Genomic DNA, 55,655 nt, shown 5'->3' with positions numbered 1-55,655 from the left:
GTGCCAAAAATGACAAAGGACGGCGGGCGGGCCGAGACTTGCGTGATGTAGCGCAGCTTCAACCGCCGCCCATCCACCAACGGTGGCGGGTGACGTTCCAGCGCCTGGGCGAACCAGCGGTTCAGCGCCGCCGTCGGCACCCGCCGGTTCCACGCCTCGTACACCCGCCACACCGCGGGCATCAGCTTGTCCACCCCCTCGCCGGTCAGCGCCGAGAGAGGAACGACGGGAACGGAGGCGAGCTGCGCAAGCCCGGTCTCGAGGCGATCGCGCACCAGCTGCCGCACCACGGCGCGACGGCCGCGGGTGATCAGATCCCACTTGTTCAGGGCGAACACCAGCGCCCGCCCCTCGCGCTCGGCGAGAGCCGCGATGGCGACGTCCTGCGCCTCGAGCGGCGCTTCGGCATCCAGCACCAGCACCACCACCTCGGCCTCGCGCAGGGCGGCGATGGTGGCCCCGACGGCGAGTTTTTCCGGGGCGGCGGTGATGCGGGACTTCTTGCGCAATCCCGCCGTGTCGACGAGACGAATGAGCCGGCCCGAGGCATCGCGCCAGGGCAGCGCGATCGCGTCCCGCGTGATCCCCGGTTCTGGCCCGGTGAGTTGCCGCTCCTCGCCCAGCAGGCGGTTGACGAGGGTGGATTTGCCGGCGTTCGGGCGGCCGACGATGGCAAGCCGCAGCGGGCGAGCGGATCCCGCCTCGCCCTCCTCCGCCGGCGCGTCCGCCTCCGCAGCAGGGCCGAGCAGCGCGGCTGCGCGCTCGTGCAATTCGCCAAGCCCCTCGCCATGCTCGGCCGAGACGGGCACGGGCTCGCCGAAGCCCAAGCCGAACGCCTCCAGCACGCCCGCCTCCCCGGCCCTGCCTTCCGCCTTGTTGGCGAGCAGGATGACGGGCTTGCCGAGGCGCCGCAGCCAGTCGGCGAAGGTGCGGTCGGGTTCCGTCGCGCCGGCGCGGGCGTCGATGACGAACAGCACGAGATCGGCCGTCTCAGCCGCGCGCAGCGTGCTGCGGGTCATCCGCGCGGCGAGGCTGTCGGGCGGCGCCTCCTCGAGGCCCGCGGTGTCGATCAGCGTGACGTCCCTGCCCCCGAGCAGGGCCGTGGCCTCCTTGCGGTCGCGCGTCAGCCCCGGCGTGGGGTCGACGAGCGCGAGGCGGCGGCGCACCAGTCGATTGAACAACGAGGACTTGCCGACGTTCGGGCGGCCGACGATGGCGACGACGGGCCGCCCGCGCGCGACGGGGGCTTCCGCGGCCATGGCGATCAGCGCAGGGCCACCAGCGTGGCGTCGTCGGTCAGGAACACCACCGTCCCGTCCGCCGCCACGGGGGGCACGGAACAGCCGCCACCGAGCCGTTGCCGGCCGAGCACCTCACCGGTGTAGGGGGAGAGGGCAAGGGCCTCGCCAAGCGAGCCCGCGACGATCAGCCGATCACCGGCGAGAAGGGGGCCCGTCCAAACGATGGGGTCGCGCCGGCGCTGCGGGTCGCGGAAGCGCGGCAGCTCCGCGGCCCACTTCACCCGCCCGTCGCCGCGGCGAAGCGCGAGCAGCACCTCCTCGGCGGAGAGGAGGAACACCCAGTCCCCGGCCACGCAGGGGCCTTCGCGGGAAGCGATGCTGCGTTCCCAGACCCGTCGGCCGGAGCGCATGTCGATCGCCATCGTCACCCCGCCCGAGGAGGCGAGGAAGCCGCGGCCGCGGTCGATCGCCGGGCGGCCGCGGATGGCAGCAATGTCGGCGATCGAGGGCCGACCGCGCGCGCCCCCCAGCCCCTCGGTCCAGAGCGGGCGGCCGCTGTCGAACCGCAGGGCGGCGGCATCGCCATTCGGGAAGCCGACCAGCACGAACCCGTCGTCCACCGCCGGGGCGGGGGCGCCGAGCAGGGTGGTGATCTCGCTCGGCCCCCGGTACAGCCAGCGCCGTTCGCCGCTGGCGGCGTCGAAACACGCCACCTCGCCCTCGACGGTGAGCACGATGACGCGCCCTTCCGCCACCGTCACCGCCCCGCGCGAGGGCGAAGGCAGGGGCGAGCGCCAGAGTTCCGCCCCGTCCGCCGCCGCCAACGTCACCACTTCGGCCAGCCCCGAGGCAACGTGGACCCGCCCCTCGCTGCAGGCCACGCCGACGCCGAGCAGGTTGCCGCGCGTGCCCGCGGCGCGGACCGAGCGGCGCCAGAACGTGCGCCCGTCGCGCAGATCGACGGCGGCGACGTCGCCGGTGGCGTCGGCGGCGAAGACGCGCCCCTCGGCGATCACCGGCGGCGCGAGCAGGCGGCGGCGGGCGCTTGCCCCCGTGCCGACACTCGTGCGCCAAGCGACGCCGAGCGTGTCGGCGGCGGCGACGTGTCCGGGCACGTTGTTCGGCCGCCCGCCCGGCACGGGCCAGGCGGCGTTCTGCACAGGCGGCGGCAGTTCGACCGCGAGGTCGGCCAGGCTCGGATCGGGTTCGGCCGCGGCCTCGCGCGGCAGCACGGCAAGACGCTCGCCGGGAAGCGGCTGCTTGGTGTCGGCGAACACCCGGTCCCACAGGCCGCAGCCCGCGAGGCCGGGCGCGAGCGCGGCGAGCAGGCTCCGTCGCGCGAGGCGGCGCATGGGCTCCCCTCAGCCCCTGAGGGAAGCGAGGACCTCGGCCGCACGGCGGCGCGCGCCGTCCGGCGCGGTCGCGTCCTCGGCGAGGCGGCGAAGCAAGGCCTCGGCGGCCGCGCGGTCGCCGCGGCGCAGCTCAAGCGCGGCGCGAACCTCCCGCGCCGTGTGGCGGAAGGGCGCGCCCTCGGCGGCGAGCGGCTCGAGACGTGCCGACAGCGCGGCGGCATCGCCGTCGTTGGCCTGGTGCAGCACGGCAAGGAGGACGGCGAGATCGCGATAGAGGGGCGGGAGGGAGGCGTCGGCGGCGAGGCTCTCGTAGATGCCGACGGCGCCGGCGCGGTCGCCCTGCGCGCCGCGCCCGGCCGCCTCCTGCAGCCGGGCGAGCAGCCGGTAGCCCGCCGGCCCGTCGCGGCCGAGGGCGGCGAAGGCGTCGATCGCCGCCCCATGCTCGCCGCGGGCGGCGGTGGCCAGTGCGGCGGCGAAGCGCTCGGCCGCCTTGGCGCGCTGGTCCCGTTCGTACCAGCGCCAGCCCTGCCAGCCGGCAGCCGCGAGGGCGAGAGCGAGCAGGGCGCCGACGACGAAGAGGCCGTAGCGGTCCCACAGGCGCTTCATCCGTTCGCGCCTGAGGTCCTCCTCGATCTCCTGGAAGATGTCGGCCATCGGTCCTTCGCGCCGCTCTGGCTCGGGGCATCCGGCCGTGCGTCCGCCCGCCGGAGCCCGGCTGTTTAGCGGCCGGGGGGCGAAGGCGCAAACCCCCGCACCCGCCAGTCCCCGCGCCTCTCGAAGGCGAGCACACGCCCCGTCTCGTCGAGCACCACCACCACCTCGAGCGATCGCCAGCGCAGGGTGGCGCGGGTTCGCCCCGCATCCTCGCCTTCGCCGCGTTCGACCACGCCGTGCACCCGCCCCGCGCGCAGCTCGACCCGCAACGCGTCGGGGTCGAGCCCCAGCGCCTCGCCCATCTGCGCCGGGGTGAACACGGGCGCGCCGTCCTCGAGCGCAATGGTCGTACCGATCACGGCGCCGCACCCGCCGGGGCGGGGGCGAAGGTGAAGGCGCTGTCGGCCTTCACCGCGGGGTCGAGCACCAGGCGGTGGGCCACGGGCGGGAAGGCACGGCTGCGGCAGTTCGGCCGATCACAGAGCCGGCAGGAGAGGCCGATCTCGGTCACCGCGCGTTCGAGGTCGAGCCCGTCGGCATAGGCCACGTCGCCCGCATGGGCGACGTCGCAGCCGAGCGCGATCACGTGCACCTCCGGCGGTTCGGGCCACGGCCCCGCCGGGCGCGAGAGGGCCTTGGCGAAGCAGAGGAAGGTGGCGCCGTCGGGCAGCCGCGCGACCTGCACCACCACCCGGCCGGGCGAGGCGAAGGCGAGGTGCGGCACCCAGCGCGGGCAGGAGCCGCCGAAGCGGGCGAAGGGGAAGCCTGCCGCGGCGTAGCGCTTGGTGACGTTGCCGGCGGCATCGGCGCGCAGGAAGAAGAACGGGATGCCGCGCGCCCCGTCGCGGTTCAGCGTCGCCAGCCGATGGGCGGCCTGTTCGAAGGAGACGCCGAAGCGGGCGGCGAGGCTGTCGACGTCGTGGCGAAGCCGGCGCGCCGCCTCGAGGAACGGTTGGTAGGGCATGAGCAGGGCGCCGGCGGCGTAGTTGAGCAAGCCCACGCGGAGCAGCGCGGCGGCCTCCGCCGTGGAGGGCGCGATCGCCGCCACCTCCTCCTCCACCGCCTCCGATGCCTCGAGCAGCATCAGCTGGAAGGCCATCTGGAAGCCGCGCGATTCGCGCGGCAAGAGGTCGGACAGCGCGAGAGTGCGGGTCTCGGCGTCGTAGCGGCGGAGTGCGCCGGCGAGGTCGCCCACCGTGATGCGCAGGCCGTGCATGCGGCGAAGCCGTTCGGCGATGGCGTGGTTCATCTCCGCCGGCAGGGCGGCGCCGAGCTCGCGGTGGATGGTCTCGGCGACGGCCTCGAGACGGGGGAAGTGGTTCTGGCGGGCGTGGAACGCGTCACGCACCTCCTCGGTCGGCAAGAGGATTCGCCGCCCCGAGGGCAGGGCAATCCCCGAAGCGTCCTCGCGCGCCGCCCGCCACGCCCGGTAGAGGGCGAGCACGGCGCGGGCCGCGGCCGGCGCGGCGTCGACCAGGGCGGCGATCTCGCTCTCGGGGACGGGGTCGGCGCCGAGCAGGGGGTCGGCGAAGGCCTCGCGCAGGTGGGCCTCGGTCTGGCGTTCCTCCGCCCCGCCCAGGGCAGCGAGATCGACCTGGAAGAACTGCGCGAGCTTGAGCAGGAGCGAGGCGGTGATGCCGCGCTGATCGTGCTCGATCAGGTTCAGGTAGGAGGCCGAGATGCCCAAGGAGGCGGCCAAGGCCTGCTGGGTCAGGCCGCGTTCGGTGCGCAGCCGACGCACGGTGCGGCCGATGCGGGGTTTGCTTGCGATGGTGTCCTCCGGGGTGCAAAACCGGTTTTACTAACTTTACATGGCCGCGCCATTTTCGGCAAATCCGATGACCCATTTGCTAACGATGTTGCGCGTCGCCCCTTCCCTTTCGCGGTCGCAGCGTCAAGCATTGACGAGAGGCCCCGCACGTTTTCCGAGGGCCGTATCGAGGAGCGAGACCGCCGATGTCCACGCAGAACTATCCGCGCTGCTACGCGCCGGAAGGCTCACCCGGCACCTCAGACTGGCTGCGCGAGCGCTTCGAAGGCATTCGCCGCGACTACACCCCGGCCGATGTCGAGCGCCTGTCGGGGTCGGTGCGCATCCGGCACACGCTGGCCGAGATGGGGGCGCGCCGGCTGTGGCACCTCCTGAAGACCGAGCCCTACATCGCCGCCCTCGGCGCGCTCACCGGCAACCAAGCGGTGCAGCAGGTGAAGGCCGGGCTGAAGGCGATCTACCTCTCCGGCTGGCAGGTGGCGGCGGACGCCAACCTCGCCGGCGAGATGTACCCGGACCAGTCGCTCTACCCGGTCAACTCGGTGCCGGCGGTGGTCAAGCGGATCAACAACGCGCTCCGTCGCGCCGACCAGATCGCGAAGATGGAGGGCAAGACCGACACCTACTGGTTCGCCCCCATCGTCGCCGACGCCGAAGCGGGCTTCGGCGGCCAGCTCAACGCCTTCGAGCTGATGAAGGCGATGATCGAGGCTGGGGCGGCCGGCGTGCACTTCGAGGACCAGCTCGCCTCGGAGAAGAAGTGCGGCCACATGGGCGGCAAGGTGCTGATCCCGATCAGCCAGCACATCCGCACCCTGACCGCCGCCCGGCTCGCCGCCGACATCGAGGGCGTGCCGACGGTGCTGATCGCCCGCACCGATGCGCAATCCGCCCAGCTCATCACCTCGGATGTCGATGAGCGCGACCGGCCCTTCCTCACCGGCGAGCGCACCCCCGAGGGCTTCTATCGGATCAAGCCGGGGGTGGGGAACGCCTACGCCATCGCGCGCGGCTTGGCTTACGCGCCCTATGCCGACCTGATCTGGTGGGAGACCTCGGAGCCGAATCTCGAGGAGGCACGGGCCTTCGCGGAAGCCATCCACCGTGAATTCCCGGGCAAGATGCTCGCCTACAACTGCTCGCCCTCGTTCAACTGGGCGAAGAAGCTTCCGCCCGAGAAGATCGCCTCCTTCCAGCGCGAATTGGGCGCGATGGGCTACAAGTTCCAGTTCGTCACCCTGGCGGGCTTCCACAGCCTGAACTACGCGATGTTCGAACTCGCGCGGGGCTACCGCGAGCGCGGCATGGCGGCGTATTCGGAGCTGCAGCAGGCCGAGTTCGCCGCCGAGGCGTACGGCTACACCGCGACCAAGCACCAGCGCGAGGTCGGCACCGGCTATTTCGACGCCGTGGCGATGACGGTCACGGGCGGGCGATCCTCCACCACGGCGCTGAAGGGCTCGACCGAGGACGAGCAGTTCTTCGAGGGCCGGGCGGTGCAGCACACGCCGCACCACGCGATCGCCGCGGAATGACGCAGGATCCGTAACCAACCGATCGGGGAAACGTCCGCGAGCCCCCGCGTGCGGCTTCGGCCGCGCGCGGGGGTTCTCTTTTCGGTTTTGCGGCGGGCGGGAGCTTCCTCGGCGGGCACCACCTCTTGGGCTCATCATTGCAACAGGGGATTGTTTCAGTTGCTTGCCAGTCTACGTCGGAATTGGACGCAGGCGAGTGATTTGGAGGCAAGTGCAACCATTGGATAGTCGCACGCAACGGCACTGCGCAGGCATCCTCGTCGCGCTACAGTCGCAAGAGAGGTGGCCATGAATCGGGAGCTGAGTTTGCGCCTGGTCGCGCCGGGTTTGGTCGCGGCCACGCTCGCTCTGGGGGCAACCGCAGCGGAAGCGGGCTTCCGCACCTTTCTCGACCGACCCGCATTCGCGGGCGCGATCGGTGCCCTGCCCACGCAGGCCGGTGTTCCGGTCGCCGGCCTAGGTCTTCGGGACGGGTTCGGGTCGTTCTCCGACCCGAACGAGGAGATCGCGATCCCCGACACGGACGGGGCAGGCGGCCTCGACGTGCAGTGGGTGCGACGGCGGTACGGCGAAGTGCACGGCTTCCCACCCTTGCGCGATCTTCCCGCTTCATTGGCCGAGGACTCGCTGTTCCTCTACTTCTACTGTCACCCGGCGTACTCACCCTGCCTCGGCACCACCGAGTTCACGGTCGAGTTCGAGGACGGCATTCTGGGTCTTGCGGGAGACCTCGAGTACTACATCGGGTATTCGAGCTACTGGGATCCGCGGAACCCGCCCATCCCCCTCCTTGCCGAGGCCTACCGCAACGTCGATTGGCTGACCGGCGGAGATACGTATCGCGGCTTCTTCGCCGTCGTGTTCGACGAGCCGGTCTATTCCCTGACCCTCTCCTGGTACGAGGGACGGGGCATGGACAACGCGAGCTGGATCGATTGGCGCAACCTGCAGTTCCTGCCCGCGGAGGGAGGGAACGGCGGCGGCGCCGGTGGCTTCGATCAGGCGATCGGCGTGCCCGAACCGGCCTCTCTCGCCCTCCTGGCGCTCGCCCTGCTCGGCCTCGCCGCCACCCGTCTTCCCGTCCCGTTGCGCGCGAGCCTGCGCTCTCCTACCTAGGCGCGGAACCCCGGCCGCGGCCGGGACGAGAGGCCACGTCGCAAGGGAGGTTACGGCACATGCTCCGCCGCCGCACGCTCATTGCCGCCGCCACCGGTGCCCTCGCCGCCCCCGCCATCGCGCGGGCGCAGGCGCAGGCCGCGCGCAGCTACATCCTCGCCACCGCCACCATCGGCGGCACCTACTACCCCGTCGGCGTCGCTCTCGCCACGCTCACCAAGATCCGCCTGCAGGCCTCGCGCGGCATCGACATGTCGGCGATCTCCTCCGCCGGGTCGGGCGAGAACATCCGCCTGATGCGCGAGGGCCAGGCGCAGTTCGCCATCCTGCAGGGGTTGTTCGGCGTCTATGCCCGCGACGGGTCGGGCCCCATCCAGGCCGACGGGCCGCAGCGCAACATCCGCGCCATCTGCGCACTCTGGGCGAACGTGGAGCACTTCACCATCCGCGCCCGTTTCGTGCAGACGGGCACCATCGACGACATCCTCAACCTGCGCGGCCGGCGCTTCTCGATGTCGGCGCGCAACTCGGGCACCGAGTTCTCCAACCGCTTCATCTTCGCCAATCTCGGCATCGACCCCGACCGCACCTTCGAGCTCGTCTTCCAGGGCTTCGGGCCGTCGGCGGAAGCGATGCTCGCGGGGCAGATCGACGGCTTCAACCCGGGTGCGGGGGTGCCGGTCGCCGCCATCACCCAGCTCTTCGCGCGCGGGGGCAACGAGTTCCGCATTCTCGAGTTCACCGACGAGCAGCTGAAGAAGGCCGACGGCGGCACGGGTCTCTTCACCCGCTTCGTCATTCCGGGCGGCACGTATCCGAACCTCGCCCAGCCCATCAACACCATCGCGCAGCCGAACTTCCTCGCCGTGAATGCCAACGTGCCGGCCGACGACGTCTATGAGATCACCAAGGCGATCTTCGAGAACCTGCCCTTCCTCAACGGCATTCACGCGGCCACACGCGAGATCAGCCTCCAGAACGCGCTGAAGGGCATCGTCAACCCCGTCCATCCGGGGGCGGCGCGCTACTACGCCGAGAAGGGTGTGGCCATCCCCGAGGCGATCCGCCCGGTCTGACACTCCCCCCTGGTCGCGGCGGCCGTGGCGCAGCACACTGGCCGCTGACGCGCCGCCGCGCCTGAGGCCGGCCAAGGCGGCCGCGAGGGAGACTGAGGATGGTGAACCGCCGTTCGCTTCTGGCCGGGGCTGCCGCCGCGCTCGCCGCCGCCTCACCGCGTCGCGCCACTGCGCAATCCACCCGGAGCTACATTCTCGCCACCGCCACCATCGGCGGCACCTACTACCCGGTCGGAGTGGCACTCGCCACGCTCACCAAGGTGCGGCTGCAGGCGGCGAAAGGCATCGACCTGTCCGCCATCGCTTCCGCCGGGGCGGTGGAGAACCTGCGCCTGATGCGCGAGAACCGGGCGCAGTTCGCGTTGATGATGGGGCTGTTCGGCCTCTACGCCCGCGACGGGACGGGCCCCCTCGCCCAGGAAGGCCCGCAGCGTAACCTCCGTGCGATCGCCAATCTCTGGCCGCAAGTCGAACAGGTCATCGTGCGCGCCCGCTTCGTCCGCACCGGCACGGTCGACGATCTCGCCGACCTGCGCGGGCGGCGGTTCTCGATGTCGGCGCGCAACTCGGGCACCGAGTTCGCCAACCGGTTCCTGTTCGGCAATCTCGGCATCGACCCCGACCGCACCTTCGACCTCGTCCATCAGGGCTTCGGTCCGACCGCGGAGGCGATGCTGGCGGGCCAGGTCGACGGCTTCAACGCCGGGGCGGGGATTCCGGTGCCGGCGGTGACCCAGTTGTTCGCCCGTGGCGGGGGCGAGTTCGCCTTCCTCGAGTTCACCGACGACGAGGCCCGCCGCGCCGACGGCGGGGCGGGGCTGTTCTACCCCTTCGTCATTCCCGCCGGCACCTATCCCGGCCAGACGCGCCCCGTGCGCACCGTCGCCCAGCCGAACTTCCTCGTCGTCAACGCCGCCGTGCCGGAGGCCGACGTCTACGAGATCACCAAGGCGATGTTCGAGAACCTGCCGTTCCTGCACGGCATCCACGCCGCCACGCGGGAGATCTCGCTCGCCACCGCGCTGAAGGGCGTGGTCAACCCGCTGCATCCGGGGGCGGCGCGCTACTACGCCGAACAGGGGTTGGCGATCCCCGAGGCGATCCGTCCGGTCTGACCCTTGGTCGTGGCGGCGAACGGTCGGCGGCGCGACCTGCGGGGGGAGGACAGCGCCGTCGCACGCGTGGTCTTCCTCGGCGGGGCAGCGCTGTCGCTGTTCCACCTCTGGCTCAACACCTTCGGCGTGCTGTCGGAACTGCGCGCGAGCGTGATCCATTTCGCGGGCTTCGCCGCCCTCGGCGCCCTCGCCTGGCCGGCCTGGCAGGGCGGCGGAGCGCGCGGCGTGGCGGCCCTCATGGTCGACGTCGCGATCGCGCTCTTCGCGCTCGCCCTGCCGTTCTACCTCTTCCTCGGCGAGGACGCGTTCTACGCCCGCTCTTCCCGTTTCCTCTGGTACGATTGGGTGTTCACCGCCGGTGCCTGCCTCGTTGCGCTCGAGCTGATGCGCCGGACCACCGGGATCGTGGTGCCGATCCTCTGCGTACTCGGCTTCACCTACGTCACGCTGTGGGGGGCGTGGCTCGGCGGCCTGTTCCGCTTCCCGGGGCTGTCGCTCGAGATCACCCTCTTTCGCGTGTTCTATTCCGATGACGGAATGCTCGGCAACGTCGCCCAGATCTCCTGGAACCTCGTTTCGATGTTCATCATCTTCGGCGCCTTCCTGCAGGTGTCGGGGGCGGATCGTTTCGTCATCGACATCGGCCGGGCGCTGGCCGCCCGCATGGAAGGGGGGCCGGGCTTCGTCGCGGTCATCGCCTCCGCGCTCTCGGGCACCATTTCGGGGTCGGCTGTGGCCAACGTCACCTCGACCGGGGCGGTGACCATCCCGCTGATGATCCGTGCGGGCTTCAAGCCGCATTTCGCCGCCGGGGTGGAGACGGCGGCCTCGACGGGCGGCGGCATCCTGCCGCCCATCATGGGCGCGGGGGCCTTCATCATGGCCTCCTTCACCGGCATTCCCTACCTCACCATCGCCGCCGTCTCGGCCATTCCGGCACTCGTCTACTTCGCCGGGGTGGCGATGGGCGTGCGCATCCATGCCCGGCGCCACAATCTGCGCTTCATCGACCACGACGCCCCGCCGGTGTGGCAGACCGTGCGGCGGCGGGGCCTCGCCTTCCTCGTCCCCTTCGCGCTCCTGCTCTGGCTGCTGTTCGACGGCATTGGGCCGGCCTACGCCGCCGGCGCCGCCACCGCGGCGGTGGTCGTCGTCTCCTGGGTGACGGACACGCCGATGACGCCGCGCCGCATCGTCGAGGCGCTCGCCCTCGGTGCGCGCTCGATGGCGCCGACGGCGGTGCTGCTGGTCGGCATCGGCATCCTGATCTCGGCGGTGGCCACCACCGGGCTCGGCAACGTGTTCTCGCTGATGGTGGAGAAGTGGGCGGCGGGCAATCTCGCCCTCGCGCTCCTGCTCATCGCCCTCGCCTCGCTCGTGCTCGGCGCCGCACTTCCCGTCACCGCCTCCTATGTCGTTCTCGCCACCCTCTCCGCCCCCGCCCTCTCCGACATGATCCTCGGCGAGGCGGTGCGCGCGGCCTTCGCCGACGGCAAGATCCCCGATCTCGTGCGCGCGCTCGCCATGCTCGTCGCCCCCACCGTCGTCCTGCCCGCCCCGGGGACCGCCTGGAACGCGGCCGATGCCGCCACCCTGTTCGCCGCCATTCCGCCCGAGATGCGCCGCCAGGTGGTGGAGGCGACGCTGAGCCCGCAGGCGGCGACGCTCGCGCTCCTCTCCGCGCACATGATCATCTTCTGGTTGAGCCAGGACTCCAACGTCACGCCTCCCGTCTGCATTCCGGCCTACGCGGCGGCGGCGATCGCTCGGGCCTCGCCGGTCGCCTCCGCCATGGTGGCGTGGCGGCTCGCCAAGTCGCTCTACTTCATCCCGCTGATCTTCGCTTATCAGCCGTTCCTGGCGCAGGACGTACTGATCCAGCTCGCCATCGCCGCCTTCGCGCTGCCGGGGATCTACGCCCTCTCGGCCGCCTTCGAAGGGTACGCCGAGGCGCCGCTCTCCTGGGTCGAGCGGATCGCCTTCGGCGCCGCGGGCTTCGTGCTGATCGTGCCGTTCGGGCAGCTCGCCAACTGGGTGGCGATCGCGGTGTTCGCCCTGATCTTCGGGGTCAATCTTATGCGCGCGCGCCGGTCCGCTGCGGCCTGAGCGCGCCGCGGCGGCGGATCATTCCGCAAGCGGGTCGAGATCGACGCTGACCGAGAGGCTGTGCCGCCCGCCGCCGAGGATGATCCCCCGCACCGGCGAGACGTCCGCGTAGTCCCGCCCCCAGCCGAGCACCACGTGCTCATCGTGCACGACGAGGTCGTTGGTGGGGTCGAGATCGACCCAGCCATGGTCGGGCCCGAGCCAGGCGCCGACCCAAGCGTGGCTCTGGTCCGCCCCGCGCCGCCGTTCTGCCCCGGGCTTGGGGCGGGTTCGGATGTAGCCCGAGACGTAGCGGGCCGGAATGCCCAAGGCCCGCAGCCCGCCGATCATCAGGTGCGCGAAGTCCTGGCACACACCCGCCCGGCTCTGCATCACCTGGGCGATCGGTGTGGCGAGCGTGGTCGCCCCGGGGCGGAAGGCGAAGTCGCGCTTGATTCGTCCGGTGAGTTCGATGAGCCCTTCGAGGATCGGGCGACCCGGCGGGAACGATTCGAGGACGTAGCGGCCGGCCTGGCCGTCGCGCGGGGCCATCGGCGAGGAGACGGCGAATTCCGCCGCCGCCCAGGCCCTCGGCCCGCCCGAGGCGGCGAGGTCGCGCACCACTTCCCAGGGCGGGGTCGCACCCGGTTCGGGTGGAGGCGGGAAGGCGACCTCCACCTCGGCTTCCAGCGTCACCACGAACTCGGCGTGCGGTTCGGTGTGGAACAGCCAGGTGGCGACGTTGCCGAAATGATCCTCTGCCGTGACGGTGCGGGCCGGCGCGGGCTCGCTCCTGATCGTCGCGGCGAGCACTCTTTGCCCCGGCAACGGGCGCGGGGTGAGGTGGAGGAGATGGGCGGCGAGGTCGACCGCCTCGCCGTAGGCGTAGGCCGTGCGGTGGACGACGCGGTACCTCACCCCATCGGCTCCGCGCTTTCGGCACCGAAACCGACAGCGTGCGAGGCGGGCACATGGCTGAAGTAGCGCCGCGCGATCGCCTCCGACAGCGCCGCCGTCCGTTCCGCCACGGCGCGCAGCGGTTCGGGCAGGAAAACCGCTTCGACGGCCGGTTCCGCCGAAGCCGCGACCCGTTCCACCATCGCCTCGACCTCGGCCCGTAGCCCGCGCGCGGCTTGGGCGAGATCCCCCTCCGGCAGGCCCTGCACTTCGGAGAGCCGCTCCACGATCTGGGCGAACTGGAAGGCGATCGCGCGCGGGTTGGTGGGATCCGCCAGCACGAGATCGAGCACCGGGGCGGGCTGGACGGCGGCGAGGTAGCGCGAGCGATAGGTGATCAGCGAGTCGCAGAGCTCAAGGGCGAGGGCGAGCCCGGACTCGATCCGTGCGGGGGGCAGGTCGAGCACGCGGGCGAGGTCGCGCGCCGTGTTCGCCGCGCGCTCGATCCGCCGGCCGAGGTCGAGGAACATCCAGCCGCCGCCGCGGACCATGTTCTCCGCCGCAATGCCCGCCATCCCGGCCGAGAAGCGCAGGCAGGCGGCGGTCGCTTCGGCGAGCAGTTCGAGATCGCGCTCGACCCTCTCGAGCGCGCCGCGGGCCTCCGCCGAGAGATGGGCCAGCGTCGCCCACATGTCGGCGGTGAAACGATCGCGCACCGCGCGGGCGAGGCGGCCGATGCGCTCGAACAGGTCGGGCAGACTGTGGTGCGGCCGGCAGGCGGAGAGGAGGGCGCGCGGCAAGAGCGCCCCGTCGGGCGGGGCGGCCGCCACCTCGGCGCCGATCAGCCCGGCCTCGGCGAGACAGGCCGCGAGCGCGCGCAGTTCGGCGAGATCGCGCGGCAGCAGCGAGCCCCGGCCGAGCCGAACCAGCACGGCGCGGATCAGGCGTGCCGCGTTCTCCAGTCGCTCGACGTAGCGGCCGAGCCAGTAGAGGTCGTCGGCCACGCGCGAGGGGAGTTCGGCCGAGGCGCGGCGGATGGCGAGCGGCGGCGCGGCGAGGGCGGGGGGGCCGATCAGGTCGCTCTCCTCTTCGGCCAGGACCCAGACGTCCTTCGCCACTCCCCGTTCGGGCAGACCGCGCGCCGGGTCGGCACTCGGCTCGAGCACGCGGGCGAGGCCGCCCGGCATCACCCGCCAGGTCCCGCCGGGCTCGCGGATGGCGAACAGCCGCAGCGCAAGCGGCCGCGGCACGAGGCCCGCAGCCTCGAAGGTCGGCGCCACCGAGGGCGTGATCGCTTCGCCGGGGCGAAGCGCGGGCAGGGCCAAGGCTTCGCCGAACAGGTGTTCGGCGAGCCTCGGCAGGGCGGCGGCGATCGCGGGCGAGGCGGCGACATCGCTGCCCGGATCGTTGACGATGCGCACGCCGCCCGTCCGCGCCGCATCGAGCAGACCCGCCACGCCGAGCAGCGAATCGGGCGCAAGTTCGAGCGGATCGACGAGCCTGCCTTCGATGCCGCGCAGGATGACGTCGATCGGCATCAGGCCCTTGAGCGTCTTGAGGAACACCCGCCCGTCGCGGGCGGTGAGGTCGGCTCCCTCCACCAGCACGCAGCCGAGGTCGCGCGCCAGCAGCACGTGCTCGAACCAGGCCTCGTGCGCGGTGCCGGCGGTGAGGAGCGCGATGCGCGGGTTCGCCTCCGCCGCGGCACGCTGCAGCGAATCCGCCCAGGCCTCGAAGAAGGGGCGGAGTTCGCGCACACGGGCGAAGCGGAAGGCTTCCGGGGCGAGGGAGGCGAGCAGGCGACGGTTCTCGCGGGCGAGCCCCGCTCCCGCCGGCACGCCCGGCCGGTCGGCGACCACGCGCCAGACCCCGTCGGCGCCGCGCACGAGGTCGCAGGCGAGCATGGCAAGACGCGGGCCGGGCAGCGGCGGAGCGCGACAGGGGCGCAGGAAGGCGAGGTCGGCGAAGATGGGTGCCGGCGCGATCAGCCCCTCGGCGAGCAGCCGCTGCGGCCCGTAGAGGTCTTCCAGCACCTCGGCGAGCAGCCGGGCGCGCTGCGCGAGGCCTTCGGCGAGGCGGGCGAACTCTGTCGCGCCGAGAACGAGCGGCACCGGGTCGCAGCGCCAGGGCGGCTCGACCCGACCGCTCGCCCGCTCCGACGGCAGCAGGGCCGCGACTCCGTCCTCGGCCAGCGCCCGCTCCAGGCGGAGGGCGCGGGTGGCGAGCCCCCCCTCAGGGAGGGAGGCGAGCAGCGCCGCGACGCCACGCCAGGCGGGCCGCACCCTGCCCTGGCCGTCCACCATCTCGTCCCAGACGGAGGCGGCGGGCGGAGCGGGGGCGGGGGCGTCGGGCGGCATCGGCCTCGGCGGTATAGCGCGCGGGGCTCCCCCCGTCGCGTCCCCGTTCCCCTTTGCCTCGCGCCCCGACGCTCTATAGTCCGCCGAGGACAGGGAGAGACGCGCGATGAACGTGATCAGCCCCCCCGCCAGGACGGCGCCCAAGTTCCTCTGGGAGGACCCGCTCCTGCTCGAGGACCAGCTCACCGAGGAGGAGCGGATGATCCGCGACACCGCGCGCGACTACGCCCAGTCGCGCCTGATGCCGCGCGTGCTCTCCGCCTTCCGCGAGGAGCGGTTCGATCGCGAGATCATGACGGAGTACGGCGAACTCGGCTTCCTCGGCGCCACCCTGGATTCGCACGGCTGCGCCGGCATCTCCCACGTCGCCTACGGGCTGATCGCGCGCGAGATCGAGCGGGTTGATTCCGGTTACCGTTCGGCGTTCTCGGTGCAGTCCTCGCTCGTGATGTACCCGATCTGGGCCTTCGGGTCGGAGGAGCAGAAGGACCGCTGGCTGCCCGGGCTGCGCACGGGGGAGATCGTCGGCTGCTTCGGGCTGACCGAACCCGACGCCGGTTCCGACCCCGGTGCGATGCGCACCCGCGCGCGCAAGGTTCCCGGCGGTTGGGTGCTGTCGGGGTCGAAGACCTGGATCAGCAACTCCCCGATCGCCGACCTCTTCCTCGTCTGGGCGAAGGACGAGGAAGGGAAGGTGCGCGGGTTCCTGATCCCGAAGGGCACGAAGGGCCTCTCCGCGCCGAAGATCGAGGGCAAGTTCAGCCTGCGCGCCTCCTCGACCGGCATGATCATGCTGGAGGACGTCGAGGTGGGGGAGGATGCGCTGCTGCCCGGCGTGGTCGGGCTGAAGGGGCCGTTCTCCTGCCTGAACAAGGCGCGCTACGGCATCGCCTGGGGCGTGATGGGGGCGGCCGAGTTCTGCTGGCACGCGGCGCGCAGCTACACGCTCGAGCGGCAGATGTTCGGCCGTCCGCTCGCCGCCACGCAGTTGATCCAGAAGAAGCTCGCCGACATGCAGACCGAGATCGCGCTCGGGCTGCAGGGGTGTCTCAGGCTCGGGCGGCTGATGGACGAGGGGCGCGCCGCGCCGGAGATGATTTCGCTGCTCAAGCGTAACAACTGCGGCAAGGCGCTGGAGATCGCGCGGGCCTCGCGCGACATGCACGGCGGCAACGGCATCGTCGACGAGTATCACGTCATCCGCCACCTGCTGAACCTGGAGACGGTGAACACCTACGAGGGCACGCACGACATCCACGCCCTCATCCTCGGGCGGGCGCAGACGGGGTTGTCGGCGTTCGGCAACGGCTGACGGCGGGCGGAGAGGCGGTCAGGCCGTCGCGTGGCGGGCGGCGAGGATGAGGCCGCGGGTGAGCAAATCCTCCTCGCTGCGCGCGCGGAACGTTGCGTGCAGCGCCCGCCGCGGGGTCGGGATCGCGGCCCAGGTCTCGCGATGGATCACCTCCGTCGCCAGCCCGGCCTCGGCGAACAGCGCGAGCAGCTCCGAGGGGGCGATGCGGTTGGTGTAGAAGCCCGAACGGGCCGCGAACCAATCCGCCTCCCACAAGCGCGGGGAGAAGCGGAGGTTGTTCAGCGCCCCGCCCAGGTGGTCGGAGAAATCAACGCCGTGCACCATCACGCCATCGGGGTTGAGCAGCCGGGCGAGTTCGGCGAGGGTGGCAGGAAGGTCGGCCAGCCGCACGTGCTCGAGCACCGCATTCGACCAGACGAGATCCACACTCGCCGCGGGCAGGGCGCGAAGATCTTCGACCCCCCGCGTCAAGTAGCGTACGTTCATCGCCGCCAGCGCCTCTTCCGCCGTCGACGCCTGCGCGAGCGGCAGCGGGCGCAGGCCCCGCGCGCGCAGCAAGCCGTCGAGCCCTTTCAGCCCCTCGAGCGTGGTGGTGGCGAACGGCCCGACGTCGCAGGCGAGGATACGTCCCGCCCCGAAGCCCCAGGCGGCGACGGCGGCGAGCAAGGAATCGCCGGGCCCGAGTTCGAGCACGGTGAAGCCAGAGGGAAGTGGCGCGTGCGCCGCGGCGACCGCATGGATGCCGGCGAAGGTCGCCAGCGCACGGTCCGGGCGGTCCATGGTGCCGTGGCGGAACAGGTTGGCGCGCGCCCAAGTTCCGTAGCCGACCGGCAGCCGTGACAGCACCAGCTTCGCCGCGATCTTTCCCCACCAGGGGACGGCAGCCTTCAGGCGATCGGAAATCACGCGCGCCCGCTTCGCACGCGTCCGTCCCGCTGTCCATCGCGGTGACGATCGAGCGCCTCGGCGCAGCCGGCGACGGGGTCGCGCGTCTTCCGGACGGGCGAGTCCTCTACGTCCCGGGCGCCTTGCCGGGCGAGCGCGTCGCGGTGGCGGTCGGGGGCCGGCGCGGCGAGGGGCTGGCCGGGCGGCTGATCGACATCCCGGGTCCGTCGCCGGATCGCGTCCGCGCGCCCTGCCCGCATTTCGGCGTCTGTGGCGGCTGCGCGCTGCAGCACCTCGCGCCGGCCGCCTACGCGGAGTGGAAGCGCGGGCTTCTGGTCGCTGCCTTGCAGCGGGCGGGGTTCCCCGAGGCCGCCGTCTCCCCGCTCGTTCCCGCCGAGCCCGGCACGCGGCGACGGGCGGAGTTTGCTCTGCGCCCCGGTGTGGCCGGCTTCCATGCCCGCGCCAGCGCGGCGGTGGTGGACGTGCCGGGCTGCCTCGTCCTCGCGCCCCCCCTGCTCGCCCTCGCCGAGGCGTTGCGCGCGCTCGACCTCGGCTTGCTCCGCCCCCGGGCGGAAGCGCAGGCCAACCTGGCCGAGACGGGGCTTGATGTCGTGCTCCGCCTCGGGCGGGACCCGGACCGGGTGGCGCGCGAGACCCTCGCCCGCTTCGCCGGCGCCGCCGACCTCGCCCGCCTGTCGGTCGACCTCGGCGACGGTCCTGTTCCCCTCGTGGTTCGCCGCCCGCCGCGCCTGACCTTCGACGGCGTTGCGGTCGAGCCCCCGCCCGGAGCCTTCCTGCAGGCGACGGTGGAGGGCGAACGGGCGATCGTCAGCGCGGTGCTGGCCGAACTCGCCGACCTGCCCGAGCGGGCGCGGGTCGCCGACCTCCATGCCGGCATCGGTACCATCACCTTTCCGCTCGCCGCGCGGTTTCGCGTCGTGGCCATCGACGGGGACGGGCCGGCCACGTCCGCCCTCTCGACCGCCGCGCGGCGGGCCTGGCTTGCCCCGCGCGTCGCAGTCGAGACGCGCGATCTCTCGCTCCGTCCCCTCACCGGCGACGAGCTCACACGCTTCGATGCCGTGGTGCTCGATCCGCCGCGCGAAGGGGCGAAGGTGCAGGCTCAGGCGCTCGCCGCCGCGCCGCCCTCCCTCCGCCGGGTCGTCTATGTCTCCTGCAACCCCGCCGCGCTCGCGCGCGACGGGCGGATCCTCGCCGCCGGCGGCTGGCGCGCCATCCGTGCCGTTCCCATCGACCAGTTCCTGTGGGCACCGCATCTCGAATCCGTCGTCGTGTTTGCGCGCTGAGCCTCGCGCTTGCGCTTGGCGGCTGCGGCGAGGCGGCGCGGCTCTTGTCCGACATCGAGGCGGGGCCTGCGCCCTCCGCCCTCAAGCGCGAAACCCCGGCACCCGTGCTGGAGCCGTGGCCGGTGCCGGGGACGGCGGCGGATCTCTGGCGGCCCGGACCTGGAGCGAAGGCGCACGCGCGTCTCGTCCTCGTGCCGGGCCTCTCCGAGGCCGGACGACGCGATGCCCGGCTGGTGCCGCTGGCGCAGAGCCTCGCCCGCGTGGGGTTCCTCGTCCTCGTGCCCGATCTGCCGGCGGCGCGCCGTCTCGCGGTCTCCGCCTCCGACGCCGAGGCGATCGCCGCCGCCATCCTCGCCCTGCCGGACGGTCCCGGGCCCGCGGGGCTCGCCGCCATCTCCTATGCGGCAGGGCCGGCCTTCCTCGCCGCACTCCGCCCCGAGGTCGGCGGCCGGCTCGATTTCATCGCCACCCTCGGCGCCTATCACGACACGGAGGCCTTCCTCACCTTCCTCGCCACCGGTGCCTACCGCGATGGGGACGTCTGGCGCTTCGGTCGGCCGCGGCCCGAAGCGCTGTGGCTGTTCGTGCTGGCCAACGCCACCAACCTGCCCGATCCGCGCGAGGCGTACTGGCTGCGCGCGGCGGCGGATTCCCGTCTGCGCGGCCTTGCCCTGCCGGGCCCGCCGCCGGGTCCAGCGGCAGCGGCCGTGCTCGCGCTTGCCGAGGAACGCGACCGGGAGGCAATCCCGGCCCGCCTCGCCGCCCTGCCCAGGCCGATCCGCGCCGAACTCGAAGCCCTCTCGCTCGCCCGCGCCGCGCTCGAGCAGCTTGCCGCCTGCGCGATCCTGATCCACGGCGAGGACGATCCCGTGATCCCGTGGACGGAGAGCCGACGCCTCGCCGAACGCCTGCCGCGCGCGCGCCTGCACCTCATCCCGGGGCTCGATCACATCGAGCCTTCGGGTCTCCCTTTGGGCGGGCGGCTCGCGCTGCTGCGGGCGGCGGAAGACCTGCTGGCGGCGCGGGACGGGCGTGACCCCTGCGCGGGGGCCTGACCCTCACGCCCGCGCGAGCGCTTGGTTGACCTCCGAGGTCGGAAACCCAGAGTCACGGGTGCTGGTTCGGGCCCACGTTCGGGGCACCGGGCTTCAGAACGACAAGAACGGACATCCCGCCAACCCAGTGCCGTGAGGTATAGGTCATGAATGTGAAGACCCCTGCTCCGCTCGCCGAGGCCCCGCTCAGCCGCCGCCGCCCGACCCGGGAGGAGGCGGAGGCCGCCGTGCGCACGCTGCTGCTGTGGGCCGGCGACGACCCGGATCGCGAAGGGCTGGTGGACACCCCTGCCCGCGTCGTGCGCGCCTACGAGGAATTCTTCTCCGGCTACGAGATCGACCCGGTCGAGCTCCTCGCCCGCACCTTCGAGGAGACCGACGGCTACGACGAGATGGTCCTGTTGCGCGACATCCGCCTCGAGAGCCACTGCGAGCACCACATGGTGCCGATCATCGGGCGGGCTCACGTCGCCTACCTGCCGCACAAGCGTGTGGTCGGCATCTCCAAGCTCGCCCGCGTCGTCGAGGCCTATGCCAAGCGGCTGCAGATCCAGGAGAAGCTGACCGCGCAGATCGCCAACACGATCAACGACGTGCTGCAGCCGAAGGGGGTGGCGGTGGTGATCGAGGCCGCGCACCAGTGCATGACGACGCGCGGCATCCACAAGCCGGGCGTCTCCATGGTGACCTCGCGCATGCTGGGCGCCTTCCGCGACGACGCCGCGACGCGGCGAGAGTTCCTCGCCATGATCGGCATGCGCGGTACGGCGGCGCGGCTCTCCGAAGAGGGCTGAGACTTCGCTAGGCGGCGGGGGCGGCGGATCCGGCTTCCCGCCCCCCGCACGAGCCGACCATCTCAGCAAGGCACGGCCCGTCTGGCGGGTCTGCCGCCCCCCCAGAGGCGCGCGACCTGACGGGCGACGAGCGCGTCGCTGGCGGTCCGATCAACCGCCGGGATGACCGCCGCGCGCGGCGTTCGGCGGGACGACCTTCGCCCGACTGGCTTCGCTGAGGGGTGAGCGTGGCCCGCCGACGGAGCCTCAGCCTCCGGCCAGCACCCTCACGAACGCGGCTCCGGCCGCCGCACGCTCCTCGCTCTCGATCACGGCGGCGGCGAGCGCGCCGAAGGCGAGCAGGGCGAACAGCACGGGCGTGACCAGGCGGAGCATCGCGATGCTTCCCTAGACCGATCTGCGGCCCAACGCGTGAAGAAAGAGTGAAGGGCTGCCGCGCGAGCCATGTTGCCCGGGCGGCGCCGAACGCGGGTGTGACCCGACGCACGCCGCCGCTGCACTGACGCCTCGCCTCGGGCAGGATCGCGCCATGCGCCCGACCTTCCTCTCCGAGCCACCGCCCGCCTACGGCGTGCCCTTCGAGGTGGCGCCGGGCATTCGTCGCATCGTCGCCCGCAACCCGAGCCCCTACACCTATCACGGCACCAACACCTGGCTCGTCGGCCGCGGCGCGGTGGCGATCATCGACCCTGGCCCCGACGATGCCGACCACCGCGACGCCATCCTCGCCGCCGTCGCCGGCGAGCGCGTCACCCACATCGTCGTCACCCACCACCACCGCGACCACGCGCCTGGGGCCGCCGCGCTCGCCCGCGCTCTCGAGGCTCCCGTCGCCGCGTGGGGCGGTCCGCGCCCGGCGACGGCGACGACGCCGCTTCCTGCCCCCGACCTCCCGCTCGCCGAGGGTGACGCGATCGAGGGGCCGGACTGGCGCCTCCTCGCCCTGCATACTCCTGGCCACGCCTCAGACCACCTCTGCTTCGCGCTCGAGGGCAGGGGGATCTTGTTCTCGGGCGACCACGTGATGGGCTGGTCGAGTTCCGTGGTCATCCCGCCTGATGGCGACATGGCGGCCTACATGGCCAACCTCGCGCGCCTGCTCGCACGCGACGAGACACTCTACCTGTGCGGCCACGGTCCGGTCTTGCCCGAGCCGCACGCCCTCGTGCGCGCCCTCCTCGCCCATCGCGAGGCGCGCGAGGCTCAAATCCTGGAGGCGGTGGCCGCCGGGGCCGACAGGATCGACGTTCTGCTCGACCGGCTCTACCCTGGGCTCGACGACCGTCTTCTCTGGGCGGCGCGGCGGACGCTCGAGGCCCACCTCGCCAAGCTGGAGGCCGAAGGGCGGCTCGCCCCCGGCCGGATCGCGCGCTAGGGCCTCGCCTCGGCCGCGAGGCGTGGCGTGCGCACCAGCCGCTCGCCGATCTCGCGCCACAGCGGCGCCTCGCTCCGGTCCGGCCGCCCGGCGTCGAGCCAGGCCGCGAGTTCCGCCAGCACCACCTGCTGCGGAACGGCGAGATCGAGCCCACGCGCCTGCGTGAGCGGAATCCAGCGCAAGTCGGACAGTTCGCCGCCACCGTTGAGCCGGCCCTGCGCCGCCTCGGCCGGGGCGGCGAAGAAGCGGGCATCGAAGCGAATCGTCATGAAGGTCGGCGTGATCAGCCGACACAGCGGCACCAGGGCGGAGGGGTCCGGCAACAGGCCGCCGGCCCGGAAGGCGGCCCACACGCCGCGGCCGGGCGATCGCGCGCCGGGCGGGGCGGGACCGGCGAGCCGGAGCCCCGTCTCCTCGTAGGTCTCGCGGATGGCGGCGGCGGCGAGCGCAGCGGCGGCGCGGCCGAAGGCGATGCTGAGCCGGGCAGGGAGGGGGGCGGCAAGCCGCACGGTGTGATCCGCCCGATCGACCGCGCCGCCGGGGAAGACGAGCCGGTTCGGCATGAACCGCGCATCCCCCCGCCGCTGGCCCATGAGCACCGCTGGGCCATCGACCGTGTCGCGCACCAGCACGAGCGAGGCTGCCGGGCGGGGCCTGGCGATCCGCTCGGGCTTCGGTCCGTGGGGGGGAAGCGGGATGGAGGCGATGTCCACGGCCGGCTGAGGCTAGGCGCGGGAGCGGGCGGCGTCCACCCCGGGGCTTGCTCGCCTTCGCCCCGTTGGGCATTCAGGGTGGCATGCGCTCCCCTGGTCCGCCTTCGCGCGAGCGTCCGCGCCCCGATCGGCCCGGCCCGCCTCGGCCCGGGGCGGACCGGCGCCACACCGCTCCGGGCGTCGCCCGGCCCTCGCGCGAGGAGGAGCAGGACCTGGTCCGGATCGCGGGGCTCGCCGCCGTCTCGGCCTTGTTTTCGCGCGCCCCGCAAAGGGTTGAGCGCTTGTTCTACGAGGAGGGGCTCCGGGAGCAGGCGGGCCCCTTCTGCAAGGTCCTCGCGCAGGCGCGCCGTCCCTACCGCATGGTGTCGCGCGCTGAGCTCGACCGCATCGCCGGCACCGCGCACCACGGCGGCATCGTCGCGGTGGCGCGGCCGAAGGCGATCCCGGCCTTCGACCCGGCGGCGGTGCTCGCCGCGCGCGACCGCTTCCCGCTCCTGCTCGTGCTGGACGGGATCGGCAACAGCCACAATCTCGGCGCGATTGCGCGCACGGCGGCCTTCTTCGGGCTCGATCGGATGGTGCTCTCCTCCCACCCCAAGCAGTGCGGGCCGTCCGATTCCGCACACCGTGTGGCCGAGGGCGGGCTCGAACACCTCACGCTCTACCGTGCCGCCCCGCTCGCCCCGGCGCTTGCGGCGATCGGCGCGGGCTTTCTGACCGTCGCCGCGGTGGCGTCGGGGGGCGAATCGCCGGACCGGTTGCCGAAGGACCGCCCCGTCACGCTCGTGCTCGGCAACGAGGAGGAGGGGCCGGCGGCGGAGACGATCACCACCTGCGCCGCGCGGGTCACCATTCCGGGGTCGGGGCGGGTGGAGAGCCTCAACGTGTCGGTCGCTGCCGGGATCCTGATCTGGGCCCTGATGCGGCGCTGAGGCGGGCGGGTCGGCGGCCCGCCCCCTCGCCCGGCGTCAGTTGCCCGTGCCGGGCGCGACCAGGATGCGGGTGCCCGGCGCGACCACCGCGGCTCCGCCCGAAGGGTTGGCGATCACCGCCGTGCCGGGGGCCTGGACCACCGCCCCTCCGGCCTGACCGGCGCCGGCGTCGCTGCGGCCGGTCGTGCTCGTGCGGGTCTGGCTCGTGGTGGTGGACGAGGTCGCGGTCGTGCTGCGCGTCGTGCTGCCCTGGGTCGTTTCGCCGCGCACGGTGGCGGACTGGCGGTTGTCGCCCTCGTTCGCGCGCTGGCCGGCCGTGCCGGACGTGGTCTGCTGGCTCGCGCGCTGGCCGGTGGTGGCGTGAGTCGCGCTGCGCGTCTCCGTCCGTTCCTCGCTCCGTTCCCCCGCCACCCTACGCTCGGTCGCCGTGCCCGAGGTGGTGGTCGTGGTCGACCGCGTCGTGGTGGTGGTGGTCGTCGTCGTGGTCGAGGAGGAGGTCGTCGAACGGCTGCCGGCCGCCTCGCGACCCACCTTCACGCCGTGCTGGCCGACGGAGACGTCGTTGCCCACCGTCACCCCACCGGGGCCGACCGAGACCGCTTCGCCGTCGTCGTCGACGACGTCGATCTGCCCGCCGGAGATGGTGACGCCGGGCACGCGGATGTCGACGAAGGCGACGGCCGCGTCGGCGGCGGCAAAGGCGAGGGCGGCGGTGGCCGCGACCAGGGGGCGACGCATGTGACGGCTTCTCCTTTTTGATCTCGTGTCGGACACTGTCTCGGAATTGTGGTTTATTCAAGGAATGAAAGATTGAAGATATCGTGACACGAGACGGGCCTCCGGGCGCTGTGGCGTCGCCGCGGAGGCGCGGCGGCGGGCCGACGTCGGACGGGCATGCTCAGCGGGCTGGCCCGCACCGCAACGGAGGCGGCGCCGCAGCACCGCCCCCCGCAACACGATGCCGCTGGTCGTCAGGCCCGGCGACGCGCGAAGCCCAAGCCCAGAAGGCCGAGGCCGAGGAGGGCGAGCGAGGCGGGCTCGGGCACGCCAACAACAGGCGGCTCGATCGGGGTTGGGTCGATCGGCGTGGGGTCGATCGGGCGCGCCGGCCGGGGGTCGAACAGCAGCGGCGTCATGGTGCCGGTGAAGCGTCCGGCGGCGGTGAAGGTGAGGTCGGTGGGGAAGGCCGTCACGTCGTTCGGATCAAGGCCTGCTTCCGGCTCGATGCCGAGGACGCGGAAGCGATCGACCCCGCCGTCGGGGAACGCGAAGACCACGCCGGCGGCGAGGCCCGCGATCGCCTCCACCCAATCCCCGGCCGTCTCGTCCCAGAGGTAGAGGTCGAACAATCCGTCGCCGATGTCGGGCAGGCTGACGCTGGCGAAGCGCGGGTCACCCGCGCCGATGGCGTAGTCGTAGCCGACGGCGACCTCGGGATCGATGCGGAACGTCGCCCCCGGCGTCACGTCGAAGTCGAAGCGGAAGATCGGGCGGTCGACCTCGGTGCCGTCGGGCAGCGTGACGCGGCCCGGTTCGACGACGGGGAGGAAAACGGGAACCGCCGGCGCGGGATCACCGCCTGGAGGGGTCGGTGACGCCGCGATGGGGGTGAAGGCGACGAAGGTGCGCGAGCGGCTGATCACGTCACCCAACCCGCCTTCAGGCAGCGGCCGACGCTCCTCGAAGTCGACGGAAAAGGCGTAGCGGCCGCCTTCACGGAGCGACAGCCCCGAGGAGAGCACGGCCGGAATGTCGTAATGCCGCGTGTCCGCCGGCAGACGATTGACGGCGTGGATCTGACGCCCGCCGTCGAGGGAGAGGTCCCAGATCCGGATGCCGACGGTGTCGACGCGCGACCCCTCGGGGGCGTCGAAGGTGATGCGCGGCGTGGTGCCGGTACCGCTGATGCCCACGTTGCGCGCGAGCCCGATGGCGTCCACCAGCGTGCCGTCGGCACGGAACAGCGACGGTGTGGCCACCGTCTGCGGGCTGTTCGCGCTACCGGGGTTGCTGATGGTCAGCGTCCAACTGCCGGCGAGCGCGGGGTTGAACCGGGTGACCGCGTTGAACTCGGCCGGAGCGGCAGGGCTGCCGATGTAGGTGAGCGGCAGACCGGCGCCGCCCTGGGTGGCGACGACGGTGGTGCCGCTCCCCTCGTCACCGTCCTGCAGTGGGTTCGGCCGCACGTAGACGCCGAGCGACTGCCAGTCGCCCGAGATGAACCGAGCGTGTTGGGGCTGAGGTTGATTCGGAAGTGGTACGGGTCGCGGAAGCGGATCTCGGCCGTGGCGGGCAGGGCGGCGAAAGCAGCGAAGGCGACGGAGGCCGCGAGGACAGCTCGGAAAGTTCGATGTGACATCGGTGCAATCTCCCCTTGTCGGCGCGTGCCGTGCGTGGCCCTGCTGTCGGGAGATCCCTCTCTCGGGAGAGGTGGCGTTCCGGACCCCCTCGGCCCGCCCACACGCGCGTATGATGCATAACCAATGACGACATCGCAACGAATGAAAGTTTGATGACATTTCGTTGCGCGCGCGCCGACCCGGCCGCCGGCGCAAGTCCTGCGCTCGGGCCGTTCAGGGCTGCAGGCGGCCCCTGTCGGCCCGAGCCAGGGCGTGCCGGGGATCGAGCACCAGCGCCCGGTCGAGATCGGCGAGGGCCCCGGCGCGGTCGCCGAGCGCTTCGCGGGCGAGGGCGCGGCGATAGTGCCGTTCGGCCGTGGGCTCTATGCCGATGGCGCGGTCGAACTGGGCTTCGGCCTCCCTCGCCTCACCGCTGCGCCGCAGGGCTTCGCCGAGGGTGGTGAGCACGGAGGGGTCGTCCGGCAGCAGGGCGGCGGCGCGGCGAGCGAGCGCGACGGCCTCCGCCGGTTCGCCCGCGCCAAGCGCGATGAGCCAGGCGAGATTGTTCAGCGCGATCGGATCCTCCGCATGCCGCTCCAGCGCCCTGCGATAGGCGAGAACCGCGCCCTGGATGTTGCCGGCCCGCTCGAGGGCCATGCCGAGACCGACCCATGGCTGGGGGATGTCGGGGCGTTCGCGCGCCGCCCGGTCGAACTCCGCGATCGCCTCGCCGGTCCTTCCCTGGCTGAGGACGAGGGCGGCGCGGGCGAGGCGGGTCTCGGTGTGATCGGCGCGTCGGGCCAGCGCGCGATCGTAGGCGGCGATCGCCTCCGCCGGTCGGCCGAGCTCGGCGAGGAGCCCGCCGCGCGCGTGATCGGGCAGGGGCGAGGTCGGATCGGCGTCCGCCGCGCGTTCGAGCATGGCGATCGCCTCCGCGGTGCGACCGGCGCGGGCGAGAGCGAGGCCGTAGCGCCAGAGCAGCCAGGCGTCGTCCGGCGTGATGGCGGCCGCCCGTTCATAGTGCGGCAGGGCGCGGTCCGGGCGGCCGAAGCGCTCGTGCCAGAGCTCGGCGGCCTCCAGCGGGTTGGCGCGCTCATCCGGCCGGGCGGCGATGGCGGCGCGGAAGGCCTGGTCCATCGCCTCGGCGTCTCCGGCCAGCGCCTTCAGCCGGCCGAGCGCGCGCCACAGCGCCGTGGCGTCGGGTGCTGCCGCCAGACCCGCCCGGAGTTCGCTCTCTGCGCGCGCCGCGTCGCCCCGGCGAGCGGCGATCTCGGCTGCGGCGAGGGCGAGGGCCGGGTCACGCGGCGCGGCGGCGCGCAGCACGGCGAGACGAAGCTCGGCCTCGCCGAAGCGTCCCTCCTCGATCAGCGCGATGACCTCGGCGAGAGGGCCGGGCAGGGGCGGATCCCCCCGCTCGAGCAGACTGGCCGCTTCGACGCGGAGGGCGAGGACGGCGAGCAGGACAACGGCGACAAGACGCATGGCGGTGACTGTGCCGGGATCGCCCCGAAACGCGAAGGGGCGGCGCCGCAGCACCGCCCCCCGCAACGGGAAGCCCCTGGTGGTCAGGCCCGGCGACGGGCGAAGCCGAGGCCGAGCAGGCCGAGGCCGAGGAGGGCCAGGGAGGCAGGCTCGGGCACGCCGACCTCGCCCGGCGGGGGCGGGGGCGGCGGCGGTGGCACGACGATTTCGCCGCCGACACCGCGGAAGGCGAAGATGAAGGTCGGCAGGTCGTCGCGACGCCTGTCGCCGAGGCTCGACTGGCCGAGGCTGTAGAGCTCGGGCCCGACCAGGGAAAGGAGAGTCAGCGCATCCGTTTCGTTCTCTCCCGCGCCGTAGAAGATCTCGAACTCGGCCTTCTCTCCCGGGTCGAGGTCGCCGAACGTGAACACGAAGAGCGAGCCGTGGTCCCTGGCAGCGGTGCCCTGCAACCCCTCCGTGTTCGGTGGCACCCCGACTCTGCCGGAGTTTGTCGCCGCGGTCATCGGGTTGGCGTTGGCGAAGCCATCGTTCGTGGCGTGAAGCAGGAAGGTGGTGGTCGGCACCCCCTTGTGCGTCACCCACTCGCTGAACTCGGTCGGCGGCACGTCCCAGTCCATCGACCGGGCGTAGCGCACGTCGGTGATCGTCGCCAAGGTCGGGTTCTCGATCGTCACGGCGGCCTTGAACAGGGCCCCCGTCGCGGTCTGCACCGCCTGGGTGAAGGCGTGCGTCACCTTCAGCCCCGAGCCGTCGGCGGTGGTGACGGAGGTGAAGGACGTTCCCGGGACGAAGGACTGCGAGACGAGCGTGATGCCGGCGTTCCCGGTATACTGACCAATTTGGTTCCCGAAACCGTTGCCGGCCACCCCCCAGGCTTCGCAGTCGCATCCCGGTGCGAGGGCATCCTGCCACCCCGTGCGCCCCCCCTGCCCGGAGAAGTTGTAGGCGATGCCGAGCGGTGACAGCGGTGCGTCAGGGTCACTGACGTAGGCGATGAGGTGGCCTTCCGGATTCAATCCGATCGCGACCTTGCCGTTGGTGCTGACCAGGAACCCTTGCGCCATCGCCGGCCCGCTGAGAGCGAGCGCGAACACCGAGCCGAGGAGCAGCGTTCGTTTCGACATTGCAACCCCTTTGCTTCCTCCACCATCCCCTGGATGCGGGGCAATTGTATGTTGACGCTCGCTAAGCAAGTTACGTGCCACTTGTGCTGGCGTCTTGAAAATCAACGGGTTCACGACAGGGACACGGCCCAACGCCGCGCCGGTGTAAAGAATTCCGACAGGGGCATGGGCCTCGGCCTGGGCCGAACGGAGGCGTTCGCCCTGTTGCCGGCACCGGGTGAAGCCGACCAGGCCATTGATTTCCCGGACGAAACCCTGGCCTTTGCGTGCCCGAGGCGCCGCCACCGGGGACGAAGCCGGGCAAGATCCCGTACCGGAGGGCTGTAAAATTCTCCGACAACCCCCGCTTCCTGCCCCCTCGCCGGCCCCGGCGCCTGAGGCTAACGTCGCGGTAACCCCTCATTCAGTCAGCCAACGGACCGCCATGCCCCTCGCCCCCCCGGCCCTGCCGGGCGATGCCGTCGACGCCATCGACACCCCGGCCCTGCTCCTCGACCTCGACGCCTTCGAAGCGAACCTCGATGCGATGGCGGCGCGCGTCGCCGGCACCGGGGTGGCGCTGCGCCCGCACGCGAAGACGCACAAGTCGTCCACCATCGCACGGATGCAGGTCGCGCGCGGCGCGGTCGGCGCCTGTGTGCAGAAGGTGGGCGAGGCCGAGGCCCTCGTCTGGGGCGGCGTGGGCAGCGTGCTCGTCTCCAACGAGGTCTGGGGCGACGCCAAGCTGCGGCGGCTGATGGGGCTCACCCGGCTCGCCGAGGTGATGGTCTGTGTGGACGACGCCGAGCAGGTCTGGGCGCTCGAGCGGGCGGCGGAGGCCTGCGGGGCGCGGATCGAGGTGCTGGTCGAGATCGACGTCGGCCAGGGCCGCTGCGGCATCGCCCCCGGCGCCCCCGCCGCCGCGCTGGCCGAGCGGGTGGCGCACTCCACCCGGCTCGGCTTCGCCGGGCTGCAGGCCTATCACGGCAAGGCGCAGCACCTGCGCAGCGACGCCGAGCGGAAAGCGGCGATCGCACACGCCGCCGCCGCCGTGCGGGAGACCCTCGCCGCCCTCACCGAGCGCGGCCTGCACGCGAGGATCGTCTCCGGCGGGGGGACGGGCGCCTTCGCGCACGAACTCGCCGCCGGGGTGTGGACGGAGCTGCAGGTCGGCTCCTACGCGCTGATGGATGCCGACTACGCCCGCAATCTCGATGCCACCGGCGCGCCGGTGCGCGACTTCGCCCAGGCCCTCTTCGTGCTCGCCACCGTGATCAGCGCGCCCGCCCCGGGCCGGGCGGTGCTCGATGTCGGCCACAAGGGGGTGGCGATCGATTCCGGCCTGCCGCTGGTGGCCGACCTGCCCGGCGTCACGGTGACCGGCGCCTCCGACGAGCACCTCACCCTCGCCTGGGATCCGGCGACCGTCACCGGGCCGAAGCTCGGAGAGAAGCTCCGCCTCATCCCCGGTCACTGCGACCCGACGGTGGATCGGCACGACTGGTTCGTCGCCGTCCGTGCCGGGCGGGTGGAGACCCTGTTCCCGATCGACGCGCGCGGCGCGATGCGCTGACGGGCGGGGCGATCAGCCGCGCGGCGCGGCGGCGGAAGCCTCGGCGGTGCGGCGCGCCCCGGTGGGGGGCGCGGCGGCGGGGCCGGCGGGCCGGATCAGTGCGCATTCCTGCCGGCTCTTGGCGCGCTGGGCGCAGAGCCGGCGGGCGTCGGCTTCCGTCAGGCCGGTCACCCGCGCCCGCCAGACCGTGCGGTTGCCGACCCGAGCCTGCTGCACCGCCACCGTGCCGGCGCCGAGGGTTCGGCGGGCGTTGACGGCCGCGCTGTGGGCTCCGGCGCGGTCGGAGAAGGCGCCGACCTGCACGGCCCAGGTGGCGGGCGGCGCGGCCTGCCGAGGGGGCGGGGCCGGGGGACGGGCCGCGGCCTGGCGCTGCGGCTCCGGGCGCGCGGTCTCGGCGCGGGCGCGGGGAAGGAGGGCGACCGGCGGCCCGGCCTGCGCCACCCGCACCCCACTCGCTCCGAAGCCCTGGTCGAGCAGGTCGGCCATGTGCTCGTCGCGCTCGGCGGAACTCGCTCCGCCCATGACGACACCGACCAGCCGCCGCCCGTCGCGCACGGCGGAGGCGACCAGATTGAACCCCGAGGCGCGGATGAAGCCGGTCTTGATCCCGTCCGCCCCCTCATAGTTGAGCAACATGCGATTGTGATTGTGCAGACGCAGGTTGCGCACCCGGGTCTCGGTGGTGGAGAACAGGCGGTACTCGGTCGGGAAGTCCTGAATCAGGCGCAGCCCCAGCACGGCCATGTCGCGCGCGGTGGTGATCTGCTCAGGATGCGGCAGGCCGGAGGCGTTGCGGAAGGTGGTGCTGGTCATGCCGAGGCTGCGCGCGCGCAGCGTCATCAGCCGGGCGAAGTTCGCCTCCGTGCCGGCGAGCGTCTCGGCGATGGCGGCCGCGGCGTCGTTGGCCGAGCGGGTGATGAGCGCGAGGGCCGCTTCCTCGAGTGTGATCCGCGTGCCCGCCGGCAGGCCGAGCTTGGAGGGCGACTGGGCGGCGGCGTGGGCGGAGAAGACGACGGGGGTCGACCAGGTGACGCGCCGGTTCCGCACCGCCTCGAACACCATGTAGGCGGTCATCATCTTGGTGAGGCTGGCGGGGTGGCGCGGCGCATCCGCGTTGACCGCCGACAGCACGCGCCCCGTGCCGGCGTCGATCACGATCGAGGCGTAGCGGTCGCTGCCGATCTGCGCGTGTACAGGCTTACCAGCGGCCACCGCGACCGCGACTAGGGAGGCTGCGATCAGCCGTCGCATCGGGCGCACGCAGGGGCGGCGAAGGCAAGCATGGCTGGCTCCGGCGTTGGGGCCGAATCGGCAGAGAGCGGAACGGTAGTGGCCGGTTTCTGCCCCTGTCCAGCCGGAATGCGGCAAAGACAAGAGGTTCCGGGCGTTTGCTTCAGCGACTGTGGCCGCAACGCCTCATGCTGCGATGCAACAAAAGCCTTGACAGCGGGCATGAGTTTTGCGAATTCGCTGCCATGCTGCGGTGCAGCAAAGCCCTTCGGTCAGTCAGCAAAGGAGCCCCGCCATGACCACGAAGAACAAGGCGATCGTCGAGACCACCGCCGAGGTGGCCGAGAAGACCATGGACCAGGTGAAGGCCGGCATGGAGCAGGCCCAGGCCGCCTTCAAGACGCAGATGGAGGAGGCGACCAAGCATGTCGCCGCCGCGCAGAAGCAGTTCGAGGCGGTGATGGAGCTCGGCCGCGGCAACCTCGAGGCGCTGCTGAAGTCGACCACCGTGCTGACGGAAGGCATGCAGGAGATCGCGCGCACCCTGCTCGCCGCGCAGCAGACCGCCTTCGACGAGACGATGGCCAACGCCAAGGCGCTCGCCTCCGCGAAGAGCCTGCGCGAGGCGATGGAGCTGCAGATGACCTTCGCCAAGGCGGCGATGGAGAAGATGATCGCCGAGGCCGGCAAGCTCTCGGAGCACGGGGCGAAGCTCGCCGAGAAGGCGATGGCGCCGGTGGCCGAGCGCGTCAACGCCGCCGTCACCACGCTGACCCGCCCCCTCGCCGCCTGATTGGCCTCGGCGGGGCGAGCCTCGACGGTTTCGGCTGCGACACGGGCCCGGCGGACGTCCTCCGCCGGGCCCTTTTCGTGCTCCGGCACCGCGTCCTCTACACGCGATCGTGCGCGCGGGCCGGCTGCGGCGCGACACCCTTTCCGCCCGCGTCCCGCATCCGATATGCTTCACGGCGGGCGCGACGGTGCGCCCGATCGGATTGCCGCATCGGGAGCGATGAGCGAGACCGACAAGCGAAACGGCTCAGGCGAGACGCCGAACACCGGCGTCGTCGTCAAGGCGCGGCCGAAGACGCGCAAGCCGAGCATGTACAAGGTCTTGATGCTGAACGACGACTACACGCCGATGGAGTTCGTCGTCCACGTGCTCGAGCGCTTCTTCAACAAGTCGCGCGAGGAGGCCACCCGCATCATGCTGCACGTCCACCGCCGCGGGGTCGGCGTGTGCGGCGTCTACACCTACGAGGTGGCGGAGACGAAGGTGACGCAGGTGATGGACCTCGCCCGCCAGCACCAGCACCCCCTCCAATGCACCATCGAGAAGGAGTGATGCGGGCGGGGACTGACATTTTTCACCAATCACCCCGCATGATGAGGGGACGCGACGCGACGGTGGCGTCGCGCGCACCCCGGACCGGCCGACGCGCGGCCGGCCTCGGGCGGAGGAGAAGGACCTGATGCTGTCGCGCAACCTCGAGCAGACTCTCCATCGCGCCCTCGCCTACGCCGCCGAACGACGCCACGAATACGCCACCCTCGAACACCTCCTCTTGTCGCTGTCCGAGGACGCCGACGCCGCCGCCGTGCTCAAGGCCTGCGCGGTGGACATCGACAAGCTCCGCCGCGACCTGATCGAGTTCCTCGACAAGGACCTCGCCGGCCTGGTCACTGACCGCCCGGGCGACCCCAAGCCCACGGCGGGTTTCCAGCGCGTCGTCCAGCGCGCCGCCATTCACGTCCAGTCCTCGGGGCGGGATGAGGTGACGGGGGCGAACGTGCTCGTCGCCCTGTTCTCCGAACGCGAGAGCCACGCCGTCTACTACCTGCAGCAGCAGGACATGACGCGGCTCGATGCAGTGAACTTCATCAGCCACGGCATCGCCAAGGTGCCCGGCAAGTCCGAACGCCGCCCGGTCCAAGGCTCGGGGTCGCACGACGACGAAGGCTCGGGCCGCGAGGAGAAGTCCTCCCGCCGCGGCCAGGAAGCCTTGGCCAACTACTGCATCAACCTCAACCGCAAGGCCGCGCAGGGCAAGATCGACCCCCTGATCGGCCGCGAGGCGGAGGTCGAGCGCACCATCCAGATCCTCTGCCGGCGCACCAAAAACAACCCACTCTACGTGGGCGACCCCGGCGTGGGCAAGACCGCGATCGCGGAGGGCCTCGCCAAGCGCATCGTCGAGGGCGACGTGCCGGAGGTGCTGGCCCGCTGCACCATCTACGCCCTCGACATGGGCGCTCTGCTCGCCGGCACCCGCTACCGCGGCGACTTCGAGGAGCGGCTGAAGGCCGTTGTTGCCGAGCTCGAGGCCCAGCCGGGCGCCATCCTGTTCATCGACGAGATCCACACCGTCATCGGCGCCGGCGCCACCTCAGGCGGCGCGATGGACGCCTCCAACCTGCTCAAGCCGGCGCTGGCTTCCGGCACGCTGCGCTGCATCGGCTCCACCACCTACAAGGAGTACCGCAACTACTTCGAGAAGGACCGCGCGCTCGTTCGCCGCTTCCAGAAGATCGACGTCGCCGAACCCTCGATCGACGACACGATCAAGATCCTCAAGGGGCTGAAGGCCAACTACGAGAAGCACCACAAGGTCCGCTACACGGACGAGGCGATCAAGGCCGCGGTCGAGCTCTCCGCCCGCTACATCCACGACCGCAAGCTGCCCGACAAGGCGATCGACGTGATCGACGAGGTGGGAGCGGCGCGCATGCTCCTGCCCGAGAACAAGCGGCGCAAGACCGTCACCGTGAAGGACGTCGAGGACATCGTCGCCAAGATCGCGCGCATCCCGCCGAAGTCGGTCTCGGCCGACGACAAGGAGGTGCTGAAGAACCTCGAGCGCGACCTCAAGGCGATGGTGTTCGGCCAGGACAAGGCGATCGAAGCGCTCTCGGCCGCGATCAAGCTCGCCCGCGCGGGCTTGCGCGACGGCGAGAAGCCGATCGGCTGCTACCTCTTCACCGGCCCCACCGGGGTGGGCAAGACCGAGGTCGCCAAGCAGCTCGCCAAGACCTTGGGGATCCAGCTCATCCGCTTCGACATGTCGGAATACATGGAGCGGCACTCGGTGTCGCGCCTGATCGGTGCCCCGCCGGGCTATGTCGGCTTCGACCAGGGTGGGTTGCTGACGGACGCGATCGACCAGAACCCGCACTGCGTGCTGCTCCTCGATGAGATCGAGAAGGCACACCCCGACCTGTTCAACATCCTTCTGCAGGTGATGGATCACGGCAAGCTCACCGACCACAACGGCAAGCAGGTCGATTTCCGCAACGTGATCCTGATCATGACCTCGAACGCCGGCGCGGCCGACATGGCCAAGCCCGCCATCGGCTTCGAACGCAGCGTGCGCGTGGGCGAGGACGAGGAGGCGGTGAAGCGGATGTTCACCCCCGAGTTCCGCAACCGCCTCGACGCGATCATTCCTTTCGCCAACCTCACGCCCGACATCGTCGCGCGCGTGGTCGACAAGTTCGTCATGCAGCTCGAGGCGCAGTTGGCGGATCGCAACGTCACCATCGAACTGACCGATGCCGCGCGCGCCTGGCTTGCCGAGAAGGGCTACGACCCGCTCTACGGCGCCCGCCCGCTCGCCCGCGTCATCCAGGAGCACATCAAGAAGCCGCTCGCCGAGGAGCTCTTGTTCGGCAAGCTCGCCAAGGGTGGTGCGGTGCGTGTGGGGCTGGATGAGGAGACGAAAACGCTGACCTTCACCTTCATCGAGGTGCCGGTGGCGGCGTTGCCGAAGCCCGAGGGCGATGCCGGCGAGGGCGACGAGGAGCGCGCGCCGGAGGTGGTGGAGTAGTCTCGCCGCCGCCAGCCTTCCGTCCGGTTTGACGGTCGGTTCGCCGCTTTCCATCCTTCCGTGTTCAGACAAGGGGTGGGGTGCCGATCCCGGACTACGAGACGCTGATGCTGCCGGTGCTTCGGTCGGTGGCCGCCGGGCCGAAGCACATCCGCGACATCTCGCGTGAGATGGCGGATCTGTTTCGCCTGACGCCGGAGGAGCGGGCGCAGGAAATCCCGTCCGGCAAGGGCGTGAGGGTGATCCACAGCCGAACCGGCTGGGCGAAGACCTACATGAAGCAGGCCGGGTTGGTGCGACAGCCGCGTCGTGGTGTGGTCGAGATCACCGACCGCGGCCGCGCGCTTTTGGCGGAGAACCCGGAGCGCATCGACACCAATCTCCTGAAGCGTTTTCCGGAATTCCGTTCGTTCCTTGAACGATCCCGCGCCTCGGCCGGTGCGGAGGCTCCGTCGAATGCCCACGTCGGCGCACCGGGTGCCGCGGAGTCTCCGGCTGTCACCGCCACCGCGGAAGAGCGGCTCGACCTCGCGGCGGCGGAACTCGACACCGCGCTGCGCGACGAGATCCTGACCCGGCTGCGTTCCTCGCCGCCCCGCTTCTTCGAACGCGTCGTGCTCGACGTGCTGAAGGCGCTGGGCTACGGCGCGGGCTCCGGCGGCGCCTCCCAGGTGGTCGGCGGCGCGGGCGATGGCGGCATCGACGGCATCATCGAAGAAGACCGGCTGGGGCTCGACCGGATCTACGTGCAGGCGAAACGGTACGGCGACGCTGCCGTCGGTGCCCCGATCATCCAGAACTTCATCGGTGCCCTGCAGATGCGCGGCGCCAACAAGGGCGTGCTGATCACCACCAGCACTTTCACCCGCCAAGCCGAGGAGGCGGCGCGCACCATCCCTTCGCTCCGCATCGTGCTGATCGACGGCGACCGCTTGGCCGACCTGATGATCCGCCACAACGTCGGCGTGCGCACCAAGCGCACCATCGAGATCAAGGATGTCGATCTGGACTACTTCGAGCCCGAGGACGCCTGACCTGCGCTCAGTCCCCGCTGTGCAAACCCTCAGCGCTTGACGCCGCCGCCCCGCCCCCCGACAAGGCGGGCCGCGCAGCACCCGCAACCACACCCCGCAGCCCCCGTGCCCACCATCCTCTTCGACCTCGACGGCACGCTCGTCGACTCCGCCCCCGACCTGCACGCCGCCGCCGACCGCATGGCCGCCTCCTTGGGCCTGCCCCCCTTCACCCGCGCCGAAATCATCTCCTGGATCGGCGACGGTGCCCGCGCCCTGATCGAGAAGGCCCTCGCCTCCCGCAACCACCCCTTCGACGAGGCGGCCTTCCAGGCCTTCCTCGCCGACTACACCGCCAACGCCGCCGTCGCCACCGAGGCCTTCCCCGGCATCGCCGCCACCCTCTCCCGCCTCGCCGATGCCGGCTTCACCCTCGCCGTCTGCACCAACAAGCCGGAGGCCGCGACGCGGGCGCTGCTCGACGCCCTCCACCTCACCCACCACTTCGCCGCCATCGGCGGCGGCGACACCTTCCCCTACCGCAAGCCCGACCCGCGCCACCTCCTCGCCACCCTCGAGGCCGCGGGCGGCGCGCCCGACTCCGCCCTGATGGTGGGCGATCACCGCAACGACGTCGAAGCGGCCAAGGGCGCGAAACTCCCCGTCGTGTTCGCCACCTGGGGCTACGGCACGCGCGCCATGGCCGACGGGGCGGACGCCATCGCCGCCCACCCGGCCGACCTCCTCTCCCTCGCGCCGCGCCTGCTCGCCGCCTGAAATCCGCCGCTCCGCGGCCGACCCGGGCTCAGCCCTTCGCCCGCGCCTTCTCGAGCGAAGCCAGCGCCGCCTTCAGCCGCTCCACCTCCTCGCGCAGCCGCGCGAGCTCGGCCTCGCGATCCTCCTCACCCCCAGTTTGCGCCGAGGGGCGATAGAACGGCGTAAACCAGGCGAAAGCCCGCTCCAGCATCGCCGCGTTCTGCCGCCCCACCTCCTCCATCGTGAAGGGGAAGAACCCCTCCATCGTCTGCTGCATCGCCCGGCGCATCTGCTCCTGCTGGCGCGCGAAGGCCCCCATCGTCATCTCGAGGTAGCGCGGCACCAGCGCCTGCAGGCTGTCGCCGTAGAAGCTGATCAGCTGGCGCAGGAAGCCGATCGGAAGCAAGGCTCGCCCCTTGCCCTCCTCCTCGACGATGATCTGGGTCAGCACCTGGCGGGTGATGTCCTCCCCGCTCTTCGCGTCATAGACGACGAACTCGCGCCCCTCCTTCACCATCTGCGCCAGATGGTCGAGGGTGACGTAGGAGGAGGCCTCGGTGTTGTAGAGGCGGCGATTGGCGTATTTCTTCACCACCACCGGGCCGGGCCCGGCGGGGGCATCGCCCGCGGGCGGTTGGGTCTCGTCCTTGCGACGTGCTTCGGCCATGGCGGACATCTTTCCTCGAGACGTCGTGCTGCGGTGCAGCCTAGCACCCCGCACGGCAGGGCACAGCCCGCAACGCGACCCTGCCCGTCACGGGGGCGAGCGTTCCTTCGCACCCGCGAACGGACTACCATCCGGCCGCGACATGGAAGGCCGGCATGGACGGATCAAGGCCCGAGGATCTCGACAGCCTCGCGCGCGACTGGATCACGCTCTGGCAGAGCGAACTCGCCGCCCTGGCGACGGACCGCGAAGCGCAGGAGACCTGGATCAGGCTCCTTGCGCTGTGGGCCGGTTTCGCCTCCGCCGGGCTGCGCGCCGCCCCGCGTTCGGCGGCCGAGGATGAACCCTTCCTCGCCGGGGCCCCTGAGGCGACGGGGCCCGCGCCCGCTCGTGCTGCACCTGATGCTCGCGGCACTGAGGCGAACGGCCCTGCCGGCAGCCCTGCTGAGCCTCTCCTCGCCGCCATCCTCGAGCGGCTCGACGCCATCGAACGCCGCCTCGCCGCCCTGGAAAGCGCTCCTCGACGCGATCCTACGCCCGGACGACCCGCGCCTCGCCGACCTCGCAAGCCGGCTGCAGCGGAGCGGCCACGACCCGACTGACCTCGCGCTGGCCGCCTTCCGCGCGCTCGCCGAGGACGATCGGGCGCTGATCGCCGGCATCGCCGCCTACCGCCGGCATCCCTGGCAGAGACGGCTCGCGGATCCGCCCGTGCTGTGGACGGAGGGAAACTCCCGCCTGCTCGACTACGGCGCGACTGCGCCCTCGCCGCCCTCGGGAGCCACCATCCTGGTCGTTCCCTCCCTCGTCAACCGGGCGCACGTCCTCGATCTGATGGAGGGCGGGTCGATGCTGCGCTGGCTCGCAGCACGGGGCCTTCGCCCCCTGCTGCTTGATTGGGGCTGGCCAGGGGAGACGGAGCGGGGATTCACCCTCACCGACTACATCGCCGGCCGGCTCGAGCGCGCGCTGGTCGCCGCCTCCAGCCTCGCCGAGGGCCCCGTTGCCCTCGTCGGCTACTGCATGGGCGGCCTGCTCGCCCTCGCCGCCGCGCAGCGGCGGCCGGACCTCGTGCGGGCTCTCGCCCTCCTCGCCACGCCGTGGGACTTCCACGCCGGCGACCCGGACCGCGCCCGTTTCGTCGCCGCCCTCGTCCCCCTGTTCGAGCCGGCTCTCGCCCTGCACGACGCGCTGCCCGTCGATCTCCTGCAGACCCTGTTCGCCCTGCTCGATCCGTTCGGGGTCGCCGCCAAGTACCGCGCCTTCGCCCGGCTCGACCCGACGTCGCCGCGCGCGCGGCTCTTCGTCGCGCTCGAGGACTGGCTGAACGACGGCGTACCGCTCGCCGCGCCGGTGGCGCGCGAATGCCTCACCGGTTGGTACGGACGCAACGACCCCGCCCGCGGCGCGTGGCGCATCGCGGGGCTTGCGGTGGATCCGCGCGCGATCGCCGCCCCCGGCTTCGTCGCCATCCCTGCGCGGGATCGCATCGTGCCGCCCGAGTCCGCCCGGCCTCTCGCCGCCCTCCTGCCGCGCGCCACGGTGCACGAGCCGGCCGCGGGGCACATCGGCATGGCCGCCGGGTCGGGGGCGGAAACGGCGCTGTGGCGCCCGCTCGCCGAATGGCTCGCCACGGTCTGAGGGGCTGGCCTGCCCGTCTTCCCGGTTCCTTTCGGCACTGCACCATGGCAAGAAGGGTCACAACGACACCCTCCGGAGGAGAGCCGTCATGACCGAGGTCGTCATCGCCGCAGCCGCGCGTACGCCCGTGGGCAACTTCAACGGGGCCTTCGCCTCGCTTGCCGCCCATGAGCTCGGCGCGGTGGCGATCAAGGGCGCGCTCGCGCGGGCCAAGGTGGCGCCCGAGGAGGTGGACGAGGTGGTGATGGGCCAGATCCTCACCGCCGGCGCCGGTCAGAACCCCGCCCGCCAAGCGGCGATGGCGGCGGGTATTCCGCACGAGAAGACCGCCTTCGGCATCAACCAGCTCTGCGGGTCGGGGCTGAGGTCGGTCGCCCTTGGCTTCCAGGCCATCCGCCAGGGCGATGCGAAGATCGTCGTCGCCGGCGGGCAGGAGAGCATGACCCAGGCGCCGCACTGCGCCAATTTGCGCGCAGGCCAGAAGATGGGCGAGCTCACGCTCCTCGACACCATGCTGAAGGACGGGCTGTGGGACGCTTTCCACGGCTACCACATGGGTGTGACCGCGGAGAACGTTGCACAGAAGTATCAGATCACCCGCGCCGAGCAGGACGAGTTCGCCTACCACTCGCAGCGCAAGGCCGCCGAGGCGATGGCGGCCGGCCGCTTCAAGGACGAGATCGTCCCCGTCACCGTGAAGGGCCGCAAGGGCGACGTGGTGGTCGAACAGGACGAGTATCCGAAACCCGACACCACGATCGAGGTGCTGGCGAAGCTCCGTCCGGCCTTCAGCAAGGATGGCACGGTCACCGCCGGCAACGCCTCGGGCATCAACGACGGCGCGGCGGCGGTGGTGCTGATGACGGCCGAGGAGGCGGAGAAGCGCGGCATCACGCCGCTCGCGCGCATCGTCGCCTGGGCCACCGCCGGGGTGGATCCGGCGATCATGGGCACGGGGCCCATCCCTGCTTCGCGCGCGGCGCTGGCCAAGGCCGGCTGGAAAGTGGCCGATCTCGACCTGATCGAGGCGAACGAGGCCTTCGCCGCCCAGGCGATTTCGGTGAACAATGAGATGGGCTGGGACACCGCGAAGGTGAACGTGAACGGCGGTGCGATCGCCCTCGGTCACCCGATCGGCGCTTCCGGCGCGCGGGTGCTGACCACGCTTCTCTACGAGATGCAGCGCCGCGGCGCGAAGAAGGGCCTCGCCACGCTGTGCATCGGCGGCGGCATGGGGATCGCGATGTGCGTGGAGCGCGGCTGACCGTTCGCCGCCCGCGGGGTTCCTGGAGAGAAAGAAGGGGGTGCCTGGGCACCCCCTTCGTCCTTCCGCCGGCCGGCTCGGCAACGCCTCACCAGGTGAGGGTTCGGATGTTCGGCCCCATCATCGCCGGCAGGACGACGTCGGGTGCCCCCATCACCACGCCGTCGATGAGGTCGTCCTTCGTCAGGCCGGCCACCCGCGAGCACATCATGCACGCGATCACCTGTCCACCATCGGCGATGAAAGCGCGCAGCATGCTGTGGATGTCCGGCGTCTCCGGGTTGAGCCGGGCCGGGGCGCGCCGCTTGTCGGCGAGATAGACGGCGCGGATGTTCAGCCAGATCGTCACCGGCCGGTAGCCGCCCTTCAGCGCCCGCTGATGGGCGAAGAAGATGGCCTTCGAGGCGGCCCAGACATCATCCGTGGTCAGGTTGACGAAGAGCCCCGGCTTCTCCTCGGCCTGAGCCGAGGCGAACGGTGTGCTGATCGCTGCAGCCGCAATCACGCTGCGGAGCAAACGGCGGCGGTCGAGCATGCCCGGATCTCCCGCCTCAGTGGCGATGGCCATGCCCATGGCCGTGGCCGTGCCCCGTCGCTCCCGGGGCCAGTACGGGCACCTCGATCGTCCGTTCGCCGGCGTTGCGGAAGCGGAGCGTGAGCGGGATCTTCTCGCCGGCCTTCAGGTCGCGCGTGAGATCGATCAGCATCACGTGCAGCCCGCCCGGCCGCAGCACGGCAGGTTCGCCCACGTTCACCTCGATGGCGTTCACCGGCCGCATGCGCATCACGCCGCCGTCCATGATGTGCGTGTGCAGTTCGACCACGCGGGCGACCGGCGAGGAGGCGGCGATGAGCTCGTCCTTCTCCGTCCCGTGGTTGTGGATGGTCATGTAGGCGGCGCTGTTGCGCCCGGAGAGCGAGGCCCTCGCCCAGGGCTCGACGATCTCCACCTTGTCCTGCGCGGCCTCGGCCAGGGGCACGAGGGCAAGCGCGGCGACGGTTGCGAGAAGAAAACGACGTGCGATCATGAGCGTCCTCCTTGTGGTTGCATGGTCGAAACGCGCGGCGCGGCGGCGATGGCGCGGCGCATCGCCTCCGCCATCTGCTCGGGGGTGGTCTGCGGGTTGAACAGGGCGATGAACTCGCCCTGCCGGCCCATCAGATAGATGAAGGCGGAGTGGTCCATCGTGTACTCGTCAGGCCCGGGCCCTGTGCGCACCTTGGCGTAGTAGGCGCGATAGGCGCGCGCCGCGGCGGCGATCTCGGCCTCCGTCCCGGTGAGCCCGACGAGCCGCGGGTGGAACAGGTCCGTGTACTGCGCGAGCGCGGCCGGGGTGTCGCGCTCCGGGTCGACGGTGATCAGGATCGGTACCACCTCCTCGGCCTCCGCGCCCAAGAGGTCGAGGGCAGCCGCCATCTTGGCGAGTTCGGTCGGGCAGACGTCGGGGCAGTAGGTGAAGCCGAAATAGATCAGCATGAACCGGCCGCGGAACGTCTCGTTCGTCACCCGCGCTCCCGTCTCGTCGGTCAGGGCGAAGGGCCCGCCCAGGGTGACTCCCGCCGGCAGCGCGACTTGGACCTGGTGCGTCTTCGGCGGCGAAAGCCACGCAGGAACGACCAGCCATGCCGCTCCGCCCGCCACCGCCGCCGTGACGATGGCCAGCCCGATCCGTTGCCAAGTCGTCACGACGCGTCGCCCTGATTGGCGATGACGAGGATCGTGCCGAACACGACCGGCACGAGGGCGAGTACGGCGTAGAACAGCACCGCCGGCGTCCACAGGATGGCGAGCAGGGCGAGCGCCATCGCGACGTTGAACAGGAACAGCAGGATGTGCCCGGCACTCCAGCCCTCGCCGCGCACTGCCCGGCCGGAGGCGCGCTCGCCCTCCGGCGAGGCGGCCCGCCAGCCGAGGAAGGCGACGGCGGCGACGGCGAGCCCGACGAGCGCGATCGAGATCGCGGGGCGATCGAGCGAGGCCATCCAGAACAGCCCGACGAGGCCGATCAGCACGATCGCCGCCGGCAGCGCGACGGTGAAAAGCCGCGCGAGACGCAGCCGCGACGGCGAGGCGATGCCGTCTCCCATCTCGCGCAGGTTGCGAATCCAGAACAGACCGGCGAGCGGCAGGGACGACAGCAGCAGGACGACGGCCTCCGGGCCGTCGAAGCCCGACTTCACGCCCTGGACGCCGGAAAACCAGAAGCCGGCCCAGAGCAGGAACGGGGTCAGCATGAACCCCGCCACCGCGAAGGGGACGGCGCGTGCCACGTGTTTCATCGTTGTGCGTGCTCCTCGTGTTGCCAGATGGATGGGGTTGCCCCCGCCCGCGCCTCGATGCGGCCGACGAGCCGAGCGAGGCGCGCGGCTTCCTCCGCCCCGAAGCCGGGGTCGCCGATCGCGCAGGCCTCGCGCGCGCGGGCCAGGCTGCGCTCGAGGCGGATCCGCTCCGCCGCGGTCGCGTACGGCAGCACGGCCTCGGCCGCCGGCGCGGTTTCGGCGAGCGCGGCCTCGCAGACCCGGGTGAGCTGCGCGTTGATCTCCTCGGGGTCGCAGGCGAGGGCCGGGGCGACGACCGCCCCGGCCACCCCGGCGCCGAACAGGATCCGACGCCATGCCATCGTCCCCTCCCTCAGCGCCCGGCCAGCACGATCGTGCCCGGCGCCTTGGTCGGCCCCGCCGAGGGGCTCCAGGCCGCGACCCGGTTCGGCTCCGCCGCCACCGCAAGCCGCTTCACCGCGCGACGCGCCGCGAGATCGACCACCGTGACGGAGGCGTCCTGATTGCCGGGGACGAACAGGAACCGCCCGTCGCGGGTGATGGCGGCGTCGCGGTGGCCTGCCGACTTGCCCACCGGGACGGAGGCGACCTGAACGGGCTTGGCGGGATCCGCGAGGTCGAACAGGGCGAGCACCTCGGCCCGGCCGGGCTCGCTCGCGTTCAGCGTGCCGACCGTGACGGCGAGCGTCGCCCCGTCCGGCGTGACGAAGGCATAGGCCGGACGGGCGCCGGCGGCGGAGGCCGGCAGGGCGCCGCAGCCGGCGTCGTACAGGATTGGGACCTGCGCGGCGAGGCGCCTCTCCGTCCCGTCGATCACCGCGAGCTGGCCGATCTGGCAGGGACCGCCGGCGCGCTCACCCTCTCCGCCCGTGCGCGGCGTGTTCTGCGGCCCGTAGGCGAAGCGCCCGCCCGGGTGGACGGCGATCGACGCCCCGCCCGACCCGCCCGTCGTCTGCAGCACGGCGGCGAGCCGCGGTGGGGTCGCCTCGGCCTCGATCAGGATGAACTGTCCCGTGCCGTTGGCGTTGTGCGCGTGCAGGCCCGAGGCGGCGAGGGTCGCCGCGCCATGCGGCCCGGGCCGCCGCCCCTGCCGTCCCGTGGGGTCGCAGGCCGGCCGGCCGTCCTTGCCGTCGAGCCCGAGATCGGCCCCCGTCACCGCCAGCAGGCGGCCCGGCTTCGCCGGGTCGGTGATGTCGTACACACCCACCACCTCGTCGCAGTCGGCGATGTTGGAGGCGGAGAAGCGCAGCCCGTCGCGCGAGAAGGCGAGCTTGTGATGCCCGATGCCGAGCTGCACCTCGCCCGCCACCTTGGGTGCCGCGGGGTCGGTGGCGTCGATGATCAGGGCGGAGTTGTCCGACCGCGTCGGGCGCTGCGCGTTGCCATCGTTGGCGATGACGACGAGGCGGCGCCCATCCGGCCGGTCGGGCGCGAGATAAAGGTGCACGGGGCGCGTGCCGCCGATGCCGGAGGAGGGGATGCGGCCGACCTCGCGCAAGGTCCGGGCGTCCACCAGCACCACCTGGTTGGCGTCGCGATGGTTGAGGACGAGGAGCCCCTCCGGCGTGATCAGCATGTCGGAGGAGAGGCCCGGGGTGGCGAAGCGGGCCTTCTCGTCTCCTGTTGCCGCGTCGTAGGCGACGAGGGCGTCGCGGGCGGAGACGAAGAGGATGGTGTCGGCGGGCGGCGCGGCCGAGGCCGTGCCGGCGAGGAGGGCGGCGGCCAGGGCCGCGCCCGGAAGCGTGCGTGTCATCTGGGGTCTCCCCTCGAAACGGTCTTCTGCAGGGTGATGCGCCGCCGGGACGGCGCGTCTCGTCCGGTCAGGCCGTTTCGGGCGGGGCGGTCGGCGGGTGGTCCTGAGCCGATAGCAGGGGCGGGGCGCGCGGCGAGGAATCGGCGCGCGTCAGGTCACGCCGCACGACGAGCCGATCGAGGCTCGGCACCGCCGGGGCCGGCGGCAGCTCGGCCCCGGGCAGGGCGGCGCAGAGCAGGCAAGGAGCGGAGGCATGGTCCCGATGCTCGGCCGGCTCCACCGGCTGCCCGTCGGGTCCGACCGCGATGGTGACCTTCCCCTCGAGGGTGCAAAGCTCGACCAGCCACGCCTCGCCGCCGGCGGCAGCGGAGGAGGGAGCGCGCAGCGGCACCCCGGCCGCGGTGAGAAACACCACGGCGGCAAGAAGCCTGAGCAAACCGCTCCGCCATGCCATGGCCGGCATGTAGCGACAGGAGCCGGGTCCGTCCAGGGCGGCGGCGGGGCTTGCGGTCGCGCCCCTGGCGGGGCAAGGCTTGCGGCGGGGCGCCGTCCGGCGCGCCGTCCAGCCAACAGCACGAGGGGGGAACGTCATCCATGGCACGTGTGGCTCTCGTCACCGGCGGCACCCGCGGCATCGGCGCCGGCATCTGCAAGGCGCTCATCGCCCAGGGGCGAACGGTCGTCGCTTCTTACGCCGGCAACGATGCGGCCGCCCAGGCTTTCGCCGCCGAGACGGGCTGCAAGGTGTACAAGTTCGACGCCGCCGACTTCGCGGCCTGCGAGGAGGCGGTGAAGCGCATCGAGGCCGAAGTGGGCCCGATCGAGATCCTGGTCAACAACGCCGGCATCACCCGCGACGCCACGCTCCGCCGCATGACGCGCGAGATGTGGGACGCGGTGATCGACACCAATCTCGGCTCCTGCTTCAACCTCTGTAAGCTGACCTGGGACGGGATGAACGCGCGCAAGTTCGGGCGCATCGTCAACATCTCCTCCGTCAACGGGCTCGCCGGGCAGTTCGGCCAGGTCAACTACTCGGCGGCGAAGGCCGGCATGATCGGCTTCACCAAGGCGCTCGCCCAGGAAGGGGCGCGCAACGGCATCACGGTGAACGCGGTGGCCCCCGGCTACACGGACACCGACATGGTGCGGGCCGTGCCGCAGGACGTGCTCGAGAAGATCATCGCCCGCATCCCGGTGGGCAGGCTCGGCACGGTGGAGGACATCGCGCGCTGTGTGGCTTTCCTCACCGCGGACGAGGCCTCGTTCATCACCGGCGCCACCTTGTCGGTGAACGGCGGGCAGTACATGGCGTGAGCGCCTCGAGCCCTCCCTCACCGCCGCTCGTCGCGTACGAGAACGCCTCGGCGGAAGTGCGCGCGGTGTTCGACGACATCAAGCGCACCCGGAACATTCCGGATGTCAACAACTTCTGGAAGGCGCTCGCGCGGCACCCCGACACGCTGCGCCGCACCTGGGCCACGCTGAAGGAGGTGATGGCGCCGGGCGCACTCGATGCGCGCACGAAGGAGATGCTTTACCTCGCCGTCTCGCTCGCCAACGGGTGCGCCTACTGTGTCGCGAGCCACGAGCGGGCGGCGCGCAAGCAGGGCATGACGGAGGAAATGTACGCCGAGCTGCTCGCCGTCGTCGCCCAGGCCTGCGAGACCAATCTGCTGGCCGAGGCCTATCGCGTCCCGCTCGACGAGTGAGGGGCGTGGCCGCCGGCAGGCCGCGGGGTGGGGCGCCAATCGGGGGGTGCGAGTTCGAAGCCCGCGAAGGTGAAGGCGGGGCTCACCGTGCAGCCGACCAGGGTCCACCGTCCCAGGCAGGCGGCCGTCTGCCACCAAAGCGCCGGAACGATCCGCTGCGGCAACTGATGCGCGTCGAGATCGGGCCCGAGCAGATGCGCCTCGGCGTCGTGCCCATCAGGCGAGAGGGTGAGCACGAGCGGAGCACCACCGTACCAGTGCCAGATCTCGGTGGCGTCCACCCGGTGCCAGTGCGAGGTCTCCTCGGCCTTCAAAAGATAGAGGATGGCCGTTCCCGCGCCGCGCGAACCATCGGCCGGCGAATCCCGCCAGGTCTCGCGGAACCACCCGCCCTCGGGGTGCGGAGCGAGGCCGAGGGCTTCGATCACCGCTTCGGCCTCGGTCGCCGGATCGAGGAGGTGGAGGCCGGCGGGCTTCAGCGGAACGAATCCTTCTCGGAACGGAGGCGGGCGAACTCGGCCGCGTCGCGCGCGCGCAGGAACGGGTTGGTCGCCTTCTCGAGGCCGAGCGGCACGGGAAGCGTGGGCCGCCCTTCCGCGCGCAGCCTCCGCACCTCCTCCGCCCGCGCGGCCAGCGCCGCGTTGGCGGGATCGACGTGGCGGGCGAAGCGGGCATTCGCCTCCGTGTACTCGTGGCCGCACAGCACCATCGTGTCGTCGGGCAGGGCGGCGAGCCGACGCAGGCTCTCGAACATCTCCGCCATCGTGCCTTCGAACACCCGTCCGCAGCCGAGCGAGAAGAGCGTGTCGCCGCAGGCCAGTACCCGCGCCTCGCTGAAATGGTAGGCGATGTGGCCCGAGGTGTGGCCGGGGGTGGCGAGCACCGTCGCCGCGCTGTCGCCGACCGAGACGGTGTCGCCGGGGGCGAGTTCGCGATCGAGCGGAGGCAGGCGGTGGCGGTCCGCCGCCGCGCCGACGAGTTCGGCACCGAAACGGGCGCGCAACTCGGCGGCACCGCCGACATGATCGGCATGGTGGTGGGTGAGCAGGATCAGGTCGAGCGGCCACGACTTGGCGGCGAGCGCTCGCTCGACCGGCCCCGCCTCACCGGGATCGACCACCGCCACCGCCCCCGTTTCGCGGTCGCGCAGGAGCCACGCGTAGTTGTCGCTGAGGCAGGGGACGGCGACGATGTCGAGGCCGGGCATCGGCTCTCGCTTAGCATCGCCGCCCGTCCGCGTCACGGTCCCGGGCAGGCTTCCAGGCGGTCGAGGAAGGCCTTCGCCCAGGCCGCCGCCGTCGCCTCGCGCAGCCGCGCCATCATCGCCTCCCATCGCGTGCGACGCTCCTCGAGCGGCATGGCGAGCGCGCGGGCGAGGGCTTCCGCGATCTCCTGCGGGTCGTGCGGGTTGACGATCAGCGCCTCGGTGAGCTCCGCCGCGGCACCGGCGAAGGCGGAGAGGATGAGCACGCCGGGATCGGTCGCGTCCTGGGCGGCGACGAACTCCTTCGCGACCAGGTTCATGCCGTCGCGCATCGGCGTGACCAGCCCCACCCGGGCGATGCGGAAGAAGCCGGCAAGCGTGGTGCGCGGCACCTCGCGCGTGAGGTAGCGCAGGGGCGTCCAGTCGAACTCGGCGTGCTCGCCGTTGATCCGCCCCGCCAGGCGGTCGAGTTCGCGCCTGAGCGCCCGATACTGCGCCACCTCGACGCGCGAGCGGGCGGCGACCTGCAGGTAGGTGACGCGCCGGCGCCAGGACGGCTCGAGATGGAGCAGGGAATCGTAGGCAAGGAAACGGTTGATCAGGCCTTTCGAGTAGTCGAGGCGATCGACGCCGATGACGAGCAACCGCTCGCCGAGGCTTTCGCGCAGCTGGCGCACGGCGCGGCCCTTCGCGGCGCGGGCGGCGGTGCGCGCGAAGCCCTGGGTGTCGATGCCGATCGGGAATGTTGCGACAGCTGTTCGTCGGCCGTCGTGCGTCACCGTGCCGTCCGCCACCGCGGCACCGAGGCAGCGCGCGCAGCAGGCGAGGAAATTGGCGCGATCGCCCTCGGTCTGGAAGCCGACGAGGTCGGCGGCGAGCAGCGACTCGAGAAGGCTTCCGCCCTGCGGCAGGGCGCACCACACGTCGGGCGGTGGGAAGGGCACGTGCAGGAAGAACCCCACACGACCCGCGAAGCCGCGGCTGCGGAGTTCGCGCGGCACCAGCATCAGCTGGTAGTCGTGCACCCAGACGACATCGTCGGCCGAGAGGAGGGGCGCGAGTGCCGCGGCGAAGGCGGCGTTGACGCGGGCATAGGCGGCGAGCGCCGCGCGGTCGAACTCCATCAGCCCGAGCCGGTAGTGCAGCAGCGGCCAGAGCGTGCCGTTGGCGAACCCGGCGTAGAACGGCGCGTGGTCGGCCGAGGCGATGTCGAACCGGGCGTAAGCCACCCCGCCGTGCGCGACGATGTCAGGCTCCGGCGAGGGGGCAGGTGCCGTGCGTCCGCTCCAGCCGAACCAGAGCCCCCGCCGTGCCTTCAGCGCATCGGCGATGCCGACGGCGAGACCGCCGGCCGCCGCGCCGCGCTTCGGTTCGGCGACCCGGTAGGAGACGATCACGAGGCGCGCCACAGCGCCTCCTCCCAGGACCGCGACAGCCGCATCGCGGACAGGATCAGCCCCACCATGGAGTAGGCCTGCGGGAAGTTGCCCCAGAGCTGGCCGGTGCGCGGGTCGCAGTCCTCGCTGAACAGGCCGAGGTGGTTGCGGTGGGCGAGCAGTCGTTCGAACAGCGCGCGCGCCTCCGCAAGCCGCCCTTGGCCTGCCAGCGCATCGACATACCAGAAGCTGCAGACCAGGAAGGCCGTCTCGGGCAGGCCGAAATCGTCCGGCTGGTCGTAGCGCAACAGCAAACCGTCGCGCCGGAGCCGCCTTTCGATGCGCGCGAGCGTGGCCCGAAAGCGCGGATCATCATGCGCGACGAAGCCGAGTTCGGGCAGGAGCAGCAGGGCGGCGTCCGTGCCGTCGGCGCCGAAGGCGTCGACGAAGCAGCCGAGATCCTCCCGCCAGGCCTCGCGCAGGATCGCCTCGCGCAGGCGCGCGGCCGAGGCGGCCCAGCGCGCGCGCGCCTCGGCGAGGCCGAGACGGTCGGCGATCGCGGCGAGGCGCGAGAGGCCCGCCCAGCACATCACCGCCGAGTAGGTGTGCACCCGCATCCGTCCGCGATACTCCCAGAGCGACGCATCGGGGGTGAGGGCGACACGCTCCGCCGTCTCGCCCACGGTTTCGAGCAGGCGGAACAGGGCGAGATCGCCCGGGCGCGGCAGGCGGGCGTCGAAGAAGGCCTGGGCGGCGGCGAGGATCACCTGGCCGTAGCTGTCGTTCTGGACCTGGGTGGCGGCGGCGTTGCCGACGCGCACCGGACCATCGCCGAGGAAGCCGGCGAGCGCGGGCGCGATCCGTTCCTCGCTCGAAACCCCGGGCGCCAGGGGATAGAGCGGAGCGAGCGGCGCGCCGGGGTCGGCCAGCACGATGTCGGTGAGGAAGCGGATGAACGCCTCCATCGTGCGGGTGGCGCCGAGCCGGTTCAGCGCCTGCACGCAGAAATAGGAGTCGCGCAGCCAGCAGAAGCGGTAGTCCCAGGTGCGGCCCGACCCGGGGGCCTCCGGGATGGAGGTGGTGAGCGCCGCCGCGATCGCGCCCGTCTCCTCGAAGGTGCACAGCTTGAGCGTGATCGCGGCGCGGATCACCGCCTCCTGCCACTCGAAGGGGATGGAGAGGTAACGCGTCCATTCGAGCCAATAGGCCGCCGTTTCGGCCTCGAAGCGGACGGCGAGTTCGCCGGGCGCCTCGGGCAGCGGTTCGTCCTCGCCGAGGACGAGGGTCACCGGCCGATCGAGCACGAAGGAGGCCTCGTGGGCGATGAAGCTGACCGGGGCATCGGTGGTGACGCGCAGGCTTGTTTCGCCCTCCGCCCAGCGCAGGTGGTTGCTGCCGCCGCGCCGCTGCGGCGTCGCGCTGCCCCAAGCGGCGCGCGGGCGGATGCGGATGGTCACCCGCGGCCGCCCGGAGATGGGTTCGAGGCGGCGGATCACCTGAGTTGGGCGGAAGGAGCGGCCGAAGCGGACGCAGCGGGGCGCGAAGTCGACGAGGCGCACCGCCGCGCCATCCTTCGCCTCAAGCACGGTCTCCAGGATCGCGGTGTTGCGCCGGTAGGCTTGGCGGGTGGTGACGAGACCCTCGACCAGCACGTCCATGAAGCCGCCAGCCGGGTCAACGCCGTCGATCAGGGCGCAGAACACCGGGTCGCCGTCGAGCCGCGGCAGGCAAAGCCAGGTCATCCGCCCGCGCGGGTCGATCAGGGCGGCGACCTGGCAGTTGCCGATCACGCCGAGGTCGAGCGGCTGATGGCGCGCGCTCATCGGCCGAGCGCCCGCGGCAGGGCGGCAAGCCACGCCCGCACCTCGGCAGGGCCCGCCGGCGTATCGTGGCCGAGCAGGATCCCTTCGCCGCCCAAGGCGCGCGCGGCGGCGATGCCGTCGCGGTCGGTCACGTCGTCGCCGAGGAAGAGAGGGCGGCGGCCGGCGAAGGGCGGAGCCTCCATCAGCGCCCGCACCGCGCGGCCCTTGTCGAAGCCGCGCGGACGGATTTCCCGCACCAGCGCCCCCGGCAGCACCTCGTAGCCCGGCCCGGCGCGGGCGGCAAGGTGGAGGGCGAGGGCATGCGCCGCCGACTCGCGATCCGGGCAGGCGCGGACATGAAGGGCGAGGCCGGTCGCCTTCACCTCGAGATGGAGCCCTTCGGCCTCGGCGAGGGCGACCGCCTCGGCGACCAGGGCAGGGTCGAGCGGTGGGGCGTGCCGGCTGACCACGCAATCCGGGCAGGGGCGGAGCTCGCCGCCGTGGCAGCCGGCGGCGGCAAGGCGGGCGGGGGCGAGCAGGCGGTCGATCGCCGCGATCTCGCGCCCCGAGACGATGGCGAGCGCTCCGCCGAGGGCGGCGGCGGCCTGGAGAAGGGCGGACGGCAGGGTCGCGGGCGCGCGGGCCGCCTCCGGCGTCGCTGCAAAGTCGATCAAGGTTCCGTCGAGATCGAGAAGTAACGCCCAGTCGGACCTCACGGGGGGCAGCAGATTTCCGCCCGTCACCGTCATGCCAGGATCCGTCTCGAAACGCATGAGCATCGCATTCTTGGAAGGGTCTTCTCAAAGCTTTCCGGATCTTCGGCCAGGACTGGCCCAGCTTGCCGAGGAATGCAATCGGAACTCACGGATTTGTTCCTGGTCAAGCGATCCCCGTGCCCGCGCTGGCCTCGGCCTGTGTCGGGCGGCCTTCGCTCCGGCAAGGTCGGGTGGAAGCGGGCTCCGTGCTAAGACGCCGCCATGGCGGAGGACGTCGCCGCACTCGCCCATTTCTACGCCTCATCGCACGGCAGGGTGGTCATCGCCATGCTGCGCGCTCGGCTGCGCGCGCTCTGGCCCGTTCGCCCGGGCGCGCGCACGCTGGGCCTGGGCTACGCGCTGCCCTTCCTGCGCATCTGGCGCACCGAAGCGGGCGACTGCACCGTCGCTTGCCTCCCGGCCCAACTCGGGGTCGCGCGCTGGCCGCGCAAGCGGCCCTCGCTCGCTACCGTCGCGCACGAGGACCGGCTCCCCTTTCCGGATCTGCTGTTCGACCGGGTGTTGCTCGTGCACGGCCTGGAGCACGCCGAGCATGCGCGGCGGATGCTGCGCGAGGTCTGGCGGGTGCTGAAGGACGACGGGCGGCTCATGGTGGTGGTGCCGAACCGCACGGGGTGGTGGGCCTATGCCGAGGCGACCCCCTTCGGCCATGGCCGACCGTTTTCCGCCCCGCAACTGTCCCGGTTGCTCGCCTCCGCCATGTTCCGCGAGGTGCGGCGCGACGGCGCGCTGTTCGTGCCGCCCTTCCCCTGGCGGACGCTCTTGCGCGGCGCGGCGGCGTGGGAGCGGGTCGGCCGGCGAATCGGGCCGCGCTTCGCAGGTGTGGCCATCATCGAAGCGGAGAAGGACCTGTTCGGCGCGATCCCCTTGCCCGTGGCCGAATCGGCCACCGTAAGGCGGCGCCGCGCCGTGGTCGCCGCCGATTCGGGCTGATGCCCCGCCGCAGCCGCAATCCTGCTCCGCCCACCGACGCCGCGCTCGAGCAGGCCGCGCTCGCGCACCTCGCGCGCTATGCCGCGACTCGCGCCGCGCTGCTGCGCGTGCTGGAACGGCGCATCGCGCGCTGGGCGGAAGCGACCGGGGCGGAGGAGACGGAGGTCGCTGCGGCGCGGGCGGCGGCGCGGCGGGTGGTGCAGCGGCTCGCCGCGACCGGGGCGGTGAACGACGCCGCCTTCGCCGAGGCCCGCGCACGGCGACTGGCGCGTTCCGGCCGGTCGGCGGTGGCGATCGCCGCCCACCTGGCGCAACGGGGGGCGGGCGAGGAAGCAGGCGCTGCCATCGAGGCCGCGCTTCCCGACGAGGAGGCGGCGATCGCCGCGGCGCTGATCGCGCTCAGGCGTCGCCGGCTCGGTCCCTTCTGCCCCGACCCGGCGGCGACCCGCGACAAGGCCCTCGCCGTCCTCGCCCGCGCCGGATTCTCCCGCCGCATCGCCGAGGCCGCGCTCGCGACCGCGCCGGAGGAGGCTGAGGCCCTGATCGCCCGCTTCCGCCGCGGCTGAGATGCAGGTGGTGGTGAGCCGGGCCGGGGTGGTGCGCGGGCTTCGCCTCGCCGCTCCCCTGACGGTGGGGCTCGTCCCCTTCGGCCTCGTCGTCGGGGTGCTGGCGCAGGGGCTTTCGGCTCTCGAGCAAGCGCTGATGAGCGCTCTCGTCTTCGCCGGCGCGTCGCAGATCCTGGCCCTCGAGCTCTGGACCGACCCGGCGCCGATCGCCTCCGCCGCCCTGGCGGCGGCTGCGGTGAACCTCCGTTTCGCGCTGATGGGCCCCCACCTTGCCGCTTGGTTGGATGCGCTGAAGGGCTGGCGGCGGTGGCTCTCGCCCTGAGCCCGCTCCTGCCGCAGCCTGCGCTGGCCGTGGTGTGCGGCGCGGTCGCGGGAAGCTTGGTCGGCGCCTGGATCGAAACCTCGGGCGGGCGCGGCACGTGATGGTGGATGCCTTTTCGGCGGCCGCCATCCTGGCGATGGCGGCGGTGACCTTCGCCGCCCGCGCCGCGGGCTATGTCGTGCTGCGCCGGATCAGGCCGGGCCCCTTCCTGCGCGCCTTCCTCGAACACCTGCCGGGCACGCTGTTCGTCGCCTTCGTCGCCCCCGCCCTCGTTCGCGAGGGCTGGGCGGGGATGCTCGGCGGGGCGGCCACCTTGCTCGTCATGCGGGCCTCGGGGTCGACCCCGCTCGCGCTGTTCGGCGGGGTCGCCGCGTTCTGGGCCGCGCGGGCGGGCGGGCTCTGAGGCTTCAGGCCGCGCCGGCGATCGCGGCCGCCCGCTTCGCCTCCTGCGAGGGCGGAGAACCGTCCTCGCTCGCCACCACCACCTTGCGGTAGGGGAAGGGGATCTCGATGCCGGCCTCGTCGAACGCCTTCTTGTAGCGGCGGTTGAACTCGCGCGTCACCGCCCACTGGCTGCCCGCATTGGTGCGGAAGCGGGCGCGGATCACCACCGCGCTGTCGGCGAAGCGATCGACGCCGAGGATCTCCAGGGGCTCGCGGATCACCGCCGCCCACCTCCCCTCGGAGCGCATCTGCTCGGCGGTCTTCTTCAGCACCTCGACCACGCGGTCGGTGTCCTCGTGGTAGGCGACGCCGACGTCGAACACGGCGAAGGCGAAGTCCTTCGTCATGTTCGAGACCATGGTGACGGCGCTGAACGGGATGATGTGCACCGTGCCGTCCAGGCTGCGCAGGCGGATGGAGCGGATGGAGAGCCCCTCCACCACCCCCGATTGGCCGGCAACGGAGACGACGTCGCCGACCGCCAGCGCGTCCTCCATCAGCAGGAACACTCCCGTGATCAGGTCCTGCACCAGGCGCTGCGAGCCGAAGCCGATGGCAAGCCCGATCACGCCGGCCCCGGCGAGCAGGGGCGCGATGTTGACCCCGATCTCGGACAGCGTGATCAGCACCACGACGACGACGATGACGACGGTGAGCAACGTGCGCAGCATGGGCAGGAGCGTGCGCACGCGCGCGCTGCGCGCGGCCTGGGCGTCGCGCGCCACCGCATCGAGCCGGCGCTGGATGGCGGCGTTCACGCTCTCCCACACCAGGATCGCGACCAGCACGGTGATGCCGATGGAGGCGAGCGCGCCGAGCAGGCGGTGCCCGACATTGCCGGGGGTGAACCAGGAGAAGGCGTTGAAGCCCCAGGACTGCAGCAGGATCACCGCCGCCGCGGTCCAGATCGCCGCGCCGAGCAGCGTCTTCAGCGCGGGCAGGTAGCGGTTCACCCGCGCCTCGATGCCCGGATGCTTGCCGGCGACCTTGGGATCGACCGCCATCATCCGCTCCATCGCGCGGTTGAGCCCGAGTTCGGCGAGCTTCGCCCCGGCGACGACGAGGATGGTGGTGACGGTGAAGGCGAGGATGCGGCCGTAACCGTCCTCGATCTCGAGCGCGGTGACCACCCAGGCGGCGAGGAGATAGAGCGTTGCGAGGACGTGCCAGACATCCGCGACGCGATTGCGGATCACGGCGAACGCGCCGCGCGCGCCCTCGGGCGCACGCAACACCTCGCGCACGCCCTCGCGGTTCTGCAGCACGACGATGATGAGCAGCAGCGTGATCAGCAGCCACAGCGCCTTGAACAGCCCCGACGCGGTGGCGGAATCGAGGCCGAAGGTGCGCGCGGTCTCGATCGCGGCGAAGCCTGCGAGGGCGACGATGGTGATGCGGTTGACCCAGATCTGCGCGTAGGCCGCGGTCTCGTCCGACATGCCGGGGATCAGCCGGATCGCGGGCGCATCGGGTGAGAAGACGAAGCGGCCGGCGGCACGGGCAAGACGCACGGCGAGATACGCGTTGGCGGCGACGAGCAGCACGAACTGGCGCGACGGCCAGCGCTCCAGCACCGGGATCAGGCTGTAGGCGACCACCGCGAAGGCGGCGACGGGAAGGAGATCGAGCACGAGATCGCCGATCGCCAGCGGAACCCGCCGCAGGTAGGTCTTCGGCGTGTGCGCGAGCAGGCGGCTGCGGATCGGGCGCAGGGCGAGGATGGCGAGACGTTCGGCGATGATGCCGGCGGCGAGCAGCAGCGCGATCTGCCACAGCGCGCGCAGCACGCCGCTCCGCACGGCGGGGTCGGTGGCCACGCGGCCGAGCCAATCGAGCGCGCGCGGCGCATCGGCCAGCGTGTGCAGGATGCCGACCGTGGTGGCGGCGACGGCCTCCGCCCGCGAGGTCAGCTCCCTCAGGAGCAGCGCGCCGAGGCTGTCGGGGGCGAGCGGCAGCGGGGGCTCGGCCGCGGCCGGCGCAGCGGCGGGCGGTGCGGGCGGGGCGGCGGGCTCGGGGGGCGGTG

54 protein-coding genes (1 of these 54 running past the window's edge) are annotated in these 55,655 nt (G+C 72.1%); 25 read left to right on the top strand and 29 right to left on the bottom strand.

The genetic code is table 11. The features are described 5' to 3' along the window. The 5 genes from der to DWB05_RS00245 all read right to left on the bottom strand — a co-directional run. Window positions 1–1,259, bottom strand: partial view of a ribosome biogenesis GTPase Der gene (gene der / locus DWB05_RS00265; protein WP_114373735.1) — the 5' portion only. It extends 136 nt beyond the left edge of the window; 1,259 of the gene's 1,395 nt are visible here — the first part of the coding sequence; its start codon is at window positions 1,257–1,259; its stop codon lies off the left edge, out of view. Between the two features lie 5 nt (window positions 1,260–1,264). Further along, window positions 1,265–2,593 (bottom strand): outer membrane protein assembly factor BamB family protein, encoded by a 1,329-nt coding sequence (locus tag DWB05_RS00260; RefSeq protein WP_114373732.1) that lies wholly within the window; start codon window positions 2,591–2,593, stop codon window positions 1,265–1,267. 9 nt (window positions 2,594–2,602) lie between these two features. Further along, window positions 2,603–3,247: a tetratricopeptide repeat protein gene (locus tag DWB05_RS00255; RefSeq protein ID WP_114373729.1), complete on the bottom strand. Its 645-nt coding sequence runs from the start codon at window positions 3,245–3,247 to the stop codon at window positions 2,603–2,605. Window positions 3,248–3,312: 65 nt separating this feature from the next. Beyond that, a complete protein-coding gene (locus DWB05_RS00250; RefSeq protein WP_114373726.1) occupies window positions 3,313–3,606 on the bottom strand; it encodes a DUF6522 family protein in 294 nt (97 codons plus the stop codon). Beyond that, window positions 3,603–4,988, bottom strand: coding sequence for a helix-turn-helix domain-containing protein (locus tag DWB05_RS00245; RefSeq protein ID WP_232818327.1), 1,386 nt, complete (start codon window positions 4,986–4,988; stop codon window positions 3,603–3,605). The genes DWB05_RS00250 and DWB05_RS00245 overlap by 4 nt, the downstream gene beginning before the upstream one ends. 215 nt (window positions 4,989–5,203) lie before the next feature. On the opposite strand from DWB05_RS00245, the gene aceA reads away from it, so the two are divergent. The 5 genes from aceA to DWB05_RS00220 all read left to right on the top strand — a co-directional run bounded on the left by aceA (window position 5,204) and on the right by DWB05_RS00220 (window position 11,966). Continuing rightward, window positions 5,204–6,553 carry an isocitrate lyase gene (aceA, locus tag DWB05_RS00240; protein WP_114373720.1) on the top strand — a complete coding sequence of 450 codons (1,350 nt, stop codon included), beginning with the start codon at window positions 5,204–5,206 and terminating at the stop codon, window positions 6,551–6,553. Window positions 6,554–6,841: 288 nt separating this feature from the next. Further along, on the top strand, window positions 6,842–7,669 hold the full coding sequence (locus DWB05_RS00235) for a PEP-CTERM sorting domain-containing protein (protein ID WP_114373717.1): 828 nt from the start codon (window positions 6,842–6,844) through the stop codon (window positions 7,667–7,669). A 59-nt stretch (window positions 7,670–7,728) separates the two neighbouring features. After that, window positions 7,729–8,745 carry a TAXI family TRAP transporter solute-binding subunit gene (locus DWB05_RS00230; RefSeq protein ID WP_114373714.1) on the top strand — a complete coding sequence of 339 codons (1,017 nt, stop codon included), beginning with the start codon at window positions 7,729–7,731 and terminating at the stop codon, window positions 8,743–8,745. A gap of 98 nt (window positions 8,746–8,843) precedes the next feature. Then, on the top strand, window positions 8,844–9,860 hold the full coding sequence (locus tag DWB05_RS00225; RefSeq protein WP_114373711.1) for a TAXI family TRAP transporter solute-binding subunit: 1,017 nt from the start codon (window positions 8,844–8,846) through the stop codon (window positions 9,858–9,860). 9 nt (window positions 9,861–9,869) lie between these two features. Beyond that, entirely contained in the window at window positions 9,870–11,966 is a 2,097-nt protein-coding gene (locus DWB05_RS00220) for a TRAP transporter permease (protein WP_114374211.1), read from the top strand. Window positions 11,967–11,984: 18 nt separating this feature from the next. On the opposite strand, the gene DWB05_RS00215 is transcribed toward DWB05_RS00220, so the two are convergent. Further along, a complete protein-coding gene (locus DWB05_RS00215; RefSeq protein WP_114373708.1) occupies window positions 11,985–12,863 on the bottom strand; it encodes a transglutaminase family protein in 879 nt (292 codons plus the stop codon). Then, window positions 12,860–15,199, bottom strand: coding sequence for a circularly permuted type 2 ATP-grasp protein (locus DWB05_RS00210; protein ID WP_114373705.1), 2,340 nt, complete (start codon window positions 15,197–15,199; stop codon window positions 12,860–12,862). The genes DWB05_RS00215 and DWB05_RS00210 overlap by 4 nt, the downstream gene beginning before the upstream one ends. Before the next feature lie 106 nt (window positions 15,200–15,305). On the opposite strand from DWB05_RS00210, the gene DWB05_RS00205 reads away from it, so the two are divergent. Further along, window positions 15,306–16,511, top strand: a complete 1,206-nt coding sequence (locus DWB05_RS00205) for an acyl-CoA dehydrogenase (RefSeq protein ID WP_114373702.1) — start codon at window positions 15,306–15,308, stop codon at window positions 16,509–16,511. Between the two features lie 18 nt (window positions 16,512–16,529). Here DWB05_RS00205 and DWB05_RS00200 read toward each other — a convergent pair whose 3' ends face one another. Continuing rightward, on the bottom strand, window positions 16,530–17,417 hold the full coding sequence (locus tag DWB05_RS00200; protein ID WP_232818326.1) for a class I SAM-dependent methyltransferase: 888 nt from the start codon (window positions 17,415–17,417) through the stop codon (window positions 16,530–16,532). A gap of 41 nt (window positions 17,418–17,458) precedes the next feature. On the opposite strand from DWB05_RS00200, the gene DWB05_RS00195 reads away from it, so the two are divergent. The 3 genes from DWB05_RS00195 to folE all read left to right on the top strand — a co-directional run bounded on the left by DWB05_RS00195 (window position 17,459) and on the right by folE (window position 20,552). Continuing rightward, window positions 17,459–18,703 (top strand): class I SAM-dependent RNA methyltransferase, encoded by a 1,245-nt coding sequence (locus DWB05_RS00195; RefSeq protein WP_232818325.1) that lies wholly within the window; start codon window positions 17,459–17,461, stop codon window positions 18,701–18,703. A gap of 44 nt (window positions 18,704–18,747) precedes the next feature. Continuing rightward, window positions 18,748–19,758 carry an alpha/beta fold hydrolase gene (locus DWB05_RS00190; RefSeq protein ID WP_114373696.1) on the top strand — a complete coding sequence of 337 codons (1,011 nt, stop codon included), beginning with the start codon at window positions 18,748–18,750 and terminating at the stop codon, window positions 19,756–19,758. A gap of 146 nt (window positions 19,759–19,904) precedes the next feature. Next, window positions 19,905–20,552, top strand: a complete 648-nt coding sequence (gene folE, locus DWB05_RS00185) for a GTP cyclohydrolase I FolE (protein WP_114373694.1) — start codon at window positions 19,905–19,907, stop codon at window positions 20,550–20,552. A gap of 246 nt (window positions 20,553–20,798) precedes the next feature. On the opposite strand, the gene DWB05_RS15175 is transcribed toward folE, so the two are convergent. Next, window positions 20,799–20,927, bottom strand: a complete 129-nt coding sequence (locus DWB05_RS15175; RefSeq protein ID WP_269815546.1) for a hypothetical protein — start codon at window positions 20,925–20,927, stop codon at window positions 20,799–20,801. 154 nt (window positions 20,928–21,081) lie between these two features. Between DWB05_RS15175 and DWB05_RS00180 the strand changes: the two genes are divergently transcribed. Further along, window positions 21,082–21,927, top strand: a complete 846-nt coding sequence (locus DWB05_RS00180) for an MBL fold metallo-hydrolase (protein WP_114373691.1) — start codon at window positions 21,082–21,084, stop codon at window positions 21,925–21,927. Here the strand turns inward: DWB05_RS00180 and DWB05_RS00175 are convergent. Beyond that, window positions 21,924–22,640, bottom strand: a complete 717-nt coding sequence (locus DWB05_RS00175) for an NUDIX hydrolase (protein WP_114373688.1) — start codon at window positions 22,638–22,640, stop codon at window positions 21,924–21,926. The two genes, DWB05_RS00180 and DWB05_RS00175, sit on opposite strands and share 4 nt — an antisense overlap. Before the next feature lie 83 nt (window positions 22,641–22,723). Here DWB05_RS00175 and DWB05_RS00170 point away from each other — a divergent pair, with 83 nt between their 5' ends. Further along, a complete protein-coding gene (locus DWB05_RS00170) occupies window positions 22,724–23,572 on the top strand; it encodes a TrmH family RNA methyltransferase (RefSeq protein ID WP_114374207.1) in 849 nt (282 codons plus the stop codon). A gap of 36 nt (window positions 23,573–23,608) precedes the next feature. Here the strand turns inward: DWB05_RS00170 and DWB05_RS00165 are convergent, their stop codons facing one another. The 4 genes from DWB05_RS00165 to DWB05_RS14765 form a co-directional block, all read right to left on the bottom strand. Then, window positions 23,609–24,310 carry a hypothetical protein gene (locus DWB05_RS00165; RefSeq protein WP_114373685.1) on the bottom strand — a complete coding sequence of 234 codons (702 nt, stop codon included), beginning with the start codon at window positions 24,308–24,310 and terminating at the stop codon, window positions 23,609–23,611. A gap of 233 nt (window positions 24,311–24,543) precedes the next feature. Further along, entirely contained in the window at window positions 24,544–25,758 is a 1,215-nt protein-coding gene (locus tag DWB05_RS00160; RefSeq protein WP_198669005.1) for a PEP-CTERM sorting domain-containing protein, read from the bottom strand. A 387-nt stretch (window positions 25,759–26,145) separates the two neighbouring features. Beyond that, window positions 26,146–27,393 carry a tetratricopeptide repeat protein gene (locus DWB05_RS00155; protein ID WP_114373679.1) on the bottom strand — a complete coding sequence of 416 codons (1,248 nt, stop codon included), beginning with the start codon at window positions 27,391–27,393 and terminating at the stop codon, window positions 26,146–26,148. 83 nt (window positions 27,394–27,476) lie between these two features. Next, window positions 27,477–28,517: a PEP-CTERM sorting domain-containing protein gene (locus DWB05_RS14765; RefSeq protein WP_198669004.1), complete on the bottom strand. Its 1,041-nt coding sequence runs from the start codon at window positions 28,515–28,517 to the stop codon at window positions 27,477–27,479. A 424-nt stretch (window positions 28,518–28,941) separates the two neighbouring features. Here DWB05_RS14765 and DWB05_RS00145 point away from each other — a divergent pair, with 424 nt between their 5' ends. Beyond that, a complete protein-coding gene (locus DWB05_RS00145; RefSeq protein ID WP_114373676.1) occupies window positions 28,942–30,069 on the top strand; it encodes a DSD1 family PLP-dependent enzyme in 1,128 nt (375 codons plus the stop codon). A gap of 12 nt (window positions 30,070–30,081) precedes the next feature. Here DWB05_RS00145 and DWB05_RS00140 read toward each other — a convergent pair whose 3' ends face one another. Continuing rightward, window positions 30,082–31,320: a D-alanyl-D-alanine carboxypeptidase gene (locus DWB05_RS00140; protein ID WP_114374205.1), complete on the bottom strand. Its 1,239-nt coding sequence runs from the start codon at window positions 31,318–31,320 to the stop codon at window positions 30,082–30,084. A 274-nt stretch (window positions 31,321–31,594) separates the two neighbouring features. Here DWB05_RS00140 and DWB05_RS00135 point away from each other — a divergent pair, with 274 nt between their 5' ends. From DWB05_RS00135 to gph, 5 genes are all read left to right on the top strand, one after another. Then, window positions 31,595–32,092 carry a phasin family protein gene (locus DWB05_RS00135; protein ID WP_114373673.1) on the top strand — a complete coding sequence of 166 codons (498 nt, stop codon included), beginning with the start codon at window positions 31,595–31,597 and terminating at the stop codon, window positions 32,090–32,092. A 219-nt stretch (window positions 32,093–32,311) separates the two neighbouring features. After that, entirely contained in the window at window positions 32,312–32,644 is a 333-nt protein-coding gene (gene clpS, locus DWB05_RS00130; protein WP_114373669.1) for an ATP-dependent Clp protease adapter ClpS, read from the top strand. Window positions 32,645–32,771: 127 nt separating this feature from the next. Further along, a complete protein-coding gene (clpA, locus tag DWB05_RS00125; protein ID WP_114373666.1) occupies window positions 32,772–35,123 on the top strand; it encodes an ATP-dependent Clp protease ATP-binding subunit ClpA in 2,352 nt (783 codons plus the stop codon). Between the two features lie 80 nt (window positions 35,124–35,203). Next, window positions 35,204–36,157, top strand: a complete 954-nt coding sequence (locus tag DWB05_RS00120; protein ID WP_114373663.1) for a restriction endonuclease — start codon at window positions 35,204–35,206, stop codon at window positions 36,155–36,157. 105 nt (window positions 36,158–36,262) lie between these two features. Further along, window positions 36,263–36,913, top strand: a complete 651-nt coding sequence (gene gph / locus DWB05_RS00115; RefSeq protein ID WP_114373659.1) for a phosphoglycolate phosphatase — start codon at window positions 36,263–36,265, stop codon at window positions 36,911–36,913. 28 nt (window positions 36,914–36,941) lie between these two features. Here the strand turns inward: gph and phaR are convergent, their stop codons facing one another. Then, window positions 36,942–37,559 (bottom strand): polyhydroxyalkanoate synthesis repressor PhaR, encoded by a 618-nt coding sequence (phaR, locus tag DWB05_RS00110; RefSeq protein ID WP_114373656.1) that lies wholly within the window; start codon window positions 37,557–37,559, stop codon window positions 36,942–36,944. Window positions 37,560–37,898: 339 nt separating this feature from the next. Between phaR and DWB05_RS00105 the strand changes: the two genes are divergently transcribed. Both DWB05_RS00105 and DWB05_RS00100 read left to right on the top strand, forming a co-directional pair. Then, complete coding sequence (locus tag DWB05_RS00105; RefSeq protein ID WP_114373654.1) at window positions 37,899–39,200, top strand: alpha/beta fold hydrolase; 1,302 nt, start codon at window positions 37,899–37,901, stop codon at window positions 39,198–39,200. Between the two features lie 88 nt (window positions 39,201–39,288). Next, window positions 39,289–40,464: an acetyl-CoA C-acetyltransferase gene (locus DWB05_RS00100; protein WP_114373651.1), complete on the top strand. Its 1,176-nt coding sequence runs from the start codon at window positions 39,289–39,291 to the stop codon at window positions 40,462–40,464. An 88-nt stretch (window positions 40,465–40,552) separates the two neighbouring features. Here DWB05_RS00100 and DWB05_RS00095 read toward each other — a convergent pair whose 3' ends face one another. From DWB05_RS00095 to DWB05_RS00065, 7 genes are all read right to left on the bottom strand, one after another. Then, entirely contained in the window at window positions 40,553–41,032 is a 480-nt protein-coding gene (locus tag DWB05_RS00095) for a DsrE family protein (RefSeq protein WP_198669003.1), read from the bottom strand. Continuing rightward, complete coding sequence (locus tag DWB05_RS00090) at window positions 41,016–41,492, bottom strand: copper chaperone PCu(A)C (RefSeq protein ID WP_114373648.1); 477 nt, start codon at window positions 41,490–41,492, stop codon at window positions 41,016–41,018. The genes DWB05_RS00095 and DWB05_RS00090 overlap by 17 nt, the downstream gene beginning before the upstream one ends. Next, the gene (locus tag DWB05_RS00085) at window positions 41,489–42,151 is read right to left on the bottom strand and encodes an SCO family protein (RefSeq protein ID WP_198669002.1); all 663 of its coding nucleotides are present in this window, start codon (window positions 42,149–42,151) and stop codon (window positions 41,489–41,491) included. The genes DWB05_RS00090 and DWB05_RS00085 overlap by 4 nt, the downstream gene beginning before the upstream one ends. Next, window positions 42,148–42,735 carry a hypothetical protein gene (locus tag DWB05_RS00080; RefSeq protein WP_157967008.1) on the bottom strand — a complete coding sequence of 196 codons (588 nt, stop codon included), beginning with the start codon at window positions 42,733–42,735 and terminating at the stop codon, window positions 42,148–42,150. The genes DWB05_RS00085 and DWB05_RS00080 overlap by 4 nt, the downstream gene beginning before the upstream one ends. Window positions 42,736–42,740: 5 nt before the next feature. Then, window positions 42,741–43,085 (bottom strand): hypothetical protein, encoded by a 345-nt coding sequence (locus DWB05_RS00075; RefSeq protein WP_114373642.1) that lies wholly within the window; start codon window positions 43,083–43,085, stop codon window positions 42,741–42,743. Window positions 43,086–43,096: 11 nt separating this feature from the next. Then, a complete protein-coding gene (locus DWB05_RS00070) occupies window positions 43,097–44,497 on the bottom strand; it encodes a YncE family protein (RefSeq protein WP_114373639.1) in 1,401 nt (466 codons plus the stop codon). A 67-nt stretch (window positions 44,498–44,564) separates the two neighbouring features. Beyond that, window positions 44,565–44,951, bottom strand: a complete 387-nt coding sequence (locus tag DWB05_RS00065) for a hypothetical protein (RefSeq protein WP_157967007.1) — start codon at window positions 44,949–44,951, stop codon at window positions 44,565–44,567. Between the two features lie 140 nt (window positions 44,952–45,091). Here DWB05_RS00065 and phbB point away from each other — a divergent pair, with 140 nt between their 5' ends. Together phbB and DWB05_RS00055 are read left to right on the top strand one after the other, a co-directional pair. Next, window positions 45,092–45,814, top strand: a complete 723-nt coding sequence (phbB, locus tag DWB05_RS00060) for an acetoacetyl-CoA reductase (RefSeq protein WP_114373632.1) — start codon at window positions 45,092–45,094, stop codon at window positions 45,812–45,814. After that, window positions 45,811–46,209, top strand: a complete 399-nt coding sequence (locus DWB05_RS00055) for a carboxymuconolactone decarboxylase family protein (protein WP_114373629.1) — start codon at window positions 45,811–45,813, stop codon at window positions 46,207–46,209. Before phbB ends, DWB05_RS00055 begins: the two co-directional genes overlap by 4 nt. Here the strand turns inward: DWB05_RS00055 and DWB05_RS00050 are convergent. The 5 genes from DWB05_RS00050 to otsB are packed head-to-tail and all read right to left on the bottom strand — an operon-like array spanning window position 46,185 to window position 51,364. Continuing rightward, on the bottom strand, window positions 46,185–46,637 hold the full coding sequence (locus tag DWB05_RS00050) for a cupin domain-containing protein (RefSeq protein WP_232818324.1): 453 nt from the start codon (window positions 46,635–46,637) through the stop codon (window positions 46,185–46,187). The genes DWB05_RS00055 and DWB05_RS00050 overlap by 25 nt on opposite strands. Window positions 46,638–46,684: 47 nt before the next feature. Next, window positions 46,685–47,416: a hydroxyacylglutathione hydrolase gene (gene gloB, locus DWB05_RS00045; protein WP_114373626.1), complete on the bottom strand. Its 732-nt coding sequence runs from the start codon at window positions 47,414–47,416 to the stop codon at window positions 46,685–46,687. Window positions 47,417–47,448: 32 nt separating this feature from the next. Further along, entirely contained in the window at window positions 47,449–48,822 is a 1,374-nt protein-coding gene (locus DWB05_RS00040; protein ID WP_114373623.1) for an alpha,alpha-trehalose-phosphate synthase (UDP-forming), read from the bottom strand. Further along, window positions 48,807–50,612 carry a glycoside hydrolase family 15 protein gene (locus tag DWB05_RS00035; protein ID WP_114374197.1) on the bottom strand — a complete coding sequence of 602 codons (1,806 nt, stop codon included), beginning with the start codon at window positions 50,610–50,612 and terminating at the stop codon, window positions 48,807–48,809. Before DWB05_RS00035 ends, DWB05_RS00040 begins: the two co-directional genes overlap by 16 nt. Then, a complete protein-coding gene (otsB, locus tag DWB05_RS00030; RefSeq protein ID WP_198669001.1) occupies window positions 50,609–51,364 on the bottom strand; it encodes a trehalose-phosphatase in 756 nt (251 codons plus the stop codon). Before otsB ends, DWB05_RS00035 begins: the two co-directional genes overlap by 4 nt. Before the next feature lie 204 nt (window positions 51,365–51,568). On the opposite strand from otsB, the gene DWB05_RS00025 reads away from it, so the two are divergent. The 4 genes from DWB05_RS00025 to DWB05_RS00010 all read left to right on the top strand — a co-directional run bounded on the left by DWB05_RS00025 (window position 51,569) and on the right by DWB05_RS00010 (window position 53,591). Beyond that, window positions 51,569–52,300 carry a class I SAM-dependent methyltransferase gene (locus DWB05_RS00025; RefSeq protein WP_114373617.1) on the top strand — a complete coding sequence of 244 codons (732 nt, stop codon included), beginning with the start codon at window positions 51,569–51,571 and terminating at the stop codon, window positions 52,298–52,300. Further along, window positions 52,300–52,866: a RecX family transcriptional regulator gene (locus DWB05_RS00020; RefSeq protein WP_114373611.1), complete on the top strand. Its 567-nt coding sequence runs from the start codon at window positions 52,300–52,302 to the stop codon at window positions 52,864–52,866. The genes DWB05_RS00025 and DWB05_RS00020 overlap by 1 nt, the downstream gene beginning before the upstream one ends. A gap of 13 nt (window positions 52,867–52,879) precedes the next feature. Continuing rightward, complete coding sequence (locus tag DWB05_RS00015) at window positions 52,880–53,188, top strand: AzlC family ABC transporter permease (protein WP_232818323.1); 309 nt, start codon at window positions 52,880–52,882, stop codon at window positions 53,186–53,188. Between the two features lie 100 nt (window positions 53,189–53,288). After that, on the top strand, window positions 53,289–53,591 hold the full coding sequence (locus DWB05_RS00010) for an AzlD family protein (RefSeq protein WP_114373608.1): 303 nt from the start codon (window positions 53,289–53,291) through the stop codon (window positions 53,589–53,591). A gap of 4 nt (window positions 53,592–53,595) precedes the next feature. Here DWB05_RS00010 and DWB05_RS00005 read toward each other — a convergent pair. Further along, window positions 53,596–55,655, bottom strand: a 2,060-nt coding sequence (locus DWB05_RS00005; protein WP_114373605.1) for a mechanosensitive ion channel domain-containing protein, incomplete at its 5' end; no start/stop codon positions are given.

The sequence above is a fragment of the Elioraea thermophila (ex Habib et al. 2022) genome, assembly GCF_003336755.1.
Taxonomy (GTDB): domain Bacteria; phylum Pseudomonadota; class Alphaproteobacteria; order Acetobacterales; family Acetobacteraceae; genus Elioraea; species Elioraea thermophila.
Note: the sequence above shows the minus strand (reverse complement) of the source record. Positions and strands in the feature narration are given on the sequence as shown.

Bases quoted from the DNA above. Each gene is read 5' to 3' on its own strand.
- folE (WP_114373694.1), top strand. From the start codon at position 19,905: ATGAATGTGAAGACCCCTGCTCCGCTCGCCGAGGCCCCGCTCAGCCGC.
- DWB05_RS00065 (WP_157967007.1), bottom strand. From the start codon at position 44,951: ATGGCATGGCGGAGCGGTTTGCTCAGGCTTCTTGCCGCCGTGGTGTTT.
- aceA (WP_114373720.1), top strand. From the start codon at position 5,204: ATGTCCACGCAGAACTATCCGCGCTGCTACGCGCCGGAAGGCTCACCC.
- DWB05_RS00010 (WP_114373608.1), top strand. From the start codon at position 53,289: ATGGTGGATGCCTTTTCGGCGGCCGCCATCCTGGCGATGGCGGCGGTG.
- DWB05_RS00235 (WP_114373717.1), top strand. From the start codon at position 6,842: ATGAATCGGGAGCTGAGTTTGCGCCTGGTCGCGCCGGGTTTGGTCGCG.
- DWB05_RS00210 (WP_114373705.1), bottom strand. From the start codon at position 15,199: ATGCCGCCCGACGCCCCCGCCCCCGCTCCGCCCGCCGCCTCCGTCTGG.
- DWB05_RS00090 (WP_114373648.1), bottom strand. From the start codon at position 41,492: ATGATCGCACGTCGTTTTCTTCTCGCAACCGTCGCCGCGCTTGCCCTC.
- DWB05_RS00165 (WP_114373685.1), bottom strand. From the start codon at position 24,310: ATGCGTCGCCCCCTGGTCGCGGCCACCGCCGCCCTCGCCTTTGCCGCC.
- DWB05_RS00155 (WP_114373679.1), bottom strand. From the start codon at position 27,393: ATGCGTCTTGTCGCCGTTGTCCTGCTCGCCGTCCTCGCCCTCCGCGTC.
- DWB05_RS00260 (WP_114373732.1), bottom strand. From the start codon at position 2,593: ATGCGCCGCCTCGCGCGACGGAGCCTGCTCGCCGCGCTCGCGCCCGGC.
- DWB05_RS00230 (WP_114373714.1), top strand. From the start codon at position 7,729: ATGCTCCGCCGCCGCACGCTCATTGCCGCCGCCACCGGTGCCCTCGCC.
- DWB05_RS00020 (WP_114373611.1), top strand. From the start codon at position 52,300: ATGCCCCGCCGCAGCCGCAATCCTGCTCCGCCCACCGACGCCGCGCTC.
- otsB (WP_198669001.1), bottom strand. From the start codon at position 51,364: ATGCGTTTCGAGACGGATCCTGGCATGACGGTGACGGGCGGAAATCTG.
- DWB05_RS00205 (WP_114373702.1), top strand. From the start codon at position 15,306: ATGAACGTGATCAGCCCCCCCGCCAGGACGGCGCCCAAGTTCCTCTGG.
- phaR (WP_114373656.1), bottom strand. From the start codon at position 37,559: ATGGCCGAAGCACGTCGCAAGGACGAGACCCAACCGCCCGCGGGCGAT.
- DWB05_RS00035 (WP_114374197.1), bottom strand. From the start codon at position 50,612: ATGAGCGCGCGCCATCAGCCGCTCGACCTCGGCGTGATCGGCAACTGC.
- DWB05_RS00180 (WP_114373691.1), top strand. From the start codon at position 21,082: ATGCGCCCGACCTTCCTCTCCGAGCCACCGCCCGCCTACGGCGTGCCC.
- DWB05_RS00100 (WP_114373651.1), top strand. From the start codon at position 39,289: ATGACCGAGGTCGTCATCGCCGCAGCCGCGCGTACGCCCGTGGGCAAC.
- DWB05_RS00225 (WP_114373711.1), top strand. From the start codon at position 8,844: ATGGTGAACCGCCGTTCGCTTCTGGCCGGGGCTGCCGCCGCGCTCGCC.
- DWB05_RS00140 (WP_114374205.1), bottom strand. From the start codon at position 31,320: ATGCGACGGCTGATCGCAGCCTCCCTAGTCGCGGTCGCGGTGGCCGCT.
- DWB05_RS00075 (WP_114373642.1), bottom strand. From the start codon at position 43,085: ATGGCATGGCGTCGGATCCTGTTCGGCGCCGGGGTGGCCGGGGCGGTC.
- clpA (WP_114373666.1), top strand. From the start codon at position 32,772: ATGCTGTCGCGCAACCTCGAGCAGACTCTCCATCGCGCCCTCGCCTAC.
- DWB05_RS00255 (WP_114373729.1), bottom strand. From the start codon at position 3,247: ATGGCCGACATCTTCCAGGAGATCGAGGAGGACCTCAGGCGCGAACGG.
- DWB05_RS00095 (WP_198669003.1), bottom strand. From the start codon at position 41,032: ATGGCCATCGCCACTGAGGCGGGAGATCCGGGCATGCTCGACCGCCGC.
- DWB05_RS00145 (WP_114373676.1), top strand. From the start codon at position 28,942: ATGCCCCTCGCCCCCCCGGCCCTGCCGGGCGATGCCGTCGACGCCATC.
- DWB05_RS14765 (WP_198669004.1), bottom strand. From the start codon at position 28,517: ATGTCGAAACGAACGCTGCTCCTCGGCTCGGTGTTCGCGCTCGCTCTC.
- DWB05_RS00105 (WP_114373654.1), top strand. From the start codon at position 37,899: ATGAACCCTTCCTCGCCGGGGCCCCTGAGGCGACGGGGCCCGCGCCCG.
- DWB05_RS00025 (WP_114373617.1), top strand. From the start codon at position 51,569: ATGGCGGAGGACGTCGCCGCACTCGCCCATTTCTACGCCTCATCGCAC.
- DWB05_RS00070 (WP_114373639.1), bottom strand. From the start codon at position 44,497: ATGACACGCACGCTTCCGGGCGCGGCCCTGGCCGCCGCCCTCCTCGCC.
- gloB (WP_114373626.1), bottom strand. From the start codon at position 47,416: ATGCCCGGCCTCGACATCGTCGCCGTCCCCTGCCTCAGCGACAACTAC.
- DWB05_RS00135 (WP_114373673.1), top strand. From the start codon at position 31,595: ATGACCACGAAGAACAAGGCGATCGTCGAGACCACCGCCGAGGTGGCC.
- clpS (WP_114373669.1), top strand. From the start codon at position 32,312: ATGAGCGAGACCGACAAGCGAAACGGCTCAGGCGAGACGCCGAACACC.
- phbB (WP_114373632.1), top strand. From the start codon at position 45,092: ATGGCACGTGTGGCTCTCGTCACCGGCGGCACCCGCGGCATCGGCGCC.
- DWB05_RS00170 (WP_114374207.1), top strand. From the start codon at position 22,724: ATGCGCTCCCCTGGTCCGCCTTCGCGCGAGCGTCCGCGCCCCGATCGG.
- DWB05_RS15175 (WP_269815546.1), bottom strand. From the start codon at position 20,927: ATGCTCCGCCTGGTCACGCCCGTGCTGTTCGCCCTGCTCGCCTTCGGC.